Raw genomic sequence first — 55,815 nt, forward strand, 5'->3', positions numbered from 1 at the left:
GGAGCTTACAAGTTATAAAGTGCTCGCACAGTAAAACATGTTCGGTTCTTCTTCGGGAGGATCGAGTCAGTTTTCTGAGAGTGAGCGACCGCTCGAAAGAGCGAGGTGCTTCGGCACCACACAGGTATTGAACTGAAGAGTTTGATCCTGGCTCAGATTGAACGCTGGCGGCATGCCTTACACATGCAAGTCGAACGGCAGCACGGGAGCAATCCTGGTGGCGAGTGGCGAACGGGTGAGTAATACATCGGAACGTGCCCTGTCGTGGGGGATAACTAGTCGAAAGATTAGCTAATACCGCATACGACCTGAGGGTGAAAGCGGGGGACCGYAAGGCCTCGCGCGATAGGAGCGGCCGATGTCTGATTAGCTAGTTGGTAGGGTAAAAGCCTACCAAGGCGACGATCAGTAGCTGGTCTGAGAGGACGATCAGCCACACTGGGACTGAGACACGGCCCAGACTCCTACGGGAGGCAGCAGTGGGGAATTTTGGACAATGGGGGCAACCCTGATCCAGCAATGCCGCGTGTGTGAAGAAGGCCTTCGGGTTGTAAAGCACTTTTGTCCGGAAAGAAATCCTCTGGGTTAATACCTCGGGGGGATGACGGTACCGGAAGAATAAGCACCGGCTAACTACGTGCCAGCAGCCGCGGTAATACGTAGGGTGCGAGCGTTAATCGGAATTACTGGGCGTAAAGCGTGCGCAGGCGGTTTTGTAAGACAGGCGTGAAATCCCCGAGCTCAACTTGGGAATGGCGCTTGTGACTGCAAGGCTAGAGTATGTCAGAGGGGGGTAGAATTCCACGTGTAGCAGTGAAATGCGTAGAGATGTGGAGGAATACCGATGGCGAAGGCAGCCCCCTGGGACGTCACTGACGCTCATGCACGAAAGCGTGGGGAGCAAACAGGATTAGATACCCTGGTAGTCCACGCCCTAAACGATGTCAACTAGTTGTTGGGGATTCATTTCTTCAGTAACGTAGCTAACGCGTGAAGTTGACCGCCTGGGGAGTACGGTCGCAAGATTAAAACTCAAAGGAATTGACGGGGACCCGCACAAGCGGTGGATGATGTGGATTAATTCGATGCAACGCGAAAAACCTTACCTACCCTTGACATGCCACTAACGAAGCAGAGATGCATCAGGTGCTCGAAAGAGAAAGTGGACACAGGTGCTGCATGGCTGTCGTCAGCTCGTGTCGTGAGATGTTGGGTTAAGTCCCGCAACGAGCGCAACCCTTGTCTCTAGTTGCTACGAAAGGGCACTCTAGAGAGACTGCCGGTGACAAACCGGAGGAAGGTGGGGATGACGTCAAGTCCTCATGGCCCTTATGGGTAGGGCTTCACACGTCATACAATGGTGCGTACAGAGGGTTGCCAACCCGCGAGGGGGAGCTAATCCCAGAAAACGCATCGTAGTCCGGATCGTAGTCTGCAACTCGACTACGTGAAGCTGGAATCGCTAGTAATCGCGGATCAGCATGCCGCGGTGAATACGTTCCCGGGTCTTGTACACACCGCCCGTCACACCATGGGAGTGGGTTTTGCCAGAAGTAGTTAGCCTAACCGCAAGGAGGGCGATTACCACGGCAGGGTTCATGACTGGGGTGAAGTCGTAACAAGGTAGCCGTATCGGAAGGTGCGGCTGGATCACCTCCTTTCACGTGAAGCGTTGATGAGACGCTGCAGTACAAAACACGATACCGGGTTGTGATTGTATCAACYGAAATGTATTTAAGTGATCGAAAGATGACTTGGAATACGGCACAAATGCGAGAACTCATCCTGTAGCGACGTGCGCTCAAGYAATTGAGACACACTCGTTATAGGGTCAAGCGAACAAGTGCATGTGGTGGATGCCTTGGCGATCACAGGCGATGAAGGACGCGGTAGCCTGCGAAAAGCTTCGGGGAGCTGGCAAACAAGCTTTGATCCGGAGATGTCCGAATGGGGAAACCCGGCCCGWATGGGTCATCCCTGACTGAATACATAGGTCAGGGAAGCGAACGCGGCGAACTGAAACATCTAAGTAGCTGCAGGAACAGAAATCAACCGAGATTCCCAGAGTAGTGGCGAACGAAATGGGAAGAGCCTTGTACTCTTTAGCAGTGTTGTTAGCAGAACGGTYTGGAAAGGYCGGCCATAGCAGGTGATAGCCCTGTATGCGAAAACAGCGTTGTGGAACTAGGTGTACGACAAGTAGGGCGGGACACGTGAAATCCTGTCTGAAGATGGGGGGACCATCCTCCAAGGCTAAATACTCGTGATCGACCGATAGTGAACCAGTACCGTGAGGGAAAGGCGAAAAGAACCCCGGGAGGGGAGTGAAATAGATCCTGAAACCGCATGCATACAAACAGTCGGAGCCCCGCTTTAAGCGCTTTCGGCGATTTTCACGGTAGTGAAAATCGTCAAAAGACTCCAGTGTGAAATAGCACCACTGRCGCGCAAAGCGGTTTAAGCGCGAGAGCGCTTAAAGCGGGGTGACGGCGTACCTTTTGTATAATGGGTCAGCGACTTACATTCAGTGGCAAGCTTAACCGATTAGGGAAGGCGTAGCGAAAGCGAGTCCGAATAGGGCGTTCAGTCGCTGGGTGTAGACCCGAAACCAGACGATCTATCCATGGCCAGGTTGAAGGTGCGGTAACACGTACTGGAGGACCGAACCCACTAACGTTGAAAAGTTAGGGGATGAGCTGTGGATAGGGGTGAAAGGCTAAACAAGTCTGGAAATAGCTGGTTCTCTCCGAAAACTATTTAGGTAGTGCCTCGTGTCTCACCTTCGGGGGTAGAGCACTGTCATGGTTGGGGGGTCTATTGCTGATTACCCCGCCATAGCAAACTCCGAATACCGAAGAGTGCAATCACGGGAGACAGACATCGGGTGCTAACGTCCGGTGTCAAGAGGGAAACAACCCAGACCGCCAGCTAAGGTCCCTAAGATTGGCTAAGTGGGAAACGAAGTGGGAAGGCTAAAACAGTCAGGAGGTTGGCTTAGAAGCAGCCACCCTTTAAAGAAAGCGTAATAGCTCACTGATCGAGTCGTCCTGCGCGGAAGATGTAACGGGGCTAAGCCAGTCACCGAAGCTGCGGATGCGTGCATTCCTTTAAGTGCACCTTGCTTGTCGATGCGCAGCATCGACAAAGCGCCCAACAGTGATGTTGGGTAGCAAGTGAAGTGGATTTAAAGGAGTGCACGCATGGTAGGAGAGCGTTCTGTAAGCCTGTGAAGGTGTCTTGTAAAGGATGCTGGAGGTATCAGAAGTGCGAATGCTGACATGAGTAGCGATAAAGGGGGTGAAAAGCCCCCTCGCCGTAAGCCCAAGGTTTCCTACGCAACGTTCATCGGCGTAGGGTGAGTCGGCCCCTAAGGCGAGGCAGAGATGCGTAGCTGATGGGAAGCAGGTTAATATTCCTGCACCGTCGTATGATGCGATGGGGGGACGGATCGCGGAAGGTTGTCCGGGTGTTGGAAGTCCCGGTCCCTGTATTGGAGAAGGCGCTTAGGCAAATCCGGGCGCGGAATTCAAGGATATGGGGCGAGCGGCCTAGTGCTGCGAAGCAATTGGAAGTGGTTCCAAGAAAAGCCTCTAAGCTTCAGTCATACGAGACCGTACCGCAAACCGACACAGGTGGGCGAGATGAGTATTCTAAGGCGCTTGAGAGAACTCGGGAGAAGGAACTCGGCAAATTGGTACCGTAACTTCGGGATAAGGTACGCCCTTGTAGCTTGACTGGCCTGCGCCAGGAGGGTGAAGGGGTTGCAATAAAATGGTGGCTGCGACTGTTTAATAAAAACACAGCACTCTGCAAACACGAAAGTGGACGTATAGGGTGTGACGCCTGCCCGGTGCCGGAAGATTAAATGATGGGGTGCAAGCTCTTGATTGAAGTCCCGGTAAACGGCGGCCGTAACTATAACGGTCCTAAGGTAGCGAAATTCCTTGTCGGGTAAGTTCCGACCTGCACGAATGGCGTAACGATGGCCACACTGTCTCCTCCCGAGACTCAGCGAAGTTGAAGTGTTTGTGATGATGCAATCTCCCCGCGGCTAGACGGAAAGACCCCATGAACCTTTACTGTAGCTTTGCATTGGACTTTGAACCGATCTGTGTAGGATAGGTGGGAGGCTTTGAAGCGTGGACGCTAGTCTGCGTGGAGCCGTCCTTGAAATACCACCCTGGTTTGTTTGAGGTTCTAACCTTGGYCCGTGAATCCGGRTCGGGGACAGTGCATGGTAGGCAGTTTGACTGGGGCGGTCTCCTCCCAAAGTGTAACGGAGGAGTTCGAAGGTACGCTTGGTACGGTCGGACATCGTACCTAAAGTGCAATGGCAAAAGCGTGCTTAACTGCGAGACCGACAAGTCGAGCAGGTGCGAAAGCAGGACATAGTGATCCGGTGGTTCTGAATGGAAGGGCCATCGCTCAACGGATAAAAGGTACTCTGGGGATAACAGGCTGATACCGCCCAAGAGTTCATATCGACGGCGGTGTTTGGCACCTCGATGTCGGCTCATCTCATCCTGGGGCTGTAGCCGGTCCCAAGGGTATGGCTGTTCGCCATTTAAAGAGGTACGTGAGCTGGGTTTAAAACGTCGTGAGACAGTTTGGTCCCTATCTGCCGTGGGCGTTGGAATCTTGACGGGGGCTGCTCCTAGTACGAGAGGACCGGAGTGGACGTACCGCTGGTGTACCTGTTGTCTCGCCAGAGGCATCGCAGGGTAGCTATGTACGGAAGAGATAACCGCTGAAAGCATCTAAGCGGGAAACTCGCCTGAAGATGAGGATTCCCTGGAGGCTTGACCTCCTTGAAGGGTCGTTCGAGACCAGGACGTTGATAGGCTGGGTGTGGAAGCGCAGTAATGCGTTAAGCTAACCAGTACTAATTGCCCGTAAGGCTTGATCCTATAACCAGTGTGTTTCTCCTGGTATGACGTATCGCGTGCCGCTAGCAAAGCTCGGCCGATACCTCGCAACCTGACTACATCCCTATTTGCTGTGCTGGCTCAACCCCAGCCTTGCGATGGCCTGAATGCACGGTGCCTTTGCAGTCATCGTGCCAGCCGGCATAATTGCTCTGTTTCCATATACCTCTAATCGCCCCGGATGCCAGCCGAGAGCAACATTTCATGGTTTCTCTACCTGCTCGAATGCGAAGGTAATACCATCTACACCGGCATCACGACCGATGTGGAGCGTCGTTTTGCCCAGCATCAGGCAGGAACCGGCGCCAAATACACGCGTTCACGCAAGCCGATCCGGATCCTCGCCTGGCAGGAATTCGAAAACCGCTCGGAAGCCTCGAAGGCCGAGGCTGCCGCCAAGCGCCTGAATTCAGCGCAAAAGCGCGCATTATGCGCGATGTTGTCGGAAAATAACGATCCCGGGCAAATGACTGCGGCCAGCTAGTACGCCGCGGACTCCAGAGTTCCCACTTCCTTTCCTTCCCTTAAGTCTGGTTTAAGGATGGCCCCTTAGCATGGTCCTGTCGCGTCCCGGCTCGAGGACGCCCAAGGTAACTCAGGAAAGGAAGACGCCATGATCCGCCAGACACTAGCCCGCTCTGCCATCGGTATTGCTGCCCTGGCTGCGCTCGCCGGGGGGTATACCTATCTGCAGAAGGAAGTCATCACGCCGGGATATGCCGCGCAGGCGCCCGCGACGGCATCGTCGCAGCCAGTGGCCGTGGCCACCCCGGCTGATTTTTCGGGCATCGTCGACCAGTACGGCCCTGCCGTGGTCAATATCAGCGTGACCGCGCGCGCGCAGCGCACCTCGGCGCAGGTGCCGCAGGGCATGGACCCCGACGACCCGCTGTTCCAGTTCTTCAAGCGCTTCGGTCCGCAGTTCCAGGGTCCGCAGAGCGGCCAGCAGCAGCTGGTGCGTGGCCTCGGCTCGGGCTTTATCATCAGCCCGGATGGCCTGATCATGACCAATGCCCATGTGGTGGACGGCGCCCAGGAGGTAACCGTCAAGCTGACGGACCGCCGCGAGTTCAAGGCCAAGGTGCTCGGTGCGGATGCGCAGACGGACGTCGCCGTGATCCGCATCGATGCGAAGAATCTCCCGACGGTGCGCCTGGGCGATCCGTCGCGCGTGCGCGTGGGCGAACCGGTCCTCGCCATCGGATCGCCTTACGGTTTCGAAAACACGGTGACCGCCGGCATCGTCAGCGCCAAGTCGCGCTCGCTCCCGGACGACACCTATGTGCCGTTCATCCAGACCGACGTTGCCGTCAATCCCGGCAATTCGGGCGGCCCGCTGTTCAACCAGCGCGGCGAGGTGATCGGCATCAACTCGCAGATCTACAGCCAGACCGGTGGCTACCAGGGACTCTCCTTTGCGATTCCGATCGACGTGGCCAGCAAGGTGCAGGCGCAACTGGTCGCGCACGGCAAGGTTACGCGCGGCCGTCTTGGCATCGGCGTGCAAGAGGTAAACCAGGCCCTGGCGCAATCGTTCGGCTTGCCGAAGCCCAGCGGCGCGCTGGTGAACTCGGTCGAGCCTGACAGCCCCGCGGCGAAGGCCGGCGTCAAGCCGGGCGACGTGATCGTGCAACTGGGAAGCGACGTGATCGATCATTCGGGCGACCTGCCCGAGCACGTCGCCGACCTCGCGCCGGGCACGCAGACTTCGCTCAAGGTGATCCGCAAAGGCGAGCCCGTGACCCTGACCGTCAAGATCGGCACGGCGAAGGATGCGGCTGTCGCCGACAAGAGTCCCGCCAACAATGCGGGTGGCAAGCTCGGCCTGGCGGTGCGTCCGCTGAGCCCCACGGAGAAGCGCGACAGCGGCATCGACGGCGGCCTGGTCGTGGAGGATGTCGCGGGCCCGGCGGCCAAGGTAGGCATCCAGCCCGGCGACGTCATACTGTCGATCAACGGCACGCCGATCAGTTCGGCGGATCAGTTGCGCGCGCTGGTGTCGAAGTCCGGCAAGCAGGTCGCCTTGCTGGTGCAGCGCGATGACGCCCGTATTTTCATCCCGCTCGACCTCGGTTGAGCGTCGTTGGAAGCGTGGTAAGCCGCCGCCGAAAGCGCGGTGATAATCGAGTCGGAAAACGTGAGCGGGCCGGTAAACGCGTATACGTTTACGTATACGCGGACGTATACGCGGACGTATACGCCAGGTATACGTCCGGCCCGCCAAGCCTTGCTGGAAGCCGAATTCCGGTGCAAATAGGGCTGTCAGAACGCGCTGTAACAGGTATTATCTCGACTGCGACGCAAGACACGCCGCGACGGCTGCAGGCCCTTGTTGCGAATTCGTCTTGCTGACTCGAAGACACAAGGAAGTCTATGCAGTTGGATTTCACCCGCGCGTCCGCGATCACGGGTACCGAAAGAGCGCGGCGCCTGCCGCAATCGACGCCCTCTCCGCGCCGCCGCAAGAAAGCTGAAGCCCCGCACTGGGAGCGTGGCTACCGTTCGCACTTCTACCGCAATGAGCGTGGCGAGAAGCTTGGCGAGGTACGCCTGTCAGATCGTGGCGAGCTGCCGGTTGTCTATCACTGGGCCGCCGGCAACTATTCCGGCGCGGAAGGCTCGCTCGTGCATGCGCGCATGCGTGTGGAAGAAACCATCGGCTTCGGCATGCGCCAGCTGCCGCTGTTCTAAGCGCAGGACTCCGATGTCGCCGGCGGCTTTGCCGGCAGATGCAGTGCCCGTATCGCGCAAGCGCGCCGCAGCGATCCAGCCCGGCCACACGCATTGCCCACGGCAAGCCGCCAAGCGGTGACGCCCGCCTCACCATCCCCGCGGCACGCACGCCGTATCCGAACCAGTCCCTGCCGCTCTCCGTTCAGTCGCGCTCCGTTCAGTCCAGGCGTCTCTGAGCCAGCATGAAGGCCGCAGCGGTCAACGCCAGCACCGCGATCAGCCGGTACAGGTCCTCGCACGCAATCAGCCGGGCCTGCGAGTCGACCAGGCTGGCGAGTTGCGCCATCGCGGCCTGGTGCGCACTGCCGGCATCGAAGCCGCGCGCGCTCCAGCCCGCCTGCACCGCGTCCAGCCATTGCTGTGCCTGTGCGGTGTGCTGGCCAAGGGCGCCGGTCAGGCTGGTGTGCACGGCGAACTGCCGGTTCTGCAACAGTACAGCGCCCAGCGCGGAGGCAAACGAGGCAGCGATCTGGCGCAGCAGATTCTTGCTGCGATAACCATGCGCGAAGTCTTCCTCGGCCAGCGAGCGGAAGGTCAGGCCCGCGATGGGGATGATCACCATCACGCCAAACAGGCCCTTGCCGATCAGCCCGGCGATCAGCGCCTGCGTACCGGCGTCCGGCGGCATCGACGAAAACCACCATGCCGCGCCTGCCATCAGTAGCAGCCCGCTCGCCATCAGCGGCTTCTTGTGCGGCAGCTTTGGCGCCACCCGCAGATAAACCACGATGCCGGCCAGGCTGACCATGGCGGCAAAGCTGTTGAGCCAGCCGGTGGTGGCCAGCGGCATGCCCAGCGCCTGTTCCGCGTAGATCGGGAACACGTAGGCGCTCAGGTTGCTGATCAGATAGTAGGCGAAGTACATCCCCAGCCCGGTCAGGTAGACGGGGTTGCGCAGCGCGCGCACGCGCAGCACTGGCGCGCTGTGGTGCCATTGCTGCCAGAGGAACCAGCCGAACAGGCCGACCCCGACCGCGCCGATCGCCACCAGTCGCAGCGGGTGCGAAAAGACGTCGAAGCGGGCCTCGGTCAGGGCGGCCTGCAGCGACACTACCGCCGCGCCGAACAGCAGCAGCGGGCCAAGCGCGGGGCCCTGGTCGTCGTTGCCCGGCTCCGCATCGGGCAGCAGCAGCCACGCGCCCAGCGCCGCCAGCGCCGCGAAGGGCAGCGCGCCGTAGAACACGTCCTGCCACACGCCGCGCTCGATCAGTTCCGCCGCCAGTGCCGGCGCCACCGCGGAGGCCGAGAAGATGCCGAGCATGAAGATGCGCGCCGCGCGGGGCCGGTCGGCCGGCGCGAACATCACATTGACCAGGATGCGGCAGCTCGTAAACAGCGCGCCGCCACCGACGCCCTGGACGAAGCGCGCGCCCACCAGCTGCGGCAGCGAATGGCTGGTCGCCGCCGCCAGCGTGCCCGCCATGAAGATCAGCAGCGCGCCGGTGAGGTAGTAGCGGTAGCCGAAGCGCTGCGCCAGCCATTGCTGCTTGAGGATCATCAACATGCTGCCGACCGCGTAGGCGGCCTGGACCAGGGCGAAGCTGCGCGGGTCCGCGTCCACGCCGCCGACGATGTGGCTGGACGCAAACACGAACATGATGTTCTCGAGAAACTCGACCGAGGTGGCCAGCGCGAGCAGCAGCATGACCAGTGTCTGCCGCTGCCGGCGGCTGAGCAGGCGCAGCCAGCGCAGCCCGAGCCGAAGCGGGCGCAAGGCAGAGCCTGATCTCATGGCTCCAGCGCGAGCAGGTTCTTGTGCATGCGGTTCAGGGCCCGCGTGGTGGTGCCCAGGCCGCTGTCTCCCAGTGGCTGCCAGGCTTCGGCGTAAGCGGCGTGCACCGCCGGTGCGGCACGTTCGAGCAGGCGCAGGCCGGCCGCGGTGAGCACGAGCTCGGTGCTGCGGCGGTCCTGCGTGGAAGCATTGCGGCGTACCAGCCCGCGCGCTGCCAGGCTGTCCATCAGGCGTGTCATCTGGGTGCGGGTGGCGTCGAGCGTCAGCCCTAGCTCGGACGGCAGCGTCGGCTGGGCGTCATCGGTGGCGAGCATGCTGATCGCCAGGTATTGCTGGAGGTCCAGCTCGAACGGTGCAAGTGCCCGGTCGATATGGTCGCGCAGCAGGCGCGCCGTGCGCAGCAGCAGCCGCGAGGCCAGGATCAGGTCACGCGGTGCCTCGGGGTGGCTGGCACAAAAGCGTTCAATGCGGTCTTCGAACGACATGGAGGCGTAATGCTTCTGGTGATGCCGGCGCAAGCGGGTGCTGCACTGGCGAATTGATTTCGTATGAAATTATATCACTTGAAACAAGTCGCCGAGATGACGGGCGGCTCGGCAGCTTCATGCGCCCCGCGGGGTGCGGTGGAGTTGCCGCAGGGCCCGGCGCAGCGCGGCCAGCTCGGCCGTACGCAGCGCCGGCGCAAGTTGCCCGTAGSGCAGCCTGACATAGCGCTGGTTGAAATCGTGCACGGCGCGGGCGGCGGCCGGCCAGGCGAGCGCCGCGCGTTCGGCGAAATCCTGCGGCCCCTCGGAAGGCGAGCGTACGCACCCGTGGCGTGCCAGTTGCCGGCAGAAGCGCGCATAGAGCGCCTGTACCGGATCGGTCTCGCGGCGCCGGCGCATGAGCGGCACTAGCCCCAGCAGGCTGAGCGCGGCCAACCCGCCGAGCAACGCCTGCGGCAGGCTGTCGCCGACGCCTATCCGATGCATGAACCGGGCCTGCTGGCCGCGATCGTATTGCAGCACCCAGCGCTGCCAGGTGTAGACCATGCCATCCATGCCCCAGCGCAGGTTGCGCAGCCAGCCCGGGTCGCGTACCGCGCGCAGCGCCTCGATCTCGCTGGCGTCGAGCGCCGCGTCGATGCCGCGCTCGACGCGGCTCGGCGCCACCGCGCTGGTGGGATCGACGCGCACCCAGCCGCGTCCGGCCAGCCAGATCTCCGCCCATGCGTGCGCATCGGCCTGGCGCACGATGTAGTTGCCGCCGATCGGGTTGTACTCGCCGCCCAGGTAGCCCGTGACCACCCGCGCCGGCACGCCCGCCGCGCGCATCAGGAAGACGAAGCTGCTGGCATAGTGCTCGCAGAAGCCGCGGCGGGTGTCGAACAGGAAGCTGTCGATCTGTTCGCGCCCGAGCGGGGCGGGCGACAGCGTGTAGCCGAACGGCGCCGCCGCGAACAGCTGCAGCGCGGCCTGCGCGCGTTGCGCAGGCTCCGGATAGCGCTGCGCCCATTCGGCGGCAAGCGCGCGGCTGCGCGGGTTGCCGGGCGGCAGCGAGAGCGCCAGTTGCAGTGCCTGCGGATCGAGCGCTTGCGCTGCGCCCGGCGCCGAGCGCGCGCGATAGCGCAGGCGCCGGTCGACCGCGTCGCGGACGAAAAACTCGCCGTCGGCATTGATCGTGGCGCCGGCTTCGGCAGCGATGGCCTGGCCGCGGTCGAGCAGGAACAGCCACGGGTGCTGGCTGGGTTCGAGCGTGATGCTGTAGTCGATCACGCCGGTCGCCGCCGTGTTCGCGGCTGTGCCAGCCACGGTGTCCGTCGCGTCGGCAGCTGGCGGCAGCCCCGGCGCGGGCTGCGCGGCGCGTTGCCTGCCCGGCGCCGGGCGCCAGGTCTGGCCGTCGAACTGCCAAAACACCAGCGCCCGCCAGTACAGGGCGCCGGCCGGCAGCGGGCCGCCTTGCACGTCGGCGCGCAGCGCCACTTCGGTCGACTGCGTCAGCTGGCTCACGCTGCCGGGGCTCATGGTGTCGCTGATGCCGGTGGCGGCTACCGCCTCGGCCTGCGGCAAACGCCACAGCGGTCGGTCCAGGCGGGGAAACAGCACGAACAGCACCAGCGCCCACGGCAGCCCGATCAGCGTCAGCCGGCCTAGCAGCGGCCATACCGCGAGATAGCCGCGCGCCTCCGGATGGCCCAGGAACAGCCAGTTGCGCAGCAGCCAGGCAGCGATGGCGAGGCCATACAGCGCCAGCCAGAAAGGCTGGTCGAACAGGTACAGGCTCAGCAGCAGGTAAAAGCAGAGCTGCGTCACCAGCGTGGCGTCGGCCAGCACGCGGCACTCGAGCAGCTTGAGCACGACGAAGGCGCCGAGCAATGCCACCGAGAGATCGCGGCCTATGTTGCCGCCGGCCTGCCACGCCAGCGCCGCGGCCACCAGCAGCACCAGCCCGGCGGTCAGCCCGAGCATCAGGCGCGACGGCAGCGGCGCGCGCTGGCGCCAGAGCAGCCAGCGCCAGCCCATCAGCAAGACCAGCAGGACGCTGATGGTGACGGGCAGCCCGCGTGCCTGCGGCGCCAGCACCAGCGCCAGCTGCCCGAGCAACAGGCCGTGCTCTTCGTGGGCGAGCGCGCGCGGCGGCGCTTTCATCGCGGGCTTTCCGGCGCGGGCTGTCCCGGCTTGCCAGGCCACAGCGCCAGCGCCTCGAGGCAGGCGCGGCGATGCGGGCCACCGCGGCCGGGCGCGATCTCCACGCCGGGCAGCCGCAGGCCGATCTCCACTGCATCGCCCGCGGCCAGTACCCATGCGCACAGGCGCGACAGCCGTGCCTCGTTGCCCAGGGCGGGCGGCATCGAATGCCATTCGAGCCAGCAGGACGGCTGGCTGCCGGACTGCCCGGTGCGACTCAGCCAGCGCCCGGTGCGCGCGCTGTGCTTCCAGGCGATGCGGTGTAGCGGGTCGCCGCTACGGTAGCGCCGCAACTGGTCGGTACCGTCGTCCGACACCAGCGTGGACGCGCCATCCTCGTCCGCCTGCGTGGCGAACGGCAGCGGCGGTGCGCCGGCCTCGGGCAGCGGGTAGACCAGGGCGGCCAGCGGCAGGTCGGCGTAACTCCATACCCGGAAGAGGTTGAACGGAAAGCGGCTCGACAGCGTCACGCGCGGCAGCGCAAGCCAGCCGCGCCGGCTGGTGGGCAGCCGCAGCGTGAGCGTGCCCGCGGTGCCGCGCGCCAGGCTCAGGCTGGCCGGCGGCGCTCCGGCCTGCGCCGGCAGCGTGGCTTCGATGCCGATGCGCACCGGCGCATCGTCGCCGGCGACGCCCGCCACGCGCAGGCTGAACGCAGCGGACTCGCCGACGAAGACCGGCGCGGCGCTGGCGCCGGCCACGGTCATGTCGAGCAGGTTGCGGTAGGCCTGCCACATGCAAGCCATGCCGATGCCGCCCAGCAGGAAGGTGAGGGCGAAGCCGAGGCTGATGTTGTAGTTGAGCGAAGTCAGCAGCATGGCCAGCAGCAGCAATGCAAAGCCGAGGCCCGCGCGGCTGGGCAGGATATAGAGATGCTGGCGGTCGAGCGTCACCACGCCTTGCCGGGGCGCGCGCCTGCGCCGCAGCCACGGCGCCGTGGCTGAGGGCCATGGCTTGCGGCCCGGCGCACGTGCCGGGGACGGCCGCGGCGGGCTATGCGGCGAGAGCGGCCGGCTGCGCGACATCGCGGCTCAGGGAATGGCAACGTCGGCCAGCAGCCGCGCGATGGTCTCCTGTCCCGCGCCGGCGCCGCTCGCGGGCAGCAGCCGGTGGCCGGCCACCGGCTCGAACACCGCCTGCACGTCTTCCGGCAACACCATGTCGCGCTGGTGGAGCAGGGCCCAGGCCCGCGCGCAGGCCAGCAGCGCAAGGCCGGCGCGCGGCGACAGCCCGGCCGCAAAGCCAGGATGCGCGCGGGTGGCCTGCACCAGCGCCAGCGCATAGTCCACCAGGGCGGGGCCGGCATAGACCTGCGCCGCGGCCTGCTGCAGCGCCGCCACCTGGTCCGAATCCATCACGGGAGCGGCGGCCGCGGGCGCCGCGCCGCCGAGGTACAGCACACGCTCGAAGGCCGCATCGGGGTAGCCCAGCGACAGCCGCATGGTGAAGCGGTCGAGCTGCGACTCGGGCAGCGCGTGGGTGCCGATCTGGTCCAGCGGATTCTGCGTGGCGATGACGAAGAACGGCGAGGGCAGCGCATGCGTGACGCCATCGTGCGTGACCTGGCCTTCGGCCATGGCTTCGAGCAAGGCGCTCTGCGTCTTGGGCGTGGCGCGGTTGATTTCGTCGGCGAGTACCACCTGCGCGAAGACCGGCCCGCGATGGAAGCGGAATTCGGCGCTGTCGCGCATATACACGGAGACGCCGATCAGGTCCGCCGGGAGCAGGTCGCTGGTGAACTGCACGCGCTGGAACTGCAGGCCGAGCGTGCGCGCCAGCGCATGGGCCAGCGTGGTCTTGCCCACGCCGGGCAGGTCCTCGAGCAGCAGGTGGCCGCGCGCCAGCATGCAGGCCAGCGCCAGGCGGAGTTGCCGGGGCTTGCCCAGGACGATGCGGCCAAGCTGGGCTTCCGCCTCGGAGAGCGAGGCGACGATGCGGGGGCGAGCGGTCACTGGAGGCCTGCGGGTCGGATCGAGGACCCGGCCATTGTAGCGGCGCGCGTGTACCGGGGAACAGTCTGTTTGCGCACGTAGCGAGGGCTACTGGCGGGCCGGCTTGCGCCAGATCACGCCGGATGGCGCGGCTTCTGGCATTATCGAAGCTGTCAGCCCTGCCAACCCACATCCGCTGCAATGAACTCCCCCCTCGCCGCATCCCCGGGCGCCGCTGCTTCGGCGGCAGCCCAGGCCTCCGCCATCGTTCCCGCTCCCGCCGAACTGGAAGCGCTGAACCGTGCCTTCCATGCCGATGGCTTTATCGTGCTGCGTGGCTTTGCGCCGCCCGAAGTCTGCGACCGCCTCGAGCAGGTCACGCGCGCGCAACTGGCCCAGGCGGCAGCGCCGGTGGAATACGAAGCCGAACTCGGTTATCCGGGCGCGCCGGCCAGCCGCGATGCGGCGGGCGGCGGCACCGTGCGCCGCCTGCGCCAGGCTTACGGGCGCGACGAAGCCTTCCGCCAGTGGGCAAGCGACCCCGCGGTGACGCAGGTCGTGTCGACGCTGCTGGGCGAGCCGGTCTGCCTGACGCTGGCGCACCACAACTGCGTGATGACCAAGCATCCGCACTATGGCAGCCAGACCGGCTGGCACCGCGATACGCGCTACTGGTCGTTCGCCAGTCCTGAACTGGTGACGGTGTGGCTGGCGCTGGGGCGCGAGGACGAGAGCAACGGCGTGCTGCGCGTGATTCCCGGCTCGCACACGGTGGCGCTGGAACCGGGGCAGCTCGACGCGGCGGAGTTCCTGATCGAATCGCACCCGGCCAGCCAGGCTTTGCTGCGCGGCGTGCGGCCGCTGGCGCTGGCGCGCGGCGACGTGCTGTTCTTCGACAGCCGGCTGTTCCACAGCGCGGGCCGGAACAGTTCCGAGGCGGTCAAGCTGTCCGCGGCCTTCGCGTATTTCGGCGCCAGCAACCATCCGTTGCCGGGCACGCGCTCGGCCGAGTTCGGCAGCGTCGCGCTGCCCGCGGGCGAGGCGCGCTGAGCGCGCTCTCTCAGGTTCGCAGGCTGATCAGGTTCGAGATCTTCTCGGACGCCGCCAGCAGCGGCGGCAGGAAACTGGCGGCCATCTCGTCGGCGCTGGTGCGGTTGGCCTGGCCGCTGATATTGATGGCGGCGATGATCTGTCCCGCGCGGTTGCGGATGGGCGCCGCCAGCGACACCAGGCCCTCCTCGAGTTCCTGATCGTTGAGCGCCCAGCCGCGCTCGCGGATGCCGGCGACGATGGTCTTGAGTGCCGCGGGATCGGTGACCGTGCGACTGGTRCGGGCGCGCAGGTCGGWGGCGCSCAGCACGCGSTCCAGCTCCGCRTCCGGCAGGCCSGCCAGCAGCACGCGGCCCATCGACGAGCAATAGGCCGGCAGGCGGCTGCCGATGGACAGGTTGATGGTCATGATCTTGCGTGCCGGCACGCGCAGCACGTAGACGATCTCGGTGCCATCGAGCACCGAGATCGAACAGCTCTCGTGCACCTCCTGCGAAAGCGCCTCCATGATCGGCTCGGCCAGGTTCCAGAACGGCATCGAGGTCAGGTAGGCGAAGCCGAGGTCCAGGATCTTGGGCGTCAGGCGGAACAGGCGCCCGTCGGCGCGCACATAGCCCAGCCCCACCAGCGTCAGCAGGATCCGGCGCGCGCCGGCGCGCGTCAGGCCGCTGGCCTGAGCGATCTCGCTCAGCGTCTGGGCCGGATGCTGGGCATCGAAGGCGCGGATGACCGAAAGGCCGCGTGCGAAGGACTGCACATAGGTATCGCTCGGTTTTTCCTGGGCCGGTGCTGCGGGGTCCGCGCCGGCGCCGGCGGCAGGGTTGGCTGGATTGTCTGGAGCGGCAGGGCTGGCCATCGGTCGGTTCGGCCGAACGCCGAATATGCACGGAAAGGCCGAAAGGGTAGAGGAAATGCGCGCCGCGCGCCAGTGTTGCCCTGCGCGGCCGCAGCGCGTGCCGCATAATGGCGCGCGTCTGGAAACATAGTTTGGAAAAGGAAGACCGGCCTGGTGAACGAGACAATCCAGTGGAACGATTGGGAAGCCTTCTGCTGCGTGGTCGAGCAAGGCACTTTCACGGCAGCGGCCGAGCAGCTCGACTGCCCGAAGTCCCGGGTCTCGGCGGCGGTGGCACGGCTGGAAGCCGCCATCGGAGCCAAGCTGCTGCAGCGTACCACCCGGCGCATGCGTCTGACCGACGCCGGCAGCGCCGTGTACCGCGATGTGGCGCCGCTGTTCGCGCGGCTGCGCGAGATCCGGCAGGAAACGCTGGCGCGCGAGGAGCGCGTGCAAGGCGTGCTGCGTATCGCCACGCCGTACGAGTTCGGTGCGCAGCGCCTGGGCGGCGTGATCTGTCATACGCTTGCCGCCCACCCGGCCCTCGATGTGAAGGTGGAAATCTGCCAGGGCATGGTCGATCCCATCCGTGACGGCTTCGATGTCGCCTTCGTCGCGGTCGATAACGACCTGCCCGACTCCGGCACGGTGGCGCGGCGCATCTATCACGTCGAACGTGGCTTGTTCGCGGCGCCGGCGCTGGCCGCCAGCCTGCCGCAGCAACTGCAACCGGAGGACCTGTCCAACCTGCCCACGCTGACCACGCCCGGGGACGGGATGTGGGAGTTCATGCGTGGCGAGGAACGCGTGTCCGTGCCGATCCGCCCGCGCATGCAGACTTCCAACGCGGAATTGCGCCTGCAAGGGGCGCTGGCCGGACTTGGCATCGCGCGGTTGTCAGAGGCTTATTGCGAGGCGGAGGTCGCGCAGGGGCGGCTGGTCAAGGTCATGCCGGACTTCCTGACGCCGCCGCTCCGGGTCTTTGCCCTGCTGCCGGACCGCAGGCTGCAGCCGCGCAAGGTACGCGTGTTCATGGAAGCCGTGGAGGCCATGATGGCGGCCTCCGACCTGCAGGGCCAGCTGCGCGAGGACGGCTGAGCTGCTGCGGCGCGCCCAAAACGAAACAGCCGCGCCCGGCCCGTGAGGGCTGGCGCGGCTGCATGACCGGCTGGCAGGCCGGCCTTGGCCTGCTGCTGTTGTCTCTTCCGTCCCGGGGGATGCCGTTGTGCTGTGCTCAGGCGCCGTCGCTGAAGCTGCTGCGCGCATCGCTCACGCTGCGGGCACCGTCGGTGAACGCATCGCGCTGGCCGGTCAGCGCGCCATCGGTGAACGGGTCGCGCGGGCCTTGGCGTGCGCCGTCGGTGAAAGCGTCGATCTGGCGGCCGATGCTGCCGTCCAGGCGGGCCAGGTCCGAGACCGGCGTGCTGGCGTGCGCGGAAGCGGCGGCCAGCGACAGGCCAATGGCGCAGAGTAGGGTTGCGGCGAGGGTGCGGGGCTGTGCGAGGGTCTTCATGGAGCTTTTCTTCCTGGGCTTATCGTGATGCTTAGTGGCGTGCGCCACGTTGCCCGTAATGTATGCTGCCGGCTTCCCAGGAAAAAGCCCTAATCCTCGAAACACTGTCCAACGTCATGGACAATGGTAGTCCTGCATGCCGCTGGCGACGGGCCAGGCGAAGGCTCGCCGGCGCCCCGGCAGGCACCTTTGGCAGCCCCTCAGCGTCAATTCAAGTGTTCTGGGCTGCTCATGCGCCACTCGCGCCCCGCCAATGTGTCCTTCAGAGCCCGAATCAGAGCCCGAATCAGAGCCCGAATCAGAGCCCGAATCGGGCGCCGAACAGCCCCGCGCCCAGGCGGGCGATGATCATCAGCAGGATCTGCGCGATCACGAACAGCACCAGCGGCGAGATATCGAAGCCGCCCAGGCGCGGCACCACGCGGCGGATCGGGCGCAGCAGCGGTTCGGTCAGGTGGTTGATGGCAGGGGTGACCGGCGAATGCGGGTTCACCCACGACAGGATGGCCATCAGCAACGTGACCCACATCACCATGCTGATGCCCCATTTCAGCACGTTGAGCAGCGAGATGAACACCAGCAGCGGCAGCAGGGTGGACGGATCGGCGCCCGACAGCATGATCACCAGCAGCAGGAACACGATCGCGGTCAGCCATGCGCCCAGCAGCGTGGCCCAGTCGATGCCACCCAGGCCGGGGATGATCCGGCGCAACGGCCGCACCAGCCAGTCCGTGATCTGGAATACACCCTGCGAAACCGGGTTGCGGGTTGGCAGGCGCGTCCATTGCATCCAGACACGCAGCAACAGCGCCATGCCGAACAAGGTGAAGACGGTATCGAGCAGGAAGAGGGCGATTTCCGTGAACATCGGTTTCGGTTCCGTGGCAATGAAAGGTGTCGGCAGTCGGGAGTGTCTGCGGACGCACAGATTCTGCCATACCCGCACCGGTGCCGGTCGAAATGCGGGCGCATGCATGCCGGCTTGCTGCCGCAGCCCCAAGGGACGGCCCCGGGCACAGCCCTATAATGAGCGTCGAGCCAAGATCACAGCGCAACGACGCTGCCCGCCATGACCCGTCAGCCTGCCGCCTCCAAACCGCTTGCCAAGCAGGATTTCGAGGCGCTTTCCGATTTCCGCTACCAGCTGCGGCGTTTCCTGCGTTTCTCGGAGGACGCGGCCCACAACGAAGGCCTGACCGTGCAGCAGTATCTGCTGATGCTGCATATCCGCGGCTGCGCCGACAAGGACTGGGCGTCGATCGGCGAGCTGGCCGAGCGCCTGCAGGCCAAGCAGCATGGCGTGGTGGCGCTGGTCAATCGCTGCGAGGCAGCGGGCCTGGTCAAGCGCAAGGCCAATTCGGACGACCGCCGCATCGTGGAAGTGCATCTGCTCGCCAAGGGCGAGCGCTTCCTGAACCGGCTGGCGATGCTGCATCGGAGCGAGCTGGAGTCGCTGCGCGGCACCTTCCGCGTGGCGCGCCTGACCCAGTTCAACGACGACGGCGCGGAGCGCGGCTGAACGGGCGCATCGCGGCGCCGCGCACGCGGCGTTACAGGCAGTTACCAATCACAAGCCTCGGTGACACCCGCGGCGCCCTGCCGGCCCTAGACTCGCGCGCATCACAACACGCGACTACCGCAGGAGCCACCGATGTCTTTCCCCTTTTCTCCCCTTCGTACCACCGTGCTGGGTTTGCTTGCCGCCGGTGCCCTGGCCGGCTGCGTGACCGCGCCATATGGAGGGTATGGCGCAGGCTATGGTGGCTACGGGGCCGGCAGCACGCAGGCCAGCGCAGGCTATCCGGTTGCCTATCCGCAGCAGGGTTACCCGCAAGCAGCCTACCCGCAGCCGGGCTCCCAGCCTGGCTATCCGCAAGACAGCTACCCGCAGCAAGGCTACCCGCAGCAGAGCTACCCTCAGCAGGGCTACCCTCAGCAGCAGTATCCCCAGGCCGGCTACCCGCAGACCAGCCCTGCCGAGGGCGGCTATGACGCCTATGGCGTGCGTTACGGCCAGGTCGAATCGATCGAGATGGTGCAAGGGCAATCGCCGGGCGGCGGCGTCGCCGGCGCGCTGATTGGCGGGGTGGTCGGTGGCCTGCTAGGCCACCAGGTCGGCGGCGGGCGTGGCAACACGGTGGCGACCATCGGCGGCGCCGTCGCCGGCGCGGTGGCCGGAAACGAAGTCGAGAAGCATGCCAATACGGCGCCGCCGGCTTACCGCATCCGCGTGCGCACCACCGACAACGGCTATCTCACGCTGACCCAGTCGACGCCGTACAACCTGCGCAACGGCGACCGGGTCAAGGTGCAGAACGGCGTGGCGATGCCGTACTGACGGCGCGGCGGCATCAGGCGCTGAACAGGCTGGCGTAATCCTCGCGCAGCTGGCGCTTGAGCAGCTTGCCTGCCGTGTTGCGCGGCAGGTCCGCCACGAACACGATGCGCTTGGGCACCTTGAACGGCGCCAGCGCCGCGCGCGCATGGGCGAGCAGCGTTTCTTCGCCTGCGTGCGCGTCGCGCTTTAGCACCACGCAGGCGGCCACCGCCTCCACCCACTTCGGATGCGGCAGGGCGAACACGGCCACTTCCGCCACTGCCGCATGCTGGTACAGGCACTCCTCGACCTCGCGGCTCGAGACCAGCACGCCGCCGGAATTGATCACGTCCTTGATGCGGTCGACCACATAGAGATAGCCTTCCTCGTCCATATAGCCCAGGTCGCCGGAATGGAACCAGCCGCCGCCGAACGCCTCGGCGGTCTGCTCCGGCTTGTCCCAGTATTCGGTCAGCAACTGCGGCGAGCGGTGCACGATCTCCCCAAGCTCACCGGGGCGCGCATCGCGCATCGTCTCGTCGACGATGCGCGTTTCCACATTGAGCACCGGGCGACCCGCGGAGGCTGGCCGTTCGCGATGCTCTTCCGGCCCCAGCACGGTGGCCAGCGGCCCGATCTCGCTCTGCCCGTAGCAGTTGAACAGGCGCAGCGCGGGCAGGCGTTCGCGCAACTCCTGTAGCACCGGCAACGGCATGATCGACGCCCCGTAGTAGGCCTTGGTGAGGCTGCCAAGCTGGCGCGGATCGAACTCCGCGTGGCGCAGCAGCGAGATCCAGACCGTGGGCGGCGCGAAGAAGCTGGTGATGCCGGCCTCGCGCACCGTGCGCAGGCAGAAGCCCGGCTCGGGGGCCTGCGCCAGCAGGCAGGTGCCGCCCATCAGCAGCAGCGGCATCAGGAACACATGCATCTGCGCCGAGTGGTAGAGCGGCAGCGCCGCCAGCGAATAGTCTTCGGCCTTGATATCGCAGGTGGCGATGGCGCTCATGTACTCGGCCAGCAAGGCGCGATGCGTTAGCACCGCGCCCTTGGGCGCCGAGGTGGTGCCCGAGGTGTAGAGGATCTGCGCCGGCATGGCTTCGTCCAGCGTGGCGAGGATCGCGCCGGCGGCCCCATCGGCGGCGGCCAGCACATCGTGCGGGCCTCCGCCATACAGGCTGCCAGTCACGTTGCAGGGCAGGCCGTCCACCAGCGGCACCAGCGCCGGATCGGCAAACAGCGCGCTGGCGCCGGACTGGCTGACGATGTACTCCACCTCGCCGCGCGTCATCGAGAAATTCACCGGTACATGGATCAGCCCGGCGCGCAGGCAGCCCAGCCACAGCAGCACATAGGCATCGGAATTCTTGCCGAACGCCGCCACGCGGTCGCCCRGACGCAGCCCCCAGCGCTGCAGCGCGGCCCCCACGCTGGCGCTGGCCGCTTCGAGCTCGCGATAGCTCCAGCTGCGTTCGCCGAAGCGCAGCGCGGTCTTGCCGGGGCTGCGCCGTACCGCGCGGGCAAGGGCATCGGGGATGGTGTTGCGCAGGACGCGCTGCTGCTCTGACTGCATGGTGGTCTCCGTCTTGTCGTTAAGGTCCAGCAAGTCTTGAGCCGCTGCCGCCCGGCTCGCGCCAGGGCGCGCGCAGCGCGATGGCGGCAAGGTCGGCGGCGTCGGCGAACGTCGGCCAGCATACGGGCCGCAGGGATTCGGTGCAAGGCACACCGGGGAGGGGGTGGGCGCGGGCGGAGACGCGGTGCGAGAGGAGGGACGGCCCGCGCCGGGAGCATCGTGGCGCGGGCATGCAGCCGGCTGGCTGCCGAGGTGCGACGCTGCGCGGCTTACAGCGCGCCGGCCAGGAAGGTCAGTGCGCGGCCATGCGCGAGCACTGCCGAAGGCTGGTGATAGGAGCCGCGCGCCCAGCAGTTGAAGCCGTGGTCGGCCTGCTGGTACACATGGACTTCCGCGCGCGGGTTGCCCGCCACGGCCGCACGCACCTTTTCGACGGCCTCAGCCGGGATGTGCGCGTCGAGCGCGCCGTAGTGGAACTGCACCGGCACCTTGATATTGGCGGCCTCGTGCAGGTTGTTCTGGATGCCGCCGCCATAGTACGGCACGGCTGCGTCGACCAGCCCGCGCGCGGCGCTCAGGTAGGACAGCAGGCCGCCGAAGCAGTAGCCCACCGCGGCAATCTTGCCGCCCGCGCCGATCTGCGCGCGCAGCGCCCCGGCGGTGGCGGCGAGATCCTTGAGCGCCAGCTCCACGTCGACCTTCTGGCGCAGTTCCATGGCGCGCGCCATGTCGTCACCGGAGTAGCCCAGCTCGACGCGCGGCGCCTGGCGCCAGAATACGTCGGGAGCCAGCACCACGTAGCCATCGAGCGCGTACTGGTCCGCCACGGCGCGGATATGTTCATTGACGCCGAAGATCTCCTGCACCAGCACGATCCCGGACGCGTTGGCGGTCTTGCCGGCCGGCGGCAGGGCAAGGTAGGCATCGAAGGCGCCGCCTTCGGTTTCGACGCGGATCCATTGGCTATTGTTCGACATGGGGGCTTGCTCCATCGTTAGTGAGACAGATAACAGAGGTGAGGCCAGGCAAGGCTAGCGTGGCGATGCGGCGGCGCCGTGACAGGCTGGCTGGCCCGCCGGTGCCGCGGCAAACCGCCAGTGTGCCACTTTCGCGGCTTTCAGGTACGCGGCCGGCAAGGCGCGCCGCCATCGGCCCTTCCTCAGTCCGCCAGGCGCACGCCCGGCAGGAACTCGATGCCGGTGCGCCGGACCAGTTCACTGTAGGAAATCGGCTTGCCCGGCCGGGCTTCGTCGGTGTTCTCGATCCAGTGCGCCCACGCGCGGTTGGCCGACGGGTCGTAGACCAGCTTGTAGAGATACTTGGGTACCCAGACGTTGTCGTTGCCGATGGTCTGGACCTTGCCTTCGAAGAAGGGGCCGGAGATCACGTACACATCGCCGCTGGCACGCAAGGCGTACTTGCGCGTCGCCTTCTCGATGGAGGCCCACGCCTTGCGATTGTTCTGCGGTGCCTGGGGAACCATGTTGGCGAGCGAGAAACTCTGCGCCATGGCCTGGGCGGTCGGCTGGTCGGCCGCCGGCGAGAGGTGGCCGCGGTCGTAGCCGCTGCCCTTGTAGTCATCGAGTTCGGCGCGTTCGGCGCGCGGCAGGCGCGCGTCGGCGAAGAAGCGGTCGGTCCGTTCCTCGTCCTTCGCGTCGATCAGCTGGCTGCGCGACAGCCGCTCGGCCACGTACAACGGCGTCTTGCTGCGGCCGGAGTGGAGCACGGCGAAGGCGTCGTAGCAAAGTTCGCGCGCCTTGATCTGCGGGTCGCTCTGCACCCTGGGCGCGGCGCTGCGGGCGAAGAACTGGGGGCATTGCGCAAAGCCGGGCGCGCTGGCGCCGGCTGCGCGCGGTGCCGGCGCGGCATCCATGTCCATGCCGCGGGACTTGGCCATGGCGGGCGGCGCGACTGCTGCCGCCACGGCAAGGAACAGGGTCGTCAGCACGGTTGCTGCTGCTTTTGTCGTGATCGTCGCTAGTGTTGTTGCTGTCTTCATTCTTCGTGTCGGGAAACGGGCAGCCCGCGCAAGGCGGCCGCAAGGGCGCAGTGGCAGGCCATGCGGCACCCGGGCTTGCAAGCTGCCCGGGCCGCGGGCGTCGCGCATTCTGCCAGAGTGCCGCGCAGTGCGGCATGGCGCGGTGGCCGGCGCCTTTTATAATCGCGCTTTCGCGTCATCGTCACGCGCACGCATACAAGGCGTCCACACAACCATGCTCAACCGGCTCGAAATGCTGAGGATCTTCTGCGCGGCGGCGGAGTCGGCGTCGTTCAAGGCGGCTGCCGCGCGGCTCGGCACGTCGCCGCAGACCGTGACGCGCGCCATCCAGGATCTCGAAGAGGCGGTCGGCGAGCCACTGTTCCACCGCAACACGCGCCAGATCCGCATCACGGCCGCGGGCGAACGGCTGGCCGAGCGCGCCCGCGCGGCGCTGCTCGACGTGGACAGCCTGTTCGCGCATCCGGCCAGCCGCTCCGACAGCGAGCTCAAGGGCGTCGTGCGCATTACCGCGCCCAGCACGCTGGGCCGCCAACACCTGCTGGTGGCGCTGCGGGCACTGGCCCTGGCGCATCCCGGCATCACGCTGGACATCCGGCTGTCCGACCAGATTGCCGACGTGGTGGACGACGAGATCGATATCGGCCTGCGCCTGGGCATGTTCCGCGACCAGCGCCTGGTGGCGCGCATGACCACCCGCGTGGCCTTCCATGTGGTGGGCACGCCGGAGCTGATCGCGCGGGTGGGCAAGCCCGCCGGCCTCGCCGACCTGGCGGCATTGCCTGTCACCGGCCTGATCGACCGCAGCACCGGCCGCGCCTGGCCCTGGTACTTCGCCCAGGGCGAGCAGTTCACGCCGCGCTCGCCGGCCTTCCTCAGCGACGATCCCGAGACCGAGATGGAGGCCATCCTCTCGGGCCTCGCATACGGTCAGCTGCCAGACTACCTCGCCCAGCCTCACCTGCGCTCGGGCCGCCTGGCCAGCGTGCTGGAACGCTACGCGCCGGCGCCATGGGGTTTGTATATCTACCGGTCGCGGCGCAGTCCCGTGCCGATGCGCATCCGGCTGGTATTCGATGCGCTGGTCGCCTATTTCGGCAATATGGCCGCGGCGCATGCGTCCTGAGCGGCCATCTCTGGTATTCCAATTATTGGAATTCTGAAATCAAAACATTTCCATTTTTGTTGATTCATGCGCCAGACATAATGACTTCGTCGGCAGGCACCACGCTTGCATTCCACGGAGCAAGAGCATGAGCAAGGGTATCGAAGGAAAAGTCGTCGTCATCACCGGCGCAAGCAGCGGACTGGGTGAGGCAACCGCGCGCCACCTGGCCGGGGCAGGTGCCTCCCTGGTGCTGGCGGCGCGCCGCGGCGACCGCCTGGAAGCGCTGGCAGCGGAGATTCGCGCCAAGGGTGGGCGCGCGGAGACCGCCGTGGTGGACGTCAGCCGCCGCGCGGACGTGCAGGCGCTGGTGGAGAAAGCCGTGGCCGCCTTCGGCCGCGTCGACGTGATGGTCAACAATGCCGGCCTGATGGCGATCGCCCCGATGAGCGAGGGCAAGGTCGACGAGTGGGACCGCATGATCGACATCAATATCAAGGGCGTGCTGTACGGCATTGCCGCGGCGCTGCCGGTCTTCCAGAAGCAGGGCGCGGGGCATTTCATCAACATCGCCTCGGTTGCCGGCGTGAAGGTCTTCAGCCCGGGCGGCACTGTCTATAGCGGCACCAAGTTCGCGGTGCGCGCCATTTCCGAAGGGCTGCGCCATGAGGTGGGCGGCGCAATCCGCACCACCGTGATCTCGCCGGGCGCGGTCGACTCCGAACTCAAGCTCGGCAGCAGCCACGCGCAGAGCACGCAGGCGGTCAATGAGTTCTACCAGCAGGCGATTCCGGCGGATTCGGTGGCGCGCGCGATTGCATACGCCATCGAGCAGCCGGCGGACGTGGATATCAACGAGATCGTGCTGCGCCCGGCGGTACAGGAATTCTGAGCCGGTGACCGGGCGGCGGGACAGCGCGGCTGCCGTGTCAGGCGGCGCGCGGTGTCTTGCGGGTTCGCATGCCCGAAGGGCGGACCTGCTGCAGCGTGCGCAGGCTCTGGATGGCGTCTTCGATGGCTTCGATGCCTTGCGTTAGGCGGTCGCGCGCAAGGCCCAGCGCGGTCTGCGTCTCGGCATCGAAAATGGCCAGGTGATCGAGGGAGTCGACTTCAGCCTGCAGTTGTCCGACCAGCCGTCTTAGCTGGGCGGTGCTGTGTGAAGCGGTGGAGCGTATTGCCATTGCGGTCTCCGAAAAGGCAGGGCGCACATTCGTAAGGTAGAACGTATGTGGCGGAAAGGACAAACACTTTCGCCGCCCCATTCATCTGATTCACGCGCCCTGCAACAGTTCGCGTCGACTATGCACGAACGCGCGCGCCGTCGCCATGCCGCAGGTCATAGTGGCATGAACCTTGCCGCCCGGATTCTCGTATGCCGCAAGCGGCGCAAGCCGCCGCCCCACCGCGCATGCTCCTCTCGCTTGGGCTTTGCCGTGCCCGCTGCCTATGATGAAGAGGCGTATCTGGCGCGCCGGGATGCCCCGGGGCGCCGGTATAACTTGCGGCCAACGAACGCCAAGGAGACGGACATGTCAAGCCACACTTACAAGCTGGTCGAGATCGTGGGCTCCTCGCCGGACAGTTGCGATGCGGCGATCCGCAGCGCCATCGAAAAGGCCAGCGAGACCATCCAGCATATCGACTGGTTCGAAGTGGTAGAGACACGCGGCCATATCGCCGACGGCAAGGTGGCGCACTTCCAGGTCACGCTGAAGATTGGTTTCCGCGTGAGCTGAGTGCCCGCGCGGCGGCGTCCGCATGGCCGAACAGCCGGTTGAGGGCGGCATCGGGCGCGTCGCGCAGGAACGCGAGCATCTTCTCGATAAAGGGGGCATTGGCGGTCCGCGGTACCTCGCGTACCCAGCGGATGGCTTCGCCATCCTTGCCGCACAGGGCGAGCGCGCGCGCGTAGTTGAACTGTCCACGGAAGTCGCCGGCTACGGCCGCGCGGCGATAGTAATCCATCGCCATGGCCGCGTCGCGTTCGACTTCCCAGCCGTCTTCGTAGAAGCCGCCCACGATATTGAGCGACTTGGCATGTCCCATGCCGGCGGCGCGCTCGTACCACGCCAGCGCGTCGGTGCGGCTGGCGGCGATGCCGCGGCCGAGCACGAGCGCGGTGGCCAGGTTGTACATGCCCCATTCGGAGCCGCGTTGCGCCGCCAGCGTGTACCACTGCGCGGCCGCGTGATCGTCCTGCGTGGTGCCCCAGCCGTTTTCGTAGCAGCGCCCCGCCAGGTTGGCGGCGCCCGCGTGTCCGGCATGGGCCGCGTACTTGAACCAGGCGAAGGCGCGGGCCTCGTCGCGCGGCACGCCGTGGCCGGCGAGAAACCACTGGCCCAGGATCATCTGCGCGTCGAGGTTGCCTTGCACCGCCGCGCCGCCCAGCCAGGGCAGCGCCAGGTGCGCGGGCTCGCGCAGTTTGCCGGCCAGCCCGGCAGCGCCGAGCTGGTCCAGTTCGCCGGGGGAGGCGATGCGAAAGGGCAGTGTGTCCATGCGAAGAGTGAAAGGAAAAACGGCACACCGCGCCGCGCGGGGCGATGTGCCGTGTCAGGCCGGTGCCGGTTCGCCGGCCGCGGCCGCGGGCCAGCGCGGACTCAGTAGCGCACGTTGAGGTTCACGATTGCCGCGCGCCCCGGCGCGATGGACGCGTAGTGGCTGGCGTAGGCCTGGTTGTAGTAGACCTTGTTGGTCAGGTTCAGCAGGTTGAGCTGCAGGCCCACGTTCTTGTTGATGCGGTACGCGGCCATGGCGTCGAAGCGCCAGTACGAGGGCACCCACTTGTTGGTGGCTTCGCTGCCCCAGATCTTCGACACGTAGTACGCGCCACCGCCCACCGTGAGCTTGGGCATGGCCTGGTAGGTGGTCCATGCGCTGAAGCTGTCCGCCGGGGTGTTGGGGAAGGACTGGCCGTCGGTGGCACCGAAGGCAATCCCGGAGCCGCCGTTCTTGCGCAGCTCGCTCTTCAGGTGGGTATAGCCGCCGAACACCGCCCACTTGTCGGTGACATTGCCGGCGAAGCCGAGCTCGACCCCGTCCACGCGCTTGTTGCCGGCCATGACCGCGGTGCCATCCTGCTGGACGATGCGGGCATTGGTGGTCTCCACGCGGAAGATGGCCGCGGTCAGTTGCAGGCGCTTGTTCAGCACGTCCCACTTGGTGCCGAGTTCGACGGCACGGTTCTTTTCAGGGGCGAGCTGGTCGCCGCGATTGCCGGCGCGGTCCGGCGCCAGCGCATTGCCGTCGCTGCCCTGGGACAGGAAGGAGCCGGCCGGCGTGGACGAGGTACCGTAGGAAATGTAGATGCTGCCGTTGTCCACCGGCTTGAACACCAGCCCGAACTGGTAGTTGAACAGGTTATCGTTGCGCGAGTATTCGGCGCGCGTGCCGTTGGCTGCGCGGGCGGCCTGGAAGTTGGCGGTGTAATGATCGAAGCGCACGCCGCCATTGAACAGCCATTGCTTGCTCAGCTCGATCGAGTCGAAGGCGTAGACCGAACTGGTGGTGGTCTTGGAGTTGGTCGGGTTGTTCGCGCGCGTGATCGAACCAGCCCACGGATCGTTCGGGTTCGGGTTGAACAGCGTGGTGCAGTTGTAGCCGCCGGCGGCGCCGGGACCGCTGGGGCAGCGGTTGCTGCCGGTGGCCACGGTATAGCTGTCGTTCTCGCTCTTTTCCTGCCCGAACTCCACGCCGAAGGCGTACTTGTGCTTGACGGTGCCGGTGGCGAATTCGCCGGACAGGTCGGTCTGGTTGGCGATGGTCTTCGCGGTAGCGACGCGCGTGTTGACGCGGCGCCAGACCATGTCGTAGTAGATGTTGCCCTGGCTGTCGTCAGGCTGCGTCCAGATATAGTCCTGCGTGGTGCGCGCAAACCGGGTTTGGTTGCGGAATTTCAGCGCCGGGCTGAAATCGTGCTCGAAGCGCACCGTGCCCATGTCGGCCTTGTCCTTGCGGAAATCGCGGTCCAGCAGGCCGTAGTACGTATTGCGCGGCACGTTCACGGGCGAGCCGTCGCCGGCCAGGCGCGTGCGCGGGCGGCCATCGGTGCGGGCGTTGAACGTGGGGTTGTTGTAAGGGATGCCGGTGTCGGGGATGTCGTCCGACTGCATGTGGTAGTACGACAGCGTCAGACGCGTGTCGGTACCCAGCCCGAACGCGACCGACGGCGCGAAGCCCCAGCGGTTGGCGTGCGTGGCGTCGCGGCCGGGCACGTCGGCATCGTGGTACATCGCGTTCAGGCGGAACGCCGCGTGGTCGGCAAACTTCCAGTTGCCGTCGGCGGTGCCGCGCTTGTAGTCGGCGTTGCCGAGGCTGACGTTGCCTTCGGCGAAGCTGGTCAGCTTGGGCGCCTTGCTGACGATATTGATGCTGCCGCCCGCGGAGCCGCGGCCGTCGTAGGCGCCGGCCGGGCCCTTGGTGACTTCCACCGACTCCACATTGAACAGCTCGCGGCTTTGCGAACCGATATCGCGGAAGCCATCGAGGAAGGTGCTTGCCTGCGCGTCGTAGCCGCGGATGAACGGGCGGTCACCCACCGGGTTGCCGCCTTCGCCGGCACCGAATGCAATGCCGGGTACGGTGCGCAGCACTTCGCTCAGGCTGGTCGAAGCAGTGCTCTGGATCACTTCCTGGGGGATGACGGTGATCGACTTCGGGGTATCGAGCAGTGCCGCGGGCGTCTTGATCGAGGAAGCCGTGTCTGCCTTGAAGCCGCTGTCGGCGGCACCACTCACCGTCACTTGCGGCAATTCCACGTGCGACGCGGTATTGCCCGTGGTCTGCGCCGCCACCGGAGCGGCTGCGACCGCCATGCCGACCGCGCCGGAAAGGCGGGGGATGGCGTTAGATCTCTTGCTTTTATCGATGGCGACAACAGTCTGCACGATTACCTCTGTTTTATTGAATGGTAGTACGAATGAGAGTAATTATCATTTTATGTTATATGTCCGTCAAGACATACATTCGAACGATGTGTAGCGAAAACGTTACATTTATCGGGTGAGTTACGCGGTGGGGCCTGGCATCAGGTGCGTCGCAGGCAAGGGGGATGCGCCCGCCGAATGGAGCTGGCGGGAGGGAGACGAGGCGCGCAGACGGGCGGATGGCAGCCCGGACTGGGCGACCGGCATGACGCCGGTCGAGGGGATGAATGGAGCAGGCGCCTGGGTTGGCCCGTCATTCGGTCAGTCGAAACGAACGCAGCGCCTTGCATGGTTTCGTGGTTCCACTGAAAGCAGATGCGATCCATTGTCACCTGCACCACAACCATCAAATCGTAGGATTTCGCTGCAAAGCGCTGCGGAAACTTCTGTCTTTCGATATTTACTCGAACTGATACGAGTCAGTGCGTTCGGGCCCCGACCTGCGCCCGGGCGCCTTCGACGGCAACGAGCGCAATGCCGGCTGGCGCGGCGAGACCGGGGAGCACCGCCGTATCGTGGCCGCGCAGGTTGGCAACAGCTGGCGTCGCCAGGATACGGCCGCCAGCCTCGGCATCAGCCGCAAGGTACGGTGGGAGACGATGCGCAAGTTCCGGATCGCGGACAACGAGACCGGGCCCGCCTGAGCCCGATCTCCCCGCAAGGCAGGCCGCGCCTCAGAACGTCTTCTTGCCGCGCTGGTAGGTGCTGACGACGCGGTTCAATTCGGCCACCTGCGCGGCGACATCGCCGTGCAGCGCGCGCGCGATGCCTTGCATATAGCCGAGCAGCTCCTGCTTGGCCGCTTCGGCGAACTCCATGGTGACGGCCTGGTCCTCGTACAGCAGCACGTAGGAGCGGGCGAAGCCGTACAGCAGGAAGTAGGCCGCGGCGTGGGCGGGATCGGTATCGATCAGGTCGCGGGTGGCGTTCTTGACCGCCACGAAGGCGTCGGTGCCGGGGAGCGAATCCTGGAATTGCTGGAGCGTGGTTTCAAGCGTCATGGCGCAATGCGGTGAGTGAAGGCTGGGTCGGTTGAACAAAGACTACGCGAAGAGAGCGTCTGTGAAAGCCTGTGAAAGTCTGTGAAAGAGAGTCCGCAGGATTCCGTGGAGGCCGGGCTATACGCTGTTGAGCATGCGCCGCAGCAGCGCGGCGCCGTCGCTGCCCTTGTAGGCGCGTTGCCACAGATCGTTGACCATGGCCGTGTAGAGCCGCACGGCCTCGGGCGCGGCGGTGACCGTGGCGATGCCGGTCGACACATTGGGAAACTCGCCAAAGCGGAAGGGACTGGTCGCCACATACGCCCGGCCCGGCCGCTCGAAGACCTGGAACGTCACGTTGGGCATGCTGCCGTCGACGATGCCGATCTGCAGGCCGATCGGCTGCGCGTCGAGCAGTGCGATGACCCGCTCGATCTCGCGCCGCGCCGCCAGCGAGCGTTCCATGCGCACCGCGGGCGGCAGGTCCAGGCGCCCCACCAGTCCGAAATGCACGAAGCGCTCCAGCGAGCGCAGGTCGATCAGGCTGGTGATGGGCGGCACGCTGCGCGCGAACGATTGCTTGCGCTCTTCGAGCAGCGCCAGCAGCGCATCGATGGTGGGCTGCGGCGCCGGCTGCGGGCTCTCCGCCAGCATCTGCCGCAGATGACCGGCGTAGTCCGGCGAGGTCAGCAGGTAGGAGATCGGCTCGAAATGCGCCAGGATGCGGGTGGCGCCGTGCTCGAGCTGGCGCATCCGTTCGATATATGCGACCGCCGAGTGGTAGTACTCGGACTCCACGCCGAGCATCGATGCCAGCGACGTGCCCAGCAACTGGGCCAGCCGCCCGAGCGTTTCGATCTTGACGATGTCGCCCTTTTCCATGCGGTAGATGGCGGCGCGCGAGACCCCGAGCTGTTCGGCAATGGCCTCGGCTCGCATGCCCGCGCCCAGGCGATAGGCGCGCAGGCGGTTGCCGATTTCCACGAAATCGACGGGCATCCCGGCAGCGAGCGGAGCATCCATCCTGAAAATCTCAAAAAGAAGACATGGCCTATCCTAGCATGCAAGATCCCGGGATGGCGAGTGCTGGCAGGCAGTGCATGCCACACCGCAGGCGGCATCGAGGCCGCCCGACGCCGTTTCTTTCCCGCGCGTCGCGCGCATGGCGGGTGCAAAGGCTTTGCGCTTCCTTCGCGGCTCTTGAACAAATCTGGTGCGGAAGATGACCGGATGGGTCCAGTTTGGTCTCGTAAACGATACTTGGCTAGATTTTTGGATGGCATGTATATTGCGGCCCGCACCAGGGCGTGGCGATCATCGGGCTGCTCGTTGATCTCCCCCCGCATTACGCAAGATATATAGCAAGCGCGCCCTCACAGGCGCAGGAAAGGAATCCGATGAACAAGTCCCTCGCCGCGGTGCTGTCCGCCGCCGTCTCGCTGTCCTTCGCCGTCGCCGCCGCGCCTGTCGCCGCGGCCGGGTATCCCGACCGGCCCATCACCATCATCGTGCCCTACGCGGCCGGCGGCAGCAACGATCTGGTGGCGCGCGTCCTGGGCCAGCGCCTCGGGCAGGATCTCGGCGTCTCCGTGGTGGTGGACAACGCGCCCGGCGCCAGCGGGACCATCGGCGCGATCAAGACCATCAACGGGTCGGCCGACGGCTATACGCTGCTGCTGGGCTCCAACAGCGAAATCTCGATCGCCAGGCTGACCAACCCGAAGATCCGATATGACGGCCAGCGCGACCTGACACCGCTGCGCATGGTGGGCTCGCAGCCCATGGTGCTGGTATCCGGCGCGCAGTCCGGCATCCACGGCGTGGACGGCTTCCTGGCACTGGCCAAGAGCAAGAAGCCGGTGAACTACGGCACCTCGGGCATCGGTACGCCCTTGCACCTGTCGGGCGAACTGATCCGCGCCGCCAGCAAGGTCAATATGACCCACGTGCCGTACAAGGGTGGCGCGCCCGCCATCGCCGACCTGATGGCCAACCAGATCGAGCTGGGCGTGCTGGTGCTGTCCACCGCGCTGCCCCAGATCAAGTCCGGCAAGCTGGAGGCCATCGGCGTGACCTCCGCCACGCGCTCGCATGCGGCGCCCAATATCCCGGCGCTGGCGGAGAACAAGGCCATGGCCAGCGTCGACATGCGTCTGTGGTTCGGGCTGTTCGCGCCGGCCAGCACGCCGAAGGCCGTGACCGACAAGCTGTCTGACGCGCTGGCGCGTGCCATCAACGCGCCCGAGGTGAAGAACAAGCTGTCCGAGGCAGGCGTCGATATCGACGCCAAGGATGCCACGGCGTTCCGCGCCTTCATTGCCAGGGAGACCGAGGCGTACCGCAAGATCGTCAGCGAAGCCAACATCCAGGAATAACGCCCGGCACCTTGCCGGCAGCAACGCCCTGAAGACAAGAAGCCCGACGCGAGCGCGCCGGGCTTCTTGTCTTTCAGCGGCAGGCCCGCCGGGTCAGAGCAGGCGGATCTGCTTGACCTTGAACTTGGGCTCGCCCACCCAGTCCTTGTCGTATTCACCGGTCAGCTCTACCTTGGTGGCCGCGCCGACAGGCTGCCCGGCCGGCCACAGCTTGTGCTTGATCTTGACCCGCATCCGCCCGGTGCCGTCATCGAAGCTGTAGAGTTCGTCGCCGATGCTGCTGACGATCTGCCCGGTGAGGACCGCCGGCTGGTCGTCCTTGCCTTGCGCCTGCAGGCTCTTGACGGTGGCGCCCGGCACGGTGGACGGCCCGGTGTATTGCGCTTGCGCGGCCATGGCTGCGGTTGCAAGTGCGGCTGCGATCAGAATGCGTTTCATCTTGTTCTCCTGGTTTTGCATGGCCGGGCATGGGATTGGCCCGGCGTGCCGTGGGCTGGCGCCCTTGCACCAGCATTTGTGCATTGTGCGGAGCACGCGCTGAACCGGAGCTGAACGCCGCGCCGGGCGTTTATCATGTCGCCTGCCGCGGCCGGCCAACACGGGCCCGCGTTTCGCACAAGGCTCGCCAAGAGCTCATGAAGGGCCCAGGAAGGGCCCGCACAGGGATTCCATATTGCGTTTTCTTCACACTGCCGACTGGCATCTCGGGCGCGTCTTCCATGCGCGCAGCCTGCTTGAAGACCAGGCCTGGGTGCTCGATCAGTTCGTGGCGCTGGTCCGCGAGCGCAAGCCCGATGCGGTGCTGATCGCCGGTGACGTCTATGATCGCGCGGTGCCGCCGCCCGAGGCGGTTGCGCTGCTGGACGACGTGCTGGCGCGCATCGTGGTGGACGCGGGCGTGCCGGTGGTGATGATCGCCGGCAATCACGACAGCGCGCAGCGGCTTGGTTTCGGCGCGCGGCTGCTGACCGCGCAGGGCCTGCACGTGGCGGGCCGTACCGAGCGCGACGCCGCCTGCGTGACCTTGTCCGACGCGCATGGCGAAGTGCGCATCTATGCCTTGCCCTATGCCGAGCCCGCCACGGTGCGCGATACCTTCGGCGTGGAAATGCCGGGTCACGAAGCGGCCATCTCCGCCCGCCTCGATGCGATCCGCGCCACGCATCCGGCCCATGCGCGGTCGGTGGTGGTGGCGCATGCCTTCGTGATCGGCGGCGAGGCCAGCGAATCCGAGCGGCCCCTCTCGGTGGGCGGCAGCGGCGCCATTGCCGCGGGCGTGTTCGACGGCTTCGACCTGGTGGCGCTGGGGCATCTGCACCGGCCGCAGACGCTGGGCGAACGCATCCACTATTCCGGCTCGCTGCTGAAGTATTCGCTGTCGGAGGCCGCGCATGCGAAATCGGTCTCCATGATCGAGCTGGGTGCCGACGGTGCCGTCGCCATCGAGACCATCGCCCTGGCGCCCCGGCGCGAGCTGCGCATCCTCGAAGGCGAGCTGGCCGCGCTCGTTGCGCAGGGCGCGGCCGATCCGCGGCGCGACGACTATATCCACGCGGTGCTGACGGATACGGGCGCCTTGCTCGATCCGATGGCTCGCCTGCGCCAGGCCTATCCCAATGCGCTTGCGATCGAGCGTGCGGTGCTGTCGCGCTCCGGCGAGGCAAGCGCCGCGGGCCGGCGCTTGCGCCAGCTCGACACCGGCGAGCTGTTCGCCAGTTTCTTCCGGGAGGTCGCCGACGAAGAACTCGACGAGGGCAAGCGCCATGCGCTCACGCAGGTGCTGGAGGGCATTGCCGCCGCCGACCGGGAGTCCGCATGAGACCGCTGCACCTGAAGCTGCAGGCGTTCGGTCCGTTCGCCGCCTGCGAGGAGATCGATTTCAGCCGGCTCGGCGAGCAGGCGTTCTTCCTGATCCACGGTCCCACCGGCGCCGGCAAGACCACCTTGCTCGACGCCATCTGCTTTGCGCTCTATGGAGATACCTCGGGCGGCGAGCGCAGTGCGCAGGACATGCGCAGCGCCAACGCCGAGGCGGGCCTGCGTACCGAGGTGACCTTCGAGTTCAGCCTGGGCGCGCAGCGCTACCGGGTCACGCGCTCGCCCGCGCAGGACCGCCCCAAGCTGCGCGGCGACGGCATCGTGAAGGAAACCCCCAAGGCCCAGCTCGACAGCATGGACGAGGCCGGCTGGACCAGCAAGGCCAGCCAGCCGAACCGGGTGGACGAGTTCGTGCGCAACCTGCTTGGCTTCGACAGTAGTCAGTTCCGCCAGGTCATCGTGCTGCCGCAGGGGCGTTTCCGCGAGCTGCTGACGGCGGACTCCAAGAGCCGCCAGGCGATCCTCGAGCGCCTGTTCCGCACCGAGCTGTACCGCCGCGTGGAGGAACTGCTCAAGGCCCAGGCCGCGGGCATACGCCAGCAGGCGGAACGGCTGCGTATCGAGCAGTCCGCCTTGCTGCAGCAATATCAGCTCGATTCCGTGGCGGCGCTGCGCGAGCAGGTGGCGGCGTTGCAGGCGCAACTCGATGAACTCGGGCAACGCGAGGGCGTCGCGCGCGCTGCGCTCGAGCATGCCAGGCTGGCGACCCAGCAGGGCGAACAGGCCGACGCACGCCTGCGCGAGCAACGCGAAGCCGAGGCGGCCCACGCGGTGCTCGCGGCACGGCAGGCTGAGGTGGCGGAACAGCGCGAACGCCTGCGCGCGGCACGCAGGGCCGCGCAGGTGCGGCCCCTCGAGCAGCATCTCGCGCAGGCTGCGCAGGAGCACCGGCAGGCACAACTGGCCCTGGCAAGCGCCGGCGAGCACGCCAGCGCTTGCGCCGCCGTTTCCACGCGCGCGGCCGCCGCGCTCGCCGTGCAGACCGCGCGCATCGGCGAGCGCCAGCAGATGCAGAAGCAGGTGGCGGAGCTGGAGGCCATGCTGCCGCAGGCGCAACGCCTGGGCGCATTGCAGGCCGCACTGCAGCGCGCCGCTGCCGGGCAGGCACGCGCGGCAGCGGCGCACGCGGATGCCGCGCGTGCGCAGGAACAGGCTGCCCTTGCGATGCGCCAGGCCGAAGCCGGCCTGGCCCAGGCCGAGGCCGGCGCGCAGGGCCTGGAGACGATCCTGCTCAAGCAGGCGGATCTGGGCCGGCAGGGCACCACGCTGGACAAATACGCCACCGCCCTGGCGCAGGCGGGACAGGCCCGGCGCCAAGCCGAGGCCGCACAGCACGCGGCGCAGCAAGCCGCCGCGCGGCAGTCGGCCGCGGCCCTGCTTTTGCGCGAGACCGAGCAGGCTTGGCGGGCCGGGCAGGCGGCGCGGCTGGCGGCCAGCCTGCGCTCCGGTGAGGCATGCCCGGTCTGCGGCAGTGCCGCCCATCCGCAACGCGCCCTGCAGTTCGATGCACCGGTGGCGGACGAGGTCCTGGACCAGGCGCGCGAGGACGCGCGGCTGGCGGACCAGGCCGCGCACGCGGCGTCCGCCGCTGCGCAGGGCGCGCTGGCGGCACTGACGCTGCGCCAGGATCAGCTGGAAGAATCGCGCGCGGCCGTCGACGCCCCCGGCATGCCGGCCAACGCGGCAGCGGATGCCGATGCCGCCAGGCACGCGCTTGCCGAGGCCGGCAAGGCGCTGCGCGCGCAGCAGCAAGCCGCGCAGGCCGCCGCGGCGCAGCGCCAGGCACTGGCCGCGGAACTTGAGCGCCAGCGTGGCGCGCTGGCCGCGGCCGAAGCCGCCATTCGCGCCGCCGATGCCGCCGCGCAGGATGCGGCGCAAGGCCACGCCAGGCTGCAGGGCGAGTGGCAGGCAGCCAGCGAACAGGTACCGCCGGAGCGGCGCGAGCCGGAACAGCTCGCGCGCGCGCTGGAGCAGGCACGACACGAACTGGCCGCATGCGATGCCGCGCTGGCGGCCGCCCAGGCTGCCGACAAGCAGGCCGGCGCCGGTCTTGCCGCGGCGCAGGCGGCGCAGGCGGCCGCGCAGGCCAGCATGGCCGGCAGCGCGCTGCGCGAGCAACAGGCCGACGCGGCATTCGCGGGCGCGCTGGCCCAGGCCGGCTTTGCCACGCCGCAGGCTTATGCCGAAGCGTGCATGCCGGAGGCGGAGTCCGTGCAGCTCGAAGCCCGTGTCCAGCGTTTCGACCTCGACCTGGCCGCGGCCACGGATCGCCGCGAGCGCGCTGCCGCCGCCGCGCGCGACCTGGCGGCACCCGATCTCGACACCCTGCGCCGGGTGCAAGCTGAGGCCACCAGCGCGCTGGAAGCGCTGGTGCGCCAGCAGGCCGACCTGCACCGTGGCCGCGAGAACCTGCTGCAATGCCAGCGGCGCCTGGACCGGCTGGCCAGCGACGGAGCGGACATCGAGCGCAGCTACGCGGTACTGGGGCGCCTGGCCGAAGTGGCCAACGGCAACAACCCGCGCCGCATCACTTTCCAGCGCTTCGTGCTGGCTACCCTGCTCGACGAGGTGCTGGAGGCAGCCTCGCTGCGGCTCATGCGCATGAGCCGCAGCCGCTATGAACTACAGCGCGTGCGCGAGCAAGGCGACCTGCGCGCGGCGGGCGGGTTGGACCTGGAGGTGTTCGACCACAACACGGGCATGGCGCGTCCGGCCAATACCCTGTCGGGCGGCGAGGGCTTCCTGGCCTCGCTCTCGCTGGCGCTGGGCCTGGCCGACGTGGTGCAGTCGCGCTCGGGCGGCATCCAGCTCGATACGCTGTTCGTGGACGAAGGATTTGGTACGCTCGACCCGGAGAGCCTGGATTTCGCCATCCATACCTTGATCGACCTGCAGCAGGCCGGCCGGCTGGTGGGCATCATTTCCCATGTGGCGGAGTTGCGCGAACGCATCGATGTGCGGCTGGAGATCCGGCCCGGCGCCTCCGGCAGCCGGGCGGAACTGCAACTGCCCTGAGCGGCCCGGGGGCGACGGGAAAGGCGTAAGCTGCGAAGACCGCCCGCCGCCACCCGTGCCGCCAGCCCGCGGGCCGCATCGCGGCAGGGGTGTCCGGCTAACGCACAAGCGATTTGCCGGCGCCTTGACCGCCTTCCGAGCGGGGGTGTAATCTGTTCATTGTGCGAATTGAGGTTCGCAATTAGAACAAACCAGAATAATAAGAAAAACCAAATTCTGTTGGATTCGTGTCCGGCAGCACGCTCCTGCGGCAATCGCGGGGCGGGCGGGCCGGATGGCCCTTCCGGCAGGACTGTCCGGAGACAGCGTTTCCTGCGCCGCCTGATGTTCCCTCCTTGGCGGCCGGTCCCGGGTAGTTCGTCCGGGCTTTCGGAACTGGAACGCAAGTGATCAACAAGCTATTCGACTCGGTGGAAGCGGCCATGGCCGACATCCACGACGGCGCCACCATCCTGATCGGCGGCTTCGGCATGGCCGGCATGCCGGCACAGCTCATCGACGCCCTCATCGCCCAGGGCGCGCGCGACCTGACCATCGTCAACAACAACGCCGGCAACGGCGACACGGGGCTGGCCGCGCTGCTCAAGGCCAAGCGCGTGCGCAAGATCATCTGCTCGTTCCCGCGCCAGGCCGATTCCTACGTGTTCGATTCGCTCTACCACGCCGGCGAGATCGAGCTGGAACTGGTGCCGCAGGGCAACCTGGCCGAGCGCATCCGCGCCGCCGGCGCCGGCATCGGCGGTTTCTTCACCCGCACCGCCTACGGCACGCCGCTGGCCGAGGGCAAGGAAACCCGCATCATCGACGGCCAGGGCTATGTGTTCGAAAAGCCCATCCACGCCGATTTCGCCCTGATCAAGGCGCAGCGCGCCGACCGCTGGGGCAACCTGACCTACCGCAAGACCGCGCGCAACTTCGGCCCGATCATGGCGATGGCTGCCAATTGCCCCATCGTGCAAGTCAGCGAGATCGTCGAACTCGGCGAACTGGACCCGGAGCACATCGTGACCCCGGGCCTGTTCGTCAAGCGCGTCGTCAAGATCGACGCCGGCAAGACCCCCGTCTGAGCGACAAGGAGATCCAGAACATGCAACGCCTGACCCGCGATCAGATGGCCGCCCGCGTGGCCAAAGACATTCCCGACGGTGCCGTGGTCAACCTCGGCATCGGCCTGCCCACCCTGGTCGGCAATCACCTGCCGGCCGACCGTGAAATCCTGCTGCACAGCGAGAACGGCCTGCTCGGCATGGGCAAGGCGCCCCCCGCCGGCGAGGAAGACGGCGACCTGATCAACGCCGGCAAGCAGCCGGTCACGGTCAAGGCCGGCGGCTCGTATTTCCACCATGCCGACTCCTTCGCCATGATGCGCGGCGGCCACCTCGACTTCTGCGTGCTGGGCGCCTTCCAGGTGTCCGAGAAGGGCGACCTGGCCAACTGGCACACCGGCGCGCCCGGCGCGATCCCGGCCGTGGGTGGTGCCATGGACCTGGCCATCGGGGCCAAGCAAGTGTTCGTGATGATGGAGCACCAGACCAAGCAGGGTGAAAGCAAGATCGTGCCGCAATGCACGTACCCGCTCACCGGCATGACCTGCGTCACGCGCATCTACACGGACCTGGCCACCATCGACGTCACGCCCGAAGGGCTGGTGGCCCGCGACCTCGTCGAAGGCCTGTCCTTCGAGGAACTGCAGGGCGTAACCGGCGTGCCGCTCAAGCAGGCCGCCGCCTGACCGGCAAGCGCCATCCGCACCACGCTTTCACATACAAGCAAGAGAGAGACAACATGACCGAAGCCTTTATCTGCGACGCCATCCGCACCCCCATCGGCCGCTACGGCGGCAGCCTGTCCGCGGTGCGCGCGGACGACCTGGGCGCGGTGCCGCTCAAGGCGCTGATGGCGCGCAACCCGAACCTGGACTGGTCCGCCATCGATGACGTCATCTACGGCAACGCCAACCAGGCCGGCGAAGACAACCGCAACGTGGCGCGCATGTCGCTGCTGCTGGCCGGCCTGCCGCAAAGCGTACCGGGCGCCACCATCAACCGCCTGTGCGGCTCCGGCATGGACGCCACCGGCACCGCCGCGCGCGCCATCAAGTCCGGCGAAGCCGGCCTGATGCTCGCCGGCGGCGTGGAAAGCATGAGCCGCGCCCCGTTCGTGATGGGCAAGGCCACCAGCGCGTTCTCGCGCGACGCGCAGATCTTCGACACCACCATCGGCTGGCGCTTCATCAACCCGGCCATGCGCGCGGCCTACGGCGTGGACTCGATGCCCGAGACCGCCGAGAACGTCGCCACCGACTACAAGATCAGCCGCGAAGACCAGGACCTGATGGCCATGCGCAGCCAGGAAAAGGCCTCGCGCGCGCAGGCCAACGGCACGCTGGCGCAGGAAATCACCGCCGTGACGATCGCCCAGAAGAAGGGCGACCCGCTCGTGGTGGACCGTGACGAGCACCCGCGCGCCACCAGCATGGAAGCGCTGGCCAAGCTGCGCGGCGTGGTCCGCGCCGACGGCACCGTGACCGCCGGCAACGCCTCGGGCGTCAACGACGGCGCCTGCGCCATCCTGCTGGCCAGCGAAGCTGCCGCCAAGCAGCATGGCCTGACCCCGAAGGCACGCATCGTCGGCATGGCCACCGCCGGCGTGGCGCCGCGCGTGATGGGCATCGGCCCGGCGCCGGCCACCCAGAAGCTGCTCAAGCAGCTCGGCATGACCATCGACCAGATCGACGTGATCGAGCTGAACGAAGCGTTCGCCGCGCAAGGCCTGGCCGTGCTGCGCGAACTGGGCGTGGCCGACAACGACGAGCGCGTCAATCCCAACGGCGGCGCGATCGCGCTGGGCCACCCGCTCGGCATGAGCGGCGCCCGCCTGGTCACCACCGCCATGTACCAGCTGCACCGCACCGGCGGCCGCTTCGCGCTGTGCACGATGTGCATCGGCGTGGGCCAGGGCATCGCCATGGTGATCGAGCGCGTCTGATCGCTGCAGTCTTGCCGCGCGCCCGCGGACGTTACCGGCGCAAGTTCCGGTATCGGCCGCGCCATCAGCGAGATGCTGCTGGCCGACGGCGTGACCCAGGTGGTCAATGTCGACTATGTCGCCCCCGCCTGGTCCCACCCGAACATGACCTTCTTCCAGGCTGACCTGACCGACGCCGCCGCGACCCGCGCCGTGGCCGAGCAGGTGGTCTCGCGCTTCGCCGTCACGCGGCTGGTCAACAATGCCGGCGCCACGCGCCCCGGCACTGCCGACACCGCCCGCGTCGAAGACCTCAACTACGTGGTCGGGCTGCACCTGCAGGCCACCATGCTGCTGACCCAGGCCTGCCTGCCCGCGATGCGCGCGGCGGGTTTCGGCCGCATCGTCAACATGGCGTCGCGTGCCGCGCTGGGCAAGCCCGAGCGCGTGGTGTATTCCGCCACCAAGGCCGGCCTGATCGGCATGACCCGCACGCTGGCCATGGAACTGGGCGGCGACGGCATCACCGTCAACGCCGTGGCGCCGGGCCCGATCGCCACCGAGCTGTTTCGCAACAGCAACCCGGACGGCAGCGAGCAGACCAAGCGCATCCTGGCCAGCATCGCGGTCAAGCGCATGGGCACGCCGGAAGACGTCGCGCGCGCTTCGATGTTCTTCCTCTCGCCGGAGAACGGGTTCGTGACCGGCCAGGTACTCTACGTTTGTGGTGGCACCACGCTTGGCGTCGCCCCCGTGTAAGCCCGGGGCGTGGGCGCGGCCAAGGTGCCGCGGCGTCATCACGCCGAAGCAGTTCATCAGTCAATAACTAAAATGACGGCCCGGGCCACGAGCGCGGGCCGATAAGCGATTTATCCTGGAGCAAACATGAAATCCGATTCCCAAGCACGCACCCCGCACGCCAATACGCGCCGGCGCCTGCTGGCTGCTGGCGTGGCGCTGGCAGCGACCTTCGCCGGCGTGACCGGCAGCGCCTTCGCCCAAGGCACCTACCCGACCAAGCCGATCACCCTGATCGTGCCGTTCTCGGCAGGCGGTACCACCGACATCCTGGCCCGCATCGTCGGCCTGCAACTGGGCAAGGCGCTCGGCCAGCCCGTGGTGATCGACAACCGTCCGGGCGCTGGCGGCAATATCGGCGCATCGCTGGCGGCCAAGGCGCCTGGCGACGGCTACACGCTGTTCATGGGCACCATCGGTACCCACGCCATCAACCAGTCGCTGTACTCCAAGCTGCCGTACGACCCGGTCAAGAATTTCGCGCCGATCTCGCGCGTGGCCATGGTGCCGAACCTCGTGGTGGTCAATCCCAAGGTGCCGGTCAACAACATCAAGGAACTGATCGCCTACGTCAAGGCCAACCCGGACAAGCTGTCGTACGGTTCGTCGGGCAGCGGTTCGTCGATGCACCTGTCGGGCGAGCTGTTCAACTCGATGACCAACCTGCACATCCAGCACGTGCCGTACAAGGGCAGCGCCCCCGCGGTCAACGACCTGCTGGGCAACCAGATCGGCCTGATGTTCGACAACATGCCGTCGTCGTACCCGCACGTGAAGGCTGGCAAGCTGCGCGCCATCGCCGTGACCTCGGCCAAGCGCTCGCCGGCCCTGCCGAACGTGCCGACCGTGGCCGAATCCGGGGTGCCGGGCTATGAAGCCACTTCCTGGTTTGCGCTGTACGCCACGGCCGGCACGCCGCAACCGATCGTCGACCGCCTCAACGCCGAAGTGGTGAAGATCCTGGCGATGCCGGAAGTGAAGAAGCAGATGGCGGACCAGGGTGCGGAGCCGCATCCGGAGAAGCCGGCGCAACTGGCCGCGTTCATGAGCGCCGAGACCGCCAAGTGGGCCAAGGTGGTGAAGGCTTCCGGCGCGACGGTGGACTGATCCGCCAGCTGTCCTGCCGTTTGTCCAGCCCGCGGTCGGGGACAACAGTCCCCGCCGCGGGTTTGTCATTTGTGCGCGCCCGATGCCCGGCAGCAGGACGAAAAAAAGCCCGCGGGCAGCGCGGGCTTAATTCCGGCCCATGATCTGGGCAGGAGGAGACAACAAACAACAGAAGAGCGTCAGGGACGCATGCCCCAGATGAGGCTGTATCTCAGACGAGGCTGTATTTGACGACCTGTTCTTCAACGCCGACAAAGCGCACCAGCTGCCGCAAGCCGCTGGCATATTCCTTGATGTGGTGGCCTTCGGGCGTATCCGGCAGGCGGTAGTACACGGGTGTGGATGCTGCCGGTGGAGGCTGTGCCGCCGGCCTGGCGGCGTCGGCTTCCCACGGGACATCCCGGTCTTCGGCGAAATCTGCTTGTCCTTGCATGGACCACTCCTGATCGATGGATTCGCATGCCATGCGCCGCGGCCGAATAGCGGTCCCAGGCATGCAAAAGATGACTATGTCTGCAAATGTATTGCAGTCGATCGGAAAATGCCATTTCGCATTATTTAACTCTGGTCCGATCTTTGCTTCAATTTGTCATAGGCCATGCAATTAACGGCCTGGATTGCGCGGCATTGAGGCTGGCTGGCATCGATCCGGCCCGGCGGCCGGCGGCGGAGTCTGCGCGCGAGCGGCTATGCGCTACCATACGCGCTCGCCATCCCGGCCATGCGGCTCGCCGGCTTCATATTGCCGGACCGCCTCCACGTCACGCCTTCTTGCATGTCCGTTCAGCACGCACTCCTGACTTCCCTGCTGGAAAAGCCGTCCTCCGGCTACGAGCTGGCACGCCGTTTCGACCGTTCGATCGGCTATTTCTGGCATGCCACGCACCAGCAGATCTACCGCGAGCTGGGCCGCATGGCGGAAAGCGGCTGGATCGCCGCGGAGGAAGGCGAGGGCGACGCGCGCAACCGCAAGAAGGTGTATTTCGTGCTGCCGCCGGGGCGCGACGAACTGGCGCGCTGGGTGCTGGCGCCAACCGCCGGGCTCGACCAGCGCGACGAGGTCCTGGTGAAGCTGCGGGCGGACGCGGTGATCGGCCCGCTTGGGCTGGCGCCTGAAATGGCGCGCCTGATCGGCTTGCACCGCGAGCGCCTGGACACTTATCGCAAGATCGAAGCGCGCGACTTTTCCGACGCCGAGCCGACGCGCGCGCAGCAGTTGCAGCATGCGCTGCTCAAGCGTGGCATCCGCTACGAAGAGGGCTGGGTGGAGTGGGCCGAGGAACTGCTGCCGCTGCTGGAGCAGGGCGGCGCGGCCTGAGAGGGCGCGCGCGGCCCGGCGCGCAAGGCGCCGGGGCCGCGCGGTGACAACGGATCAGGCCAGGTCGGCCGCGGTCGTGGCGGGCGCCGTTTGCGGGGCCAGGCCGAGCCGGCGGCGCGCGAGCGCGTATTCCTCGGCGAAGCGGCGCACCAGCTCGGCGGCAGGCACCACGCGCTTGATCGCGCCCACGCCCTGGCCGGCGCCCCAGATGTCCTTCCATGCCTTGGCGCTGCCCGAACCGAAGTTCATCTTGGACGGATCCGATTGCGGCAGGCCTTCCGGATCGAGCCCCGCATTGACGATGCTCTGGCGCAGGTAGTTGCCATGCACGCCGGTGAACAGGTTCGAGTAGACGATGTCGGACGCGCTGCTGTCCACGATCATCTGCTTGTAGCCGGACTGCGCGTTGGCTTCCTCGGTGGCGATGAAGGCCGAGCCCACGTAGGCCAGGTCCGCGCCCGCGGCCTGCGCCGCGAGGATGCCRTCGCCGCTGGCGATGGCGCCCGACAGCAGCAGCGGGCCGTCGAACCACTCGCGGATCTCATGCAGCAGTGCGAACGGCGACAGGACGCCGGCATGGCCGCCGGCGCCGGCTGCCACCGCGATCAGGCCGTCCGCGCCTTTCTCGATGGCCTTGCGCGCGAAAGCGTTGTTGATGATGTCATGCAGCACGATGCCGCCATAGGAATGCACGGCGTCGTTGACTTCCTTGCGCGCGCCCAGCGAGGTGATGACGATGGGCACCTTGTAGCGCACGCACAGTTCCAGGTCGTGGTCCAGGCGGTCGTTCGACTTGTGCACGATCTGGTTGACCGCGAACGGTGCCGACGGCCGGTCGGGGTGCCTGGCGTCATGCTCGGCCAGTTCGGTGGTGATGCGGTCCAGCCAGTCGTTGAGCACCGGGCCCGGGCGTGCGTTCAGCGCGGGGAAGGAGCCCACCACGCCGGCCTTGCACTGGGCGATGACCAGGTCGGGGTTGGAGATGATGAACAGCGGCGAGCACACCACCGGCAGGGAAAGGCGGTTCTGGAGGATGGCGGGAAGGGACATGGCGATCAGCGCAAGGTTAGGTCAGTGGAGCGGAGCGGAAAGAATCCGGAATTGAAGGAATGCGGCGGCAAGCGGCGCGGGTCCGGCGCGTCAGGCGCCTTGCAGGGCTGCCTTCTGGCTGGCCAGGCGCGCGCCCATGGCGGCGGCAAGCGCGTCGAGGCCGCTCTTGGGGCGCACCATGACTTCGAAGTCGTCGATCTTGCCGTCCGCGTTGAAACGGATCATGTCGATGGCCTTGACGGACTTGCCGTCCACCTTGGCGCTGAACTCCAGCACCACGCTGTGGCCGTCGTCGCTGACGAAGCAGCGGTGGTAGCGGAAGTCCTGGAAGACCTGGTTCACGGTCTCCAGCACCATGCGCAGCGCGACGCGTCCCGGGTAGGGCGTGTGCGCCACCGGCGAATGAAACACGACATCGTCGGCGACGATGCTGTCCAGCTCGGCCATCGAATGGGTGGCGATCATCCGATGCCAGGTGGCCAGCGAGGCTTGCGCCGCTGTGCTCAGGGCTGCTTGGTTCACGGTGTCTTCTCCGGGTTGGCCAAGGGCGCGCGCGGCGCCTCGGCATCGTTCTTCAGCGTTGTCTGCAAGCTTGCTATGCAACCAGTTGCATAGCAATGCAGTGAAAGGTAGCAGCCCGGGCGCGCAAATGCAACAAGGCGCGGTGGCAGTGCCGCTCAAATGCCCGCCGCAGGCGTCGTGCGCTGCGCTTGATGCGCGCTTGCGGGCGCCGCGGGGCTCGGTCTTTTGTGGCGATTTGTCTACAATACGGCCATTGCCGCAACCAACGCAGGAGCGCGCGTGAAGACCAACATGAGCGCCGACGGGCTGACTTCCGCCCTCTTCGATGCGGACCTCGACGCCTGGCGCAACCAGCCGGAGCGCGCCTTCGACGGCTGGCTTGCCCGCCACGGCTTTCGCCAGGGCACCGCCGTGGTCTACCGGTCCATGTGGGGCAAGCTGCTGCGCTGGTCGGGCGAGCGCGGCGTGGCGCCGCTGGCCTGGTCCGCCGAGCAGATCGGCGCCTTCCTGGACGAGCAGGACCTGCACAAGCACCACCGCTACCGCTACGCGCGCCTCATCGAGCGCGTGTTCCATCACCTGTCGCAACTCCAGGATGGCTTGCACAACCCCGCCAGCCAGGCCGTGCGCGCACATCTCGCCGAAGGCGAGAACGATCCCACGGCCTTCCTGCTGCCCGCCGAGCGGGACATCCTGATCGCCCGCGTGCTTGCTCCGGCGGCCGCGTCGCCGTTGACGGATGGCAAGGACGGCAAGGACAGCGGTATGCCTTCGCCCACCCAGTGGAAACGCGCGCGCGACGCCGCGCTGGTGGCGGTGCTGCTGGGCGCTGGCCTGAAGGTCGGCGAAGCGCGCATGCTGCGCACCGACAGCATCGAGGCGGATGTCTCTGTCCTGCGCCTGGTGCGCGCCGACAACGGGCGCGCCTATGCGGCGCCGGTCTTCCCCTTCGCCCGGGCGGCGGTGCTGGCGTGGCTGGAAACCCGCGCGGCCTCTGGCACGCACGGCGACCTGGTATTCCCGGCAATGCCCAGCGGCCGGCCCCTGCACGCGGCTTCGCTATACCGCCGCGTGGAGATCCTGCTCGACGAGGCCGGCGTGCTGGCGGAGCGCAGCGAACGGGCTTCGCCGCAGACGCTGCGCAATACCTGCTGCGCGCTGCACTTCGAGGCCGGCGCGAGTCCCGCCGAGGTCGCCCAGCGCCTGGGCATGCGTGACCTGGAATCGGGCTGGCGCCTGCGCACCGCTTTCGAGGCCTGGCAGGCTCGTGCCGGCCTTGTGCCCGCACAAAATCCTGCCACCGCCCCGGGCGCGCCGGACTTGGCCTGATATGCTTAGCCGTCACTTCCGAGGCGCCGGCCCGGCCTTGGTCCGGCTTCCGGGGCAGCTTGTGCGCGACGGGCACGACCGGAGCCACTGCAGCGCCTTTTTAGCCACTTTCATAACCTTATCGATGAATCGCCATGTCTGAAACACTGCTGCTCACGGGAGCCACCGGTTATATCGCCTCGCACACCTGGGTTGCCTTGCTCGAGGCCGGCTATCACGTGATCGGCCTGGATAATCTCTGCAACAGCAATCGCGTCGTGGTCGAGCGGCTGGCGCAGATTACCGGCCAGCGCCCGCATTTTGTGGAAGGCGACGTGCGCGACCGCGCCCTGCTGGACCGCTTGTTCACGGAACACCGGATCTCGGGGGCGATTCATTTCGCGGCGCTCAAGGCCGTGGGGGAATCGGTCAGCAAGCCGCTCGATTATTACGACAATAATCTCAATGGCCTGCTCACGCTGTGCTCGGCGATGAACGCGGCCGGCGTGAAGCAGCTCGTGTTCAGCTCGTCCGCCACGGTTTATGGCAATCCGCACACGGTGCCGATCCTCGAGGACTTCCCGCTCTCGGCCACCAATCCCTACGGCCAGACCAAACTGATGAGCGAACAGATCCTGCGCGACCTGGAGCGCGCCGACCCGGCATGGCGCATCGCTTACCTGCGCTATTTCAATCCGGTGGGTGCGCATGAAAGCGGGCTGATCGGCGAAGACCCGGGTGGCGTGCCCAATAACCTGATGCCTTATGTAGCGCAGGTGGCCGGCGGCCGACGCGAGAAGCTGATGGTCTATGGCGGCGATTATCAGACCGGCGACGGCACCGGCGTGCGGGACTACATCCACGTCAGCGACCTCGCGGACGGCCACCTTGCCGCGCTGGTCTACCTGCGCGACAAGCAGCAGTGCCTGACCGTCAACCTGGGTACCGGCCGGGGCTACAGCGTGCTGGAAGTCGTGGCGGCCTACCAGCGCGCCAGCGGGCGTCCGGTGCCGTACGAGATCGTCGCGCGCCGGCCCGGCGATATCGCCGCGTGCTATGCGGATCCGGCGCTGGCGCAGTCGCTGATCGGCTGGCGCGCCAGGCACGATCTCGACCGCATGTGCGTGGATTCGTGGCGCTGGCAGTCCATGAACCCGCTGGGTTTCGCCGGCTGAGCGGTCTGGCGCTGCTCAGGCAGCAAGTAAAACGGCCGGGCATTAGCCCGGCCGTTTTACTTCGCGCGAGGAAAACCCCGATCTCAGCCGATCTCAGCCGATCAGGAAGTCGTCGATATTCTTGCCGGCGGCCAGCGCCTGCGTCAGCCAGCCCGGACGCTTGCCACGGCCGGTCCAGGTATTGCCCGCGCTGTCGCGGTAGCGTACCGGCACCTTGCGGGTGGCCTTCTTGCTGGCGGCCGGCTTGGTACCGAAGCCGAGGTCGTCGGCGGTCAGKCCATATTGYTCRATTTTCTCGCGAATATCGGCGATSACGGWRGCYTGCTCGCGYGCCTTGATTTCCTCGGCCTGCTTTTGGAGTTCGCTGATTTTTTGAACAATTTCCTGATAAGTCGCCATTACGAGCCTCGATTTACTGGGTTAGCGGGTGAGAGTGAGACGATTATAACGGCGCCCGGCGATTCTGCATATGCCCGTGCCGGCGGAAAAGAGAATTCTGATAAATCGATGCCGAAGCCCAATTAATGAACTTCCGTGCGAATCGCAGGTCACCGTGCACCCGGGATTTGTCGCGGTCGCGCTGCGCGGCCGGAAAATCCACGCGCCGGCCATTTGCATTGTTTTGCCGGGCAATCGGAAATAACCCTCGCCGGCGTATTGGCGCACGCCGGCGAGTGCGTTTGCTGCAACAATAGCGGCCTCATTGCAAATCAGGCTCTCCCGCGCATCATCATTGCCATGTCATCCGATCTCACCGACACCGCAGCCAACATCCCCGCACGCCTTGTCCCCGTGGAACTGGCCAAGGCCTACCGCCTGCTGAACCACGGGCCCGTGACGCTGGTGACCAGTGCGCACGGCGCCAGGCGCAACGTGATGGCCGCCTCCTGGGCCATGCCGCTCGATTTCCAGCCGCCCAAGGTGGCAGTCGTCATCGATGCGCGCACCCTCACGCGCGAACTGGTGGACGCGTCCGGCGAGTTCGCCCTGAACATTCCGGCGCGGCCGCAGGCCGCCGCCACGCTGGAGGTCGGTTCGCACTCCGGCCGCGAGGCCGACAAGTTCGCGGCCGCAGGCCTGGCGACATTTCCTGCCCGGGAAATTGCCGCGCCGCTGCTGGCGGGATGCCTGGCATGGCTTGAATGCCGGGTGATTCCCGAGCCGCATAATGCCGCGCGCCATGACTTGTTTATTGCCGAGGTGGTTGCTGCCTGGGCCGACTCCGCCGTATTTTCCAACGGCCGATGGCATTTTCCGGATAGCGAGTGCCGTTCGATACACTATCTGGCCGGCGGGGCATTTTTTGCCACAGGCGAGGCGTTCCAGGTCGAAACGGGAGGGGGCGGCTGAGCCGCGTGCCGCGCACGGCACCTTGCTCAAGGATTCTCGCGGGCTCGCCGTTATCTGCCCTGAGCGGGTCGCAGGGGTGTCGATCCGCCGGGCCGGGGCCGGAGGAGGCCCCGCGCGTTCCTTACCGTATCGGGTGCTTCATGTCTTTCCATAACAATATCCAGATCAAAACCTTGCTGCGCGGCGCAATGGCCGTGCTGTCGCTACTGCTCGTGCTCGTCGGCGCGGCCGGCCTGTACGGTATGTCGCACAGCAATGACGCACTCCAGGAGACCTACGGTAACCAGCTGGCCTCGGCGCAGGCACTGAGCGAGACCATGCTTGGCACCACCCGCATGCGCCTGGCGCTGGACCGTGGCGTGATGCCGGGCGAACCCGGCGACGGCAAGGTGGCGGTGGACCGCTCGATGGTCTTCATCGACAGCGCCGAAGCTGCCTGGAAGCGTTATGCCAGCCTGCCGCAGAGCGCGGAGGAAAAAACGCTGGCGGATGATCTGGAGCGCAAGCGCCGCGATTTCATGGAAAAGGGCATCAAGCCCCTGCAGAAGGCGCTGCTGGAGAACAACGCGGAGCAGGCGCTGACGATCGCCAAGAAGGAACTGCCGGATATGCAGCGCAGCATGGCAACGGCCTATGAAGCCCTGCAGGGGTACCAGATCCGCACCGGCGAGTCCAACTTCAATGTCTCGCAGACCCGCTTCGAGCGCGTGCGCATGCTGTCGTTCGCGCTGGTCGTGGCCGGCCTGCTGGTGGCCGCGCTTTGCACGGCGGCCCTGCACCGGGCCATCGTGCGGCCGGTGGAGGAGGCGCTGTCGGTGTTCGAACGCATCGCCGCCGGCGACCTGACTTCGCGCATCGTCAATGTGTCGCGCAACGAAGTCGGACGCATGATGCAGGCGCTGTCCGCCATGCAGGACAGCCTGTCGAATATCGTGTCGCAGGTGCGCGGCGGCACCGATTCGATCGCTTCGGCCACCAAGCAGATCGCCACCGGCAACCTCGACCTGTCCCAGCGCACCGAGGAGCAGGCCTCCTCGCTGGAGCAGACCGCCGCCAGCATGGAAGAGCTGACCACGGTGGTGCGCCAGAATGCCGACAACGCGCGCCAGGCCGGCGTGCTGGCCGGCGACGCTTCGCAGATCGCCCTCAAGGGCGGCAACGTGGTGGGCCGCGTGGTCGATACCATGAACGAGATCAGCGGCTCGTCGCGCAAGGTGGTGGAGATCATCGGCGTGATCGAGGGCATTGCCTTCCAGACCAATATCCTGGCGCTCAATGCCGCGGTGGAAGCCGCGCGCGCCGGCGAGCAGGGCCGCGGGTTCGCCGTGGTGGCAGGCGAGGTGCGCAGCCTGGCGCAGCGCTCTGCCGCCGCCGCGAAGGAAATCGAGGCCCTGATCAGCGAGTCCGGCCAGCGCGTCGAAAGTGGCACGCGGCTGGTGGCGGAAGCCGGCCAGACCATGGGCGAGATCGTCGACGCGGTCAAGCGCGTCACCGACATCATGAACGAGATCAGCGCGGCGTCGCAGGAGCAGACCAGCGGCATCGAGCAGGTCAACCAGGCGGTCACGCAGATGGACGAGGTCACGCAGCAGAATGCCGCGCTGGTCGAGCAGGCAGCGGCCGCGGCGGGTGCGCTGGAAGAGCAGGCGCAGAAGCTCGACGGCGTGGTGTCCRTGTTCCGGCTCTCCGGYGGCCAGGCCGCCGCGGCGTCCGTGGYGCGGGCAAGCGCGCCGGTTGCGCGTGTTCCGGTGACTGCGGCAGCCGCGCCCCGGCGCCAGCCTGCCACGCCTGCGCGACAGCGCAAGGCGGTCCAGCGCGTGGCGCCGATGGTGCGTCCGCAGGCCCTCGGGGCCGGCGCCGGCGGCGACGACTGGAGCGCGTTCTGAGCCATGGCGGTGCGCTTGCAGCCGTTTTCCTTTTCGGGGAAGGCCGCGTGATGCGATGATGCGGGTCTCGCGCCCGCGTAGATCTCTTCGTCGCGCCATTTTCGCCCCCAATTTTTGCGCAGCTTGCTTATTGACATGAGTGCTAGCCTTCTGCTGCTCGCTGCCCTCTCCGGCCTCGCGGTCGGATTGGGCATTCGCCCAGCCAAGCCGGACCGGGAGCTGGCGCGCGGCCCCGCCAGGACGCTGCATTGGGCGTTCCTGCTGCTGTCGCCTGCCTCCGTGGGCCTGCCGCTATGGGTCGCCCTGGGTTCCGGCAGCCTGCGCGTGACGCGCGAGGTGTCGCAGACCGCGGCGGCCCTGGCCGTGACCGCCGCGCTGACGCTGGCGGTTCCCTGGCTGCGCCGCAAGCTGCCGATGCTGCGGGCCGGAGCGTTGCTGGGCATGCTGGCCGGCGCCGGCGTGGTGGTGGCCGCGGGGGCCCGCCTGAGCACCTTGTGCAGCGACACGTCGCGCCGCACCGCCCTGTGCGGCGATGCGGGCATCGTCATGCAGCCAGCCTGGCTGGCCATGGGCGCGCTGCTGGCGTTGCCGCTCGGTTTCTTCTGGCTGCGCCGCGCCAACCTGCGCGGCTGGCGGCTCGCCAGCGCCAATGGCTACGGCGCGCCCGATGCCGGCGGGCTGGAGGACATGCCGGACGAACCGCCCGTGGGCACGTCCAGCGGCGGCGCCATGCCGGTGCGCCGCCGGGGCCGCATCCCGGGCCGCCTGACCGTGCGCACGACCGCGCGCGGACAGGGCACGGTCGGCGAGTACAGCGTCAGCACCGACCTGCCGGACCGCGCCGCGTTTGCGCGCTGGCTCGACCAGTCGATCGCGCAGGCGCGGCTGGAAGAGACCGGCTGCGCCGTGCTGCTGGTGCATATCGCCGATTTCCGCGAAGTCGACGAAGTCTTCGAGGTACGGGCTGACGATATCCTGGCCCAGGATGCCGGCGCCCTGGCGCAGGCCGCGCTCGAGCCACACGATTTCCTCGCGCGCCTGGCGCGCGACGAGTTTGCCGTCGGCGTGCCCGAACTGGTGCATCAGGGCCGCGCCAATGAGCTGGGTTCGCGCCTGCTGGGTTCGCTGGCGGAGTTTGTCGCCGCCCGCGGGCTGCAGATGCAGATCGGGGTGAACATCGGCATCGCCATCTACCCGCGCGACGCCCAGACCTCCGAAGCCCTGATGCAGGCCGCGCGGGTGAGCCTGAGCGAAGCGCGCGAAAGCGGCTCCAACCAGGTGCGCGTGTTCAATTCCGCGGCCGGCGAGCGCGCCCGGCGCATGCGCGTGATCCGGCGCGACCTCTGGCTGGCGATCCAGGACGACGGCCTCTCGCTGCAGTACCAGCCCAAGTTCGACGTGCGCCAGCGCACCGTGGTGGGCGCCGAGGCGCTCTGCCGCTGGCGCCACCCCACGCTGGGGCAGGTCAACCCGGCCGAGTTCATCACCGTGGCCGAACAGTCCGGGCAGATCGACAAGCTCGACGACTGGGTCATCGCCACGGTCTGCAAGCAGATCCGCCAATGGCAGGACGCCGGCATCCCGACCGTCCCGGTGGCCATCAATGTCTCGGGCCTGCGCTTTGCCAGCCGCGATTTCCCGCAATACCTGCTGGAGCAGATCCACCAGCACGACATCCCGCCGTCGGCGGTCACGCTGGAGATCACCGAGACCGCCGCGATGAAGGACATCGCGCAATCGCTCGAGACCCTGGTCGAGCTGCAGGCGCTCGGCATCCATGTGGCGCTCGACGATTTCGGCAGCGGCTACTCCAGCCTGGGCTACCTCAAGCGGCTGCGCGTGGGCACCCTGAAGATCGACCGCACCCTGATCGGCGGGCTCGACATGGACGCGCAAGGACGCGCCATCGTCGGCTCGATGGTGGCGCTGGCGCATGAACTGCGCATGCGCGTGGTGGCCGAAGGGGTCGAGTCGAGTTCGCAGCTCGACATCCTGGCCGCCATGGGTTGCGACGAGGTGCAGGGCTACCTGCTGTCGCATCCGCTCGACGCCGGCAGCTTCGCCGGTCTGCTGGCGGGCGCCTGAACCGCCAAGCGGCAGCGCTGGTGTCTTGCGTGCTTGTGCCGCTGAGCGCCGCTCAGCGCCGCGGCGTGTACGGCTCGGGCAGCGAGCCACCGGGCGGGAACAGGGCCAGCACGCGGGTGAAGCACCCGCTCTCGGGCACCAGCAGGGCAAAGCGGGTCTCGCAGTGATGTCCTGTCACTGCGCCCAGGCGCCGCAACTGCTCGCTGCATTGCACCAGCGACGGCAACCCGCGCGGCAGGTAGATGCTGGCCAGCAGGGCCTCGGGCTCGATGCGCGTGCGCCCGTGGAAGCGCGCCAGCTGCATCAGCAACGCATCGGACATGCAGGACTCGCTGCTGGTATCCAGGTGCAGTGCGAGGCCGAGCGCGTCGCGGCTCGCCAGCGTCTGCACATCGCGCCACGACAGCGGCATCGGGCCGTCTCCCAGCACCGGCGCGAACAGCACCGAAGCCAGTAGCTCCAGGGTGTGCGGCAACGCCTGCGCGGTGGTCGGCACGATCGGCCCGCAGCCGGTGGCCGCGGCAGCGGTGCCATCGACCAGCACGGTGAGCACCAGCCGCTCGGGGTGGCGCAGCGAACGAAGGCGCTGTGCCAGCGTCGCGCCGATCTGCCGCTCGGCGATGACGATCTGCGCATCGGCCGGCTGGCGCGGGCGCCGCGACAGCCATTGCAGCCGACCGTCAAAGTCAGGCAAGGACGCCAGCAACACGTCCGGTGCCCCCTGCACGAGCACCGTGAGCTTGTCGGGCTGGCGCGCGTCGGGAGATTCCCGCTGGTTCCACGGGGGGGCTGGCAAGTTCGACATATGACGTTCCGATGGCTTTGCGGTGCCCGTTCGCGGTGACGCAGGCCTTCGCCTTGGCCGTCCAGGAGCGCGGCGCGGCTTGGAGCGGGCGCCGTAGTATGCCGGCTCAGCGACAAGCTGCTGCACCCCATGCAGGTAGGGTAAGCGCAATTCTGGCGATCGGTTAGGGCTGATGGACGGGGCATGGCCGCTGGCGCAACCGCGGCGCGATGGCCAGCCGTGATGATCGGTCGCCGGCACGCGCATCGGGCCTACGGATTTCGCCGCCGCTGCCGATATGCCCCGAGAGGGGCGCCGTTTGCACCGGCCATGCCGGCTTGCGCGCGGCGCCTGCTTCAGCCTCGTCGCCGGCGCGTGCGAAAACGCGCGCGGCGACCGCCGGGCCCACGCCGCCCGGGGCAAACGAACACTGGTCCACCGCGCCAGGCAGCGCGCCCGTGGGCTCACCATCGTGCTGTCAACGGAGCCGCCATGTCTTTGCCTCATATCCTTGTCGTCGACGATTCTCCCTCCCTGCGCCGCATGATCGGCGCCTGCCTGCGCGCGGGCGGCTACGTCGTCACCGAAGCCGCCGATGGCGACGAGGCGCTGGCCCAAGCGCGGCAGGCATCCTTCGGCATGCTGGTGACCGACCAGGTCATGCCGGGCACCGATGGCCTGACCCTGATCCGCACGCTGCGGGCCACGAGCGCCTATGCCGCCATTCCCATGCTCATGCTCACCACCGAGGTCGACAGCCACGTGCGTGAGCAGGCACGCGAGGCCGGCGCATCCGGCTTCCTGGCCAAGCCGTTCGATCCCGATCAGCTGATGGAAGCCGTCGGGGCGCTGCTGGACCCCACCAAAGTAGGGTGAATGCATCGGTATTGTTACCCTTCAGCCACGTCCCCGGCTGCCGTTAAGCAGTAAACGATATTCGTGCCTCGGCGCCCGCCGGGTCTCGGCCAGGCTGCCCGCCCGCGGGCGGGCCGGCCGTGGCTTTGGTCGCACCGCAGGGCCGGACTTGGCAAGCGGGAGCCAGTAAATGAAGAACGGGATCAAGACGGAAGGCGCAGGCGAGGAATTCCTCGCCTTCAGGCTGGGTGGCGAGGAGTACGGCATCGACATCCTCAAGGTGAAGGAGATCCGTGGCTACGAGAACGTCACGCAGATCGCCAACGCGCCGGAGTATCTGAAAGGCGTGATCAACCTGCGCGGCATCATCGTGCCGATCATCGACCTGCGCATCAAGTTCCGGCAGGCCAAGATCGACTATGACCAGTACACGGTCGTGATCATCGTCGAGCTGCACGAGCAGACCACCGGCATCGTGGTCGACGGCGTGTCCGACGTGCTGWCGCTGGGCGCCGGCGAGATCCGGCAGGCGCCGCAACTTTCCGGCGAGACGGAGTACATCCGCGGCATCGGCTCGGTCGAGAACCGCATGCTGATCCTCGTCGATATCGAGAAACTGCTGGACACCGAAGAGCTCGCGGCGCTTGAAGCAGCCGTGGCCGCCTGACGCGGCAGCGATCCACGCCAGCCCGATCCACGCAGTTTTTCCACACATGCGAAACAACCAGCCAGTAACGAACCGCGAGTACAAGCTCTCGCCCGACGACTATCTCATCTCCCGGACCGACCTGAAGGGGCGTATCACGTTCGCCAACCGCGCCTTCATCGAGGTCAGCGGCTTCGCGGCGGAGGACCTGCTCGGCGCGGCGCATAACCTTGTGCGCCACCCCGACATGCCGCCCGAAGCGTTTGCCGATCTCTGGCAAACCATCCAGGCCGGCCGCTCCTGGGTTGGCATCGTCAAGAACCGCCGCAAGGATGGCGATTTCTACTGGGTGAACGCCACGGTCACGCCGACCGTGATCGACGGCCAGCTGGTGGGCTATACCTCCGTGCGCGCCACGCCG

49 protein-coding genes, 2 rRNA genes and 1 pseudogene (1 of these 52 only partly in view) are annotated in these 55,815 nt (G+C 66.7%); 30 read left to right on the forward strand and 22 right to left on the reverse strand.

Going from position 1 to position 55,815, the window contains the following annotated elements; translation table 11 throughout:
- Positions 1-129: 129 nt before the first annotated feature.
- The 5 genes from AC1DK4_RS33450 to AC1DK4_RS33470 all read left to right on the forward strand — a co-directional run bounded on the left by AC1DK4_RS33450 (position 130) and on the right by AC1DK4_RS33470 (position 7,616).
- Positions 130-1,661 (forward strand): 16S ribosomal RNA (locus tag AC1DK4_RS33450).
- A gap of 168 nt (positions 1,662-1,829) precedes the next feature.
- Positions 1,830-4,907 (forward strand): 23S ribosomal RNA (locus tag AC1DK4_RS33455).
- Together the 16S and 23S rRNA genes form the textbook arrangement of a ribosomal RNA operon.
- A gap of 199 nt (positions 4,908-5,106) precedes the next feature.
- Positions 5,107-5,409 (forward strand): GIY-YIG nuclease family protein, encoded by a 303-nt coding sequence (locus tag AC1DK4_RS33460; protein ID WP_441650226.1) that lies wholly within the window; start codon positions 5,107-5,109, stop codon positions 5,407-5,409.
- Between the two features lie 129 nt (positions 5,410-5,538).
- Positions 5,539-7,002: a DegQ family serine endoprotease gene (locus AC1DK4_RS33465; RefSeq protein ID WP_441650227.1), complete on the forward strand. Its 1,464-nt coding sequence runs from the start codon at positions 5,539-5,541 to the stop codon at positions 7,000-7,002.
- Between the two features lie 296 nt (positions 7,003-7,298).
- Positions 7,299-7,616 carry a hypothetical protein gene (locus tag AC1DK4_RS33470; protein WP_441621841.1) on the forward strand — a complete coding sequence of 106 codons (318 nt, stop codon included), beginning with the start codon at positions 7,299-7,301 and terminating at the stop codon, positions 7,614-7,616.
- 199 nt (positions 7,617-7,815) lie between these two features.
- Here AC1DK4_RS33470 and AC1DK4_RS33475 read toward each other — a convergent pair whose 3' ends face one another.
- The 5 genes from AC1DK4_RS33475 to AC1DK4_RS33495 all read right to left on the reverse strand — a co-directional run bounded on the left by AC1DK4_RS33475 (position 7,816) and on the right by AC1DK4_RS33495 (position 14,005).
- The gene (locus AC1DK4_RS33475) at positions 7,816-9,390 is read right to left on the reverse strand and encodes an MFS transporter (protein ID WP_441650228.1); all 1,575 of its coding nucleotides are present in this window, start codon (positions 9,388-9,390) and stop codon (positions 7,816-7,818) included.
- Positions 9,387-9,875, reverse strand: coding sequence for a MarR family winged helix-turn-helix transcriptional regulator (locus AC1DK4_RS33480; protein ID WP_441621844.1), 489 nt, complete (start codon positions 9,873-9,875; stop codon positions 9,387-9,389). The genes AC1DK4_RS33475 and AC1DK4_RS33480 overlap by 4 nt, the downstream gene beginning before the upstream one ends.
- Before the next feature lie 117 nt (positions 9,876-9,992).
- A complete protein-coding gene (locus tag AC1DK4_RS33485; RefSeq protein WP_477132038.1) occupies positions 9,993-12,017 on the reverse strand; it encodes a transglutaminase TgpA family protein in 2,025 nt (674 codons plus the stop codon).
- Positions 12,014-13,078 carry a DUF58 domain-containing protein gene (locus AC1DK4_RS33490; protein WP_441650230.1) on the reverse strand — a complete coding sequence of 355 codons (1,065 nt, stop codon included), beginning with the start codon at positions 13,076-13,078 and terminating at the stop codon, positions 12,014-12,016. Before AC1DK4_RS33490 ends, AC1DK4_RS33485 begins: the two co-directional genes overlap by 4 nt.
- A gap of 6 nt (positions 13,079-13,084) precedes the next feature.
- On the reverse strand, positions 13,085-14,005 hold the full coding sequence (locus AC1DK4_RS33495) for an AAA family ATPase (protein ID WP_441621850.1): 921 nt from the start codon (positions 14,003-14,005) through the stop codon (positions 13,085-13,087).
- 180 nt (positions 14,006-14,185) lie between these two features.
- On the opposite strand from AC1DK4_RS33495, the gene AC1DK4_RS33500 reads away from it, so the two are divergent.
- Positions 14,186-15,034 (forward strand): phytanoyl-CoA dioxygenase family protein, encoded by an 849-nt coding sequence (locus AC1DK4_RS33500; RefSeq protein WP_441621852.1) that lies wholly within the window; start codon positions 14,186-14,188, stop codon positions 15,032-15,034.
- A gap of 10 nt (positions 15,035-15,044) precedes the next feature.
- Here the strand turns inward: AC1DK4_RS33500 and AC1DK4_RS33505 are convergent, their stop codons facing one another.
- A complete protein-coding gene (locus AC1DK4_RS33505; protein ID WP_477132039.1) occupies positions 15,045-15,890 on the reverse strand; it encodes an IclR family transcriptional regulator in 846 nt (281 codons plus the stop codon).
- 153 nt (positions 15,891-16,043) lie between these two features.
- Between AC1DK4_RS33505 and AC1DK4_RS33510 the strand changes: the two genes are divergently transcribed.
- The gene (locus AC1DK4_RS33510) at positions 16,044-16,967 is read left to right on the forward strand and encodes a LysR family transcriptional regulator (protein WP_441621856.1); all 924 of its coding nucleotides are present in this window, start codon (positions 16,044-16,046) and stop codon (positions 16,965-16,967) included.
- 136 nt (positions 16,968-17,103) lie between these two features.
- Here AC1DK4_RS33510 and AC1DK4_RS33515 read toward each other — a convergent pair whose 3' ends face one another.
- Complete coding sequence (locus tag AC1DK4_RS33515) at positions 17,104-17,382, reverse strand: hypothetical protein (protein WP_441621858.1); 279 nt, start codon at positions 17,380-17,382, stop codon at positions 17,104-17,106.
- 298 nt (positions 17,383-17,680) lie between these two features.
- Positions 17,681-18,250 (reverse strand): YggT family protein, encoded by a 570-nt coding sequence (locus AC1DK4_RS33520; RefSeq protein ID WP_441621860.1) that lies wholly within the window; start codon positions 18,248-18,250, stop codon positions 17,681-17,683.
- Between the two features lie 201 nt (positions 18,251-18,451).
- Between AC1DK4_RS33520 and AC1DK4_RS33525 the strand changes: the two genes are divergently transcribed.
- Both AC1DK4_RS33525 and AC1DK4_RS33530 read left to right on the forward strand, forming a co-directional pair.
- Complete coding sequence (locus tag AC1DK4_RS33525; protein ID WP_441621862.1) at positions 18,452-18,901, forward strand: MarR family winged helix-turn-helix transcriptional regulator; 450 nt, start codon at positions 18,452-18,454, stop codon at positions 18,899-18,901.
- A 132-nt stretch (positions 18,902-19,033) separates the two neighbouring features.
- Positions 19,034-19,720: a glycine zipper 2TM domain-containing protein gene (locus AC1DK4_RS33530; protein WP_441650233.1), complete on the forward strand. Its 687-nt coding sequence runs from the start codon at positions 19,034-19,036 to the stop codon at positions 19,718-19,720.
- 13 nt (positions 19,721-19,733) lie between these two features.
- On the opposite strand, the gene AC1DK4_RS33535 is transcribed toward AC1DK4_RS33530, so the two are convergent.
- From AC1DK4_RS33535 to AC1DK4_RS33545, 3 genes are all read right to left on the reverse strand, one after another.
- Complete coding sequence (locus AC1DK4_RS33535) at positions 19,734-21,269, reverse strand: fatty acyl-CoA synthetase (RefSeq protein WP_477132040.1); 1,536 nt, start codon at positions 21,267-21,269, stop codon at positions 19,734-19,736.
- Positions 21,270-21,538: 269 nt separating this feature from the next.
- Entirely contained in the window at positions 21,539-22,246 is a 708-nt protein-coding gene (locus tag AC1DK4_RS33540) for a dienelactone hydrolase family protein (protein ID WP_441621868.1), read from the reverse strand.
- A gap of 182 nt (positions 22,247-22,428) precedes the next feature.
- Positions 22,429-23,166, reverse strand: a complete 738-nt coding sequence (locus tag AC1DK4_RS33545) for a DNA/RNA non-specific endonuclease (protein WP_441650240.1) — start codon at positions 23,164-23,166, stop codon at positions 22,429-22,431.
- Positions 23,167-23,482: 316 nt separating this feature from the next.
- Between AC1DK4_RS33545 and AC1DK4_RS33550 the strand changes: the two genes are divergently transcribed.
- A complete protein-coding gene (locus AC1DK4_RS33550; protein WP_441621870.1) occupies positions 23,483-24,394 on the forward strand; it encodes a LysR family transcriptional regulator in 912 nt (303 codons plus the stop codon).
- Positions 24,395-24,521: 127 nt separating this feature from the next.
- Positions 24,522-25,265 (forward strand): SDR family oxidoreductase, encoded by a 744-nt coding sequence (locus AC1DK4_RS33555; RefSeq protein WP_441650235.1) that lies wholly within the window; start codon positions 24,522-24,524, stop codon positions 25,263-25,265.
- Between the two features lie 37 nt (positions 25,266-25,302).
- Here AC1DK4_RS33555 and AC1DK4_RS33560 read toward each other — a convergent pair whose 3' ends face one another.
- Complete coding sequence (locus AC1DK4_RS33560; RefSeq protein WP_441621874.1) at positions 25,303-25,554, reverse strand: hypothetical protein; 252 nt, start codon at positions 25,552-25,554, stop codon at positions 25,303-25,305.
- Between the two features lie 348 nt (positions 25,555-25,902).
- Here AC1DK4_RS33560 and AC1DK4_RS33565 point away from each other — a divergent pair, with 348 nt between their 5' ends.
- Positions 25,903-26,109: a dodecin gene (locus AC1DK4_RS33565; protein WP_441621876.1), complete on the forward strand. Its 207-nt coding sequence runs from the start codon at positions 25,903-25,905 to the stop codon at positions 26,107-26,109.
- On the opposite strand, the gene AC1DK4_RS33570 is transcribed toward AC1DK4_RS33565, so the two are convergent.
- On the reverse strand, positions 26,078-26,869 hold the full coding sequence (locus AC1DK4_RS33570; protein WP_441621878.1) for a tetratricopeptide repeat protein: 792 nt from the start codon (positions 26,867-26,869) through the stop codon (positions 26,078-26,080). The two genes, AC1DK4_RS33565 and AC1DK4_RS33570, sit on opposite strands and share 32 nt — an antisense overlap.
- 101 nt (positions 26,870-26,970) lie before the next feature.
- Positions 26,971-29,184, reverse strand: a complete 2,214-nt coding sequence (locus AC1DK4_RS33575; protein WP_477116819.1) for a TonB-dependent receptor — start codon at positions 29,182-29,184, stop codon at positions 26,971-26,973.
- A gap of 551 nt (positions 29,185-29,735) precedes the next feature.
- On the opposite strand from AC1DK4_RS33575, the pseudogene AC1DK4_RS33580 reads away from it, so the two are divergent.
- Positions 29,736-29,939: pseudogene (locus AC1DK4_RS33580) on the forward strand (sigma-54-dependent Fis family transcriptional regulator); the annotation flags it as partial.
- 30 nt (positions 29,940-29,969) lie between these two features.
- Here the strand turns inward: AC1DK4_RS33580 and AC1DK4_RS33585 are convergent.
- Together AC1DK4_RS33585 and AC1DK4_RS33590 are read right to left on the reverse strand one after the other, a co-directional pair.
- Positions 29,970-30,296, reverse strand: a complete 327-nt coding sequence (locus AC1DK4_RS33585) for a hypothetical protein (RefSeq protein ID WP_441621882.1) — start codon at positions 30,294-30,296, stop codon at positions 29,970-29,972.
- A gap of 117 nt (positions 30,297-30,413) precedes the next feature.
- Positions 30,414-31,298 carry a helix-turn-helix domain-containing protein gene (locus tag AC1DK4_RS33590; RefSeq protein ID WP_441621883.1) on the reverse strand — a complete coding sequence of 295 codons (885 nt, stop codon included), beginning with the start codon at positions 31,296-31,298 and terminating at the stop codon, positions 30,414-30,416.
- A gap of 374 nt (positions 31,299-31,672) precedes the next feature.
- On the opposite strand from AC1DK4_RS33590, the gene AC1DK4_RS33595 reads away from it, so the two are divergent.
- A complete protein-coding gene (locus AC1DK4_RS33595) occupies positions 31,673-32,650 on the forward strand; it encodes a Bug family tripartite tricarboxylate transporter substrate binding protein (protein ID WP_441621885.1) in 978 nt (325 codons plus the stop codon).
- Between the two features lie 93 nt (positions 32,651-32,743).
- Here the strand turns inward: AC1DK4_RS33595 and AC1DK4_RS33600 are convergent, their stop codons facing one another.
- On the reverse strand, positions 32,744-33,088 hold the full coding sequence (locus AC1DK4_RS33600; protein WP_441650237.1) for a YgiW/YdeI family stress tolerance OB fold protein: 345 nt from the start codon (positions 33,086-33,088) through the stop codon (positions 32,744-32,746).
- A gap of 235 nt (positions 33,089-33,323) precedes the next feature.
- Between AC1DK4_RS33600 and AC1DK4_RS33605 the strand changes: the two genes are divergently transcribed.
- The 7 genes from AC1DK4_RS33605 to AC1DK4_RS33635 all read left to right on the forward strand — a co-directional run bounded on the left by AC1DK4_RS33605 (position 33,324) and on the right by AC1DK4_RS33635 (position 42,415).
- The gene (locus AC1DK4_RS33605; RefSeq protein ID WP_441650238.1) at positions 33,324-34,469 is read left to right on the forward strand and encodes an exonuclease SbcCD subunit D; all 1,146 of its coding nucleotides are present in this window, start codon (positions 33,324-33,326) and stop codon (positions 34,467-34,469) included.
- Positions 34,466-37,543, forward strand: coding sequence for an AAA family ATPase (locus tag AC1DK4_RS33610; protein WP_477132041.1), 3,078 nt, complete (start codon positions 34,466-34,468; stop codon positions 37,541-37,543). The genes AC1DK4_RS33605 and AC1DK4_RS33610 overlap by 4 nt, the downstream gene beginning before the upstream one ends.
- Before the next feature lie 386 nt (positions 37,544-37,929).
- Entirely contained in the window at positions 37,930-38,610 is a 681-nt protein-coding gene (locus AC1DK4_RS33615) for a 3-oxoacid CoA-transferase subunit A (protein ID WP_441621893.1), read from the forward strand.
- Between the two features lie 20 nt (positions 38,611-38,630).
- Positions 38,631-39,275 carry a 3-oxoacid CoA-transferase subunit B gene (locus AC1DK4_RS33620; protein WP_441621895.1) on the forward strand — a complete coding sequence of 215 codons (645 nt, stop codon included), beginning with the start codon at positions 38,631-38,633 and terminating at the stop codon, positions 39,273-39,275.
- Positions 39,276-39,328: 53 nt separating this feature from the next.
- On the forward strand, positions 39,329-40,531 hold the full coding sequence (gene pcaF / locus AC1DK4_RS33625; RefSeq protein ID WP_441650209.1) for a 3-oxoadipyl-CoA thiolase: 1,203 nt from the start codon (positions 39,329-39,331) through the stop codon (positions 40,529-40,531).
- Positions 40,532-40,534: 3 nt separating this feature from the next.
- Positions 40,535-41,269: an SDR family NAD(P)-dependent oxidoreductase gene (locus tag AC1DK4_RS33630; RefSeq protein ID WP_477132046.1), complete on the forward strand. Its 735-nt coding sequence runs from the start codon at positions 40,535-40,537 to the stop codon at positions 41,267-41,269.
- Between the two features lie 126 nt (positions 41,270-41,395).
- Positions 41,396-42,415, forward strand: a complete 1,020-nt coding sequence (locus AC1DK4_RS33635) for a Bug family tripartite tricarboxylate transporter substrate binding protein (protein WP_441621901.1) — start codon at positions 41,396-41,398, stop codon at positions 42,413-42,415.
- Positions 42,416-42,626: 211 nt separating this feature from the next.
- Here AC1DK4_RS33635 and AC1DK4_RS33640 read toward each other — a convergent pair whose 3' ends face one another.
- Entirely contained in the window at positions 42,627-42,848 is a 222-nt protein-coding gene (locus tag AC1DK4_RS33640) for a hypothetical protein (protein WP_441621903.1), read from the reverse strand.
- Between the two features lie 342 nt (positions 42,849-43,190).
- Between AC1DK4_RS33640 and AC1DK4_RS33645 the strand changes: the two genes are divergently transcribed.
- Positions 43,191-43,733, forward strand: a complete 543-nt coding sequence (locus AC1DK4_RS33645; protein ID WP_441650210.1) for a PadR family transcriptional regulator — start codon at positions 43,191-43,193, stop codon at positions 43,731-43,733.
- A 54-nt stretch (positions 43,734-43,787) separates the two neighbouring features.
- Here AC1DK4_RS33645 and AC1DK4_RS33650 read toward each other — a convergent pair whose 3' ends face one another.
- Positions 43,788-44,783, reverse strand: a complete 996-nt coding sequence (locus AC1DK4_RS33650) for an NAD(P)H-dependent flavin oxidoreductase (RefSeq protein ID WP_441650211.1) — start codon at positions 44,781-44,783, stop codon at positions 43,788-43,790.
- A 90-nt stretch (positions 44,784-44,873) separates the two neighbouring features.
- Positions 44,874-45,248, reverse strand: a complete 375-nt coding sequence (locus tag AC1DK4_RS33655; protein ID WP_441622005.1) for a nuclear transport factor 2 family protein — start codon at positions 45,246-45,248, stop codon at positions 44,874-44,876.
- A gap of 348 nt (positions 45,249-45,596) precedes the next feature.
- Here AC1DK4_RS33655 and AC1DK4_RS33660 point away from each other — a divergent pair, with 348 nt between their 5' ends.
- Both AC1DK4_RS33660 and galE read left to right on the forward strand, forming a co-directional pair.
- Entirely contained in the window at positions 45,597-46,634 is a 1,038-nt protein-coding gene (locus AC1DK4_RS33660) for a tyrosine-type recombinase/integrase (protein WP_441650222.1), read from the forward strand.
- Positions 46,635-46,768: 134 nt separating this feature from the next.
- Complete coding sequence (gene galE / locus AC1DK4_RS33665; protein WP_441621909.1) at positions 46,769-47,788, forward strand: UDP-glucose 4-epimerase GalE; 1,020 nt, start codon at positions 46,769-46,771, stop codon at positions 47,786-47,788.
- 93 nt (positions 47,789-47,881) lie between these two features.
- Here the strand turns inward: galE and AC1DK4_RS33670 are convergent, their stop codons facing one another.
- Entirely contained in the window at positions 47,882-48,187 is a 306-nt protein-coding gene (locus AC1DK4_RS33670) for an H-NS histone family protein (protein WP_477132042.1), read from the reverse strand.
- Between the two features lie 339 nt (positions 48,188-48,526).
- On the opposite strand from AC1DK4_RS33670, the gene AC1DK4_RS33675 reads away from it, so the two are divergent.
- From AC1DK4_RS33675 to AC1DK4_RS33685, 3 genes are all read left to right on the forward strand, one after another.
- Positions 48,527-49,138 (forward strand): flavin reductase family protein, encoded by a 612-nt coding sequence (locus AC1DK4_RS33675; RefSeq protein ID WP_441650223.1) that lies wholly within the window; start codon positions 48,527-48,529, stop codon positions 49,136-49,138.
- A 140-nt stretch (positions 49,139-49,278) separates the two neighbouring features.
- Complete coding sequence (locus AC1DK4_RS33680; protein ID WP_477132043.1) at positions 49,279-51,024, forward strand: methyl-accepting chemotaxis protein; 1,746 nt, start codon at positions 49,279-49,281, stop codon at positions 51,022-51,024.
- 135 nt (positions 51,025-51,159) lie between these two features.
- Positions 51,160-53,109: a putative bifunctional diguanylate cyclase/phosphodiesterase gene (locus AC1DK4_RS33685; RefSeq protein ID WP_441650213.1), complete on the forward strand. Its 1,950-nt coding sequence runs from the start codon at positions 51,160-51,162 to the stop codon at positions 53,107-53,109.
- 52 nt (positions 53,110-53,161) lie between these two features.
- On the opposite strand, the gene AC1DK4_RS33690 is transcribed toward AC1DK4_RS33685, so the two are convergent.
- Positions 53,162-53,914 (reverse strand): hypothetical protein, encoded by a 753-nt coding sequence (locus AC1DK4_RS33690; protein ID WP_441650214.1) that lies wholly within the window; start codon positions 53,912-53,914, stop codon positions 53,162-53,164.
- 471 nt (positions 53,915-54,385) lie between these two features.
- On the opposite strand from AC1DK4_RS33690, the gene AC1DK4_RS33695 reads away from it, so the two are divergent.
- From AC1DK4_RS33695 to AC1DK4_RS33705, 3 genes are all read left to right on the forward strand, one after another.
- Positions 54,386-54,769, forward strand: a complete 384-nt coding sequence (locus AC1DK4_RS33695) for a response regulator (protein ID WP_441621919.1) — start codon at positions 54,386-54,388, stop codon at positions 54,767-54,769.
- 169 nt (positions 54,770-54,938) lie between these two features.
- A complete protein-coding gene (locus AC1DK4_RS33700; protein WP_477132044.1) occupies positions 54,939-55,415 on the forward strand; it encodes a chemotaxis protein CheW in 477 nt (158 codons plus the stop codon).
- Positions 55,416-55,461: 46 nt separating this feature from the next.
- A protein-coding gene (locus AC1DK4_RS33705; RefSeq protein ID WP_441650215.1) for a methyl-accepting chemotaxis protein crosses the window boundary here: on the forward strand, positions 55,462-55,815 show its 5' end (the start). Its footprint extends 1,296 nt past the window's final position; the window shows 354 of its 1,650 coding nt (coding positions 1-354); it begins with the start codon at positions 55,462-55,464; its stop codon lies off the right edge, out of view.

This window comes from Cupriavidus sp. 05N38 (assembly GCF_056397345.1).

What these genes read in the sequence shown, in the direction of transcription:
- AC1DK4_RS33460 (WP_441650226.1), top strand. Translation starts at nt 5,107, where the DNA reads ATGCCAGCCGAGAGCAACATTTCATGGTTTCTCTACCTGCTCGAATGC.
- AC1DK4_RS33465 (WP_441650227.1), top strand. Translation starts at nt 5,539, where the DNA reads ATGATCCGCCAGACACTAGCCCGCTCTGCCATCGGTATTGCTGCCCTG.
- AC1DK4_RS33470 (WP_441621841.1), top strand. Translation starts at nt 7,299, where the DNA reads ATGCAGTTGGATTTCACCCGCGCGTCCGCGATCACGGGTACCGAAAGA.
- AC1DK4_RS33475 (WP_441650228.1), bottom strand. Translation starts at nt 9,390, where the DNA reads ATGAGATCAGGCTCTGCCTTGCGCCCGCTTCGGCTCGGGCTGCGCTGG.
- AC1DK4_RS33480 (WP_441621844.1), bottom strand. Translation starts at nt 9,875, where the DNA reads ATGTCGTTCGAAGACCGCATTGAACGCTTTTGTGCCAGCCACCCCGAG.
- AC1DK4_RS33490 (WP_441650230.1), bottom strand. Translation starts at nt 13,078, where the DNA reads ATGTCGCGCAGCCGGCCGCTCTCGCCGCATAGCCCGCCGCGGCCGTCC.
- AC1DK4_RS33500 (WP_441621852.1), top strand. Translation starts at nt 14,186, where the DNA reads ATGAACTCCCCCCTCGCCGCATCCCCGGGCGCCGCTGCTTCGGCGGCA.
- AC1DK4_RS33515 (WP_441621858.1), bottom strand. Translation starts at nt 17,382, where the DNA reads ATGAAGACCCTCGCACAGCCCCGCACCCTCGCCGCAACCCTACTCTGC.
- AC1DK4_RS33520 (WP_441621860.1), bottom strand. Translation starts at nt 18,250, where the DNA reads ATGTTCACGGAAATCGCCCTCTTCCTGCTCGATACCGTCTTCACCTTG.
- AC1DK4_RS33525 (WP_441621862.1), top strand. Translation starts at nt 18,452, where the DNA reads ATGACCCGTCAGCCTGCCGCCTCCAAACCGCTTGCCAAGCAGGATTTC.
- AC1DK4_RS33530 (WP_441650233.1), top strand. Translation starts at nt 19,034, where the DNA reads ATGTCTTTCCCCTTTTCTCCCCTTCGTACCACCGTGCTGGGTTTGCTT.
- AC1DK4_RS33540 (WP_441621868.1), bottom strand. Translation starts at nt 22,246, where the DNA reads ATGTCGAACAATAGCCAATGGATCCGCGTCGAAACCGAAGGCGGCGCC.
- AC1DK4_RS33545 (WP_441650240.1), bottom strand. Translation starts at nt 23,166, where the DNA reads ATGGCCAAGTCCCGCGGCATGGACATGGATGCCGCGCCGGCACCGCGC.
- AC1DK4_RS33550 (WP_441621870.1), top strand. Translation starts at nt 23,483, where the DNA reads ATGCTCAACCGGCTCGAAATGCTGAGGATCTTCTGCGCGGCGGCGGAG.
- AC1DK4_RS33555 (WP_441650235.1), top strand. Translation starts at nt 24,522, where the DNA reads ATGAGCAAGGGTATCGAAGGAAAAGTCGTCGTCATCACCGGCGCAAGC.
- AC1DK4_RS33560 (WP_441621874.1), bottom strand. Translation starts at nt 25,554, where the DNA reads ATGGCAATACGCTCCACCGCTTCACACAGCACCGCCCAGCTAAGACGG.
- AC1DK4_RS33565 (WP_441621876.1), top strand. Translation starts at nt 25,903, where the DNA reads ATGTCAAGCCACACTTACAAGCTGGTCGAGATCGTGGGCTCCTCGCCG.
- AC1DK4_RS33570 (WP_441621878.1), bottom strand. Translation starts at nt 26,869, where the DNA reads ATGGACACACTGCCCTTTCGCATCGCCTCCCCCGGCGAACTGGACCAG.
- AC1DK4_RS33575 (WP_477116819.1), bottom strand. Translation starts at nt 29,184, where the DNA reads ATGGCGGTCGCAGCCGCTCCGGTGGCGGCGCAGACCACGGGCAATACC.
- AC1DK4_RS33585 (WP_441621882.1), bottom strand. Translation starts at nt 30,296, where the DNA reads ATGACGCTTGAAACCACGCTCCAGCAATTCCAGGATTCGCTCCCCGGC.
- AC1DK4_RS33590 (WP_441621883.1), bottom strand. Translation starts at nt 31,298, where the DNA reads ATGGATGCTCCGCTCGCTGCCGGGATGCCCGTCGATTTCGTGGAAATC.
- AC1DK4_RS33595 (WP_441621885.1), top strand. Translation starts at nt 31,673, where the DNA reads ATGAACAAGTCCCTCGCCGCGGTGCTGTCCGCCGCCGTCTCGCTGTCC.
- AC1DK4_RS33600 (WP_441650237.1), bottom strand. Translation starts at nt 33,088, where the DNA reads ATGAAACGCATTCTGATCGCAGCCGCACTTGCAACCGCAGCCATGGCC.
- AC1DK4_RS33610 (WP_477132041.1), top strand. Translation starts at nt 34,466, where the DNA reads ATGAGACCGCTGCACCTGAAGCTGCAGGCGTTCGGTCCGTTCGCCGCC.
- AC1DK4_RS33620 (WP_441621895.1), top strand. Translation starts at nt 38,631, where the DNA reads ATGCAACGCCTGACCCGCGATCAGATGGCCGCCCGCGTGGCCAAAGAC.
- pcaF (WP_441650209.1), top strand. Translation starts at nt 39,329, where the DNA reads ATGACCGAAGCCTTTATCTGCGACGCCATCCGCACCCCCATCGGCCGC.
- AC1DK4_RS33635 (WP_441621901.1), top strand. Translation starts at nt 41,396, where the DNA reads ATGAAATCCGATTCCCAAGCACGCACCCCGCACGCCAATACGCGCCGG.
- AC1DK4_RS33640 (WP_441621903.1), bottom strand. Translation starts at nt 42,848, where the DNA reads ATGCAAGGACAAGCAGATTTCGCCGAAGACCGGGATGTCCCGTGGGAA.
- AC1DK4_RS33645 (WP_441650210.1), top strand. Translation starts at nt 43,191, where the DNA reads ATGTCCGTTCAGCACGCACTCCTGACTTCCCTGCTGGAAAAGCCGTCC.
- AC1DK4_RS33655 (WP_441622005.1), bottom strand. Translation starts at nt 45,248, where the DNA reads ATGATCGCCACCCATTCGATGGCCGAGCTGGACAGCATCGTCGCCGAC.
- AC1DK4_RS33660 (WP_441650222.1), top strand. Translation starts at nt 45,597, where the DNA reads ATGAGCGCCGACGGGCTGACTTCCGCCCTCTTCGATGCGGACCTCGAC.
- galE (WP_441621909.1), top strand. Translation starts at nt 46,769, where the DNA reads ATGTCTGAAACACTGCTGCTCACGGGAGCCACCGGTTATATCGCCTCG.
- AC1DK4_RS33675 (WP_441650223.1), top strand. Translation starts at nt 48,527, where the DNA reads ATGTCATCCGATCTCACCGACACCGCAGCCAACATCCCCGCACGCCTT.
- AC1DK4_RS33685 (WP_441650213.1), top strand. Translation starts at nt 51,160, where the DNA reads ATGAGTGCTAGCCTTCTGCTGCTCGCTGCCCTCTCCGGCCTCGCGGTC.
- AC1DK4_RS33690 (WP_441650214.1), bottom strand. Translation starts at nt 53,914, where the DNA reads ATGTCGAACTTGCCAGCCCCCCCGTGGAACCAGCGGGAATCTCCCGAC.
- AC1DK4_RS33695 (WP_441621919.1), top strand. Translation starts at nt 54,386, where the DNA reads ATGTCTTTGCCTCATATCCTTGTCGTCGACGATTCTCCCTCCCTGCGC.